The organism is Cohnella boryungensis (assembly GCF_042651945.1).
GTDB lineage: Bacteria > Bacillota > Bacilli > Paenibacillales > Paenibacillaceae > Cohnella > Cohnella boryungensis.
The window spans coordinates 54834-112504 of sequence record NZ_JBHSED010000058.1 but is presented as its reverse complement, the minus strand read 5'-3'; the positions used below and the strand labels follow the sequence as shown (position 1 = coordinate 112504).

Annotated in this window: 47 protein-coding genes (1 of these 47 only partly in view); 3 read left to right on the top strand and 44 right to left on the bottom strand. The window is 54.8% G+C overall.

The genetic code is table 11. The features are described from left to right. From ACFO1S_RS22210 to ACFO1S_RS22115, 20 genes are all read right to left on the bottom strand, one after another. Nucleotides 1-846, bottom strand: the 5' portion of a protein-coding gene (locus ACFO1S_RS22210; RefSeq protein WP_204601756.1) for an Rne/Rng family ribonuclease. Its footprint begins 390 nt before the window's first position; the window shows 846 of its 1236 coding nt (coding positions 1-846); its start codon is at nucleotides 844-846; its stop codon lies beyond the left edge, outside the window. Between the two features lie 36 nt (nucleotides 847-882). Beyond that, nucleotides 883-1758 (bottom strand): M50 family metallopeptidase, encoded by an 876-nt coding sequence (locus tag ACFO1S_RS22205; protein WP_204601757.1) that lies wholly within the window; start codon nucleotides 1756-1758, stop codon nucleotides 883-885. After that, entirely contained in the window at nucleotides 1751-2758 is a 1008-nt protein-coding gene (locus ACFO1S_RS22200; protein ID WP_204601758.1) for a peptidoglycan DD-metalloendopeptidase family protein, read from the bottom strand. Before ACFO1S_RS22200 ends, ACFO1S_RS22205 begins: the two co-directional genes overlap by 8 nt. Before the next feature lie 285 nt (nucleotides 2759-3043). Continuing rightward, nucleotides 3044-4198 carry an FtsW/RodA/SpoVE family cell cycle protein gene (locus tag ACFO1S_RS22195; RefSeq protein WP_204601760.1) on the bottom strand — a complete coding sequence of 385 codons (1155 nt, stop codon included), beginning with the start codon at nucleotides 4196-4198 and terminating at the stop codon, nucleotides 3044-3046. Between the two features lie 6 nt (nucleotides 4199-4204). Continuing rightward, the gene (minD, locus tag ACFO1S_RS22190; protein ID WP_204601761.1) at nucleotides 4205-4999 is read right to left on the bottom strand and encodes a septum site-determining protein MinD; all 795 of its coding nucleotides are present in this window, start codon (nucleotides 4997-4999) and stop codon (nucleotides 4205-4207) included. Nucleotides 5000-5002: 3 nt separating this feature from the next. Next, nucleotides 5003-5665, bottom strand: coding sequence for a septum site-determining protein MinC (locus ACFO1S_RS22185; RefSeq protein WP_204601762.1), 663 nt, complete (start codon nucleotides 5663-5665; stop codon nucleotides 5003-5005). Nucleotides 5666-5739: 74 nt separating this feature from the next. Further along, nucleotides 5740-6270, bottom strand: coding sequence for a rod shape-determining protein MreD (gene mreD / locus ACFO1S_RS22180; protein ID WP_204601763.1), 531 nt, complete (start codon nucleotides 6268-6270; stop codon nucleotides 5740-5742). Beyond that, nucleotides 6267-7136 (bottom strand): rod shape-determining protein MreC, encoded by an 870-nt coding sequence (gene mreC / locus ACFO1S_RS22175; RefSeq protein WP_378127595.1) that lies wholly within the window; start codon nucleotides 7134-7136, stop codon nucleotides 6267-6269. The genes mreD and mreC overlap by 4 nt, the downstream gene beginning before the upstream one ends. Nucleotides 7137-7157: 21 nt before the next feature. Further along, a complete protein-coding gene (locus ACFO1S_RS22170; protein ID WP_204601765.1) occupies nucleotides 7158-8189 on the bottom strand; it encodes a rod shape-determining protein in 1032 nt (343 codons plus the stop codon). 82 nt (nucleotides 8190-8271) lie between these two features. Continuing rightward, on the bottom strand, nucleotides 8272-8961 hold the full coding sequence (gene radC / locus ACFO1S_RS22165; protein WP_378127688.1) for a RadC family protein: 690 nt from the start codon (nucleotides 8959-8961) through the stop codon (nucleotides 8272-8274). 283 nt (nucleotides 8962-9244) lie between these two features. Beyond that, complete coding sequence (locus tag ACFO1S_RS22160; RefSeq protein WP_204601767.1) at nucleotides 9245-10084, bottom strand: carbohydrate ABC transporter permease; 840 nt, start codon at nucleotides 10082-10084, stop codon at nucleotides 9245-9247. 2 nt (nucleotides 10085-10086) lie between these two features. After that, the gene (locus tag ACFO1S_RS22155; protein ID WP_204601768.1) at nucleotides 10087-11040 is read right to left on the bottom strand and encodes a carbohydrate ABC transporter permease; all 954 of its coding nucleotides are present in this window, start codon (nucleotides 11038-11040) and stop codon (nucleotides 10087-10089) included. Between the two features lie 120 nt (nucleotides 11041-11160). Further along, nucleotides 11161-12477, bottom strand: a complete 1317-nt coding sequence (locus ACFO1S_RS22150) for an ABC transporter substrate-binding protein (RefSeq protein ID WP_204601769.1) — start codon at nucleotides 12475-12477, stop codon at nucleotides 11161-11163. 79 nt (nucleotides 12478-12556) lie between these two features. Next, nucleotides 12557-13495: a dihydrodipicolinate synthase family protein gene (locus ACFO1S_RS22145; protein ID WP_204601770.1), complete on the bottom strand. Its 939-nt coding sequence runs from the start codon at nucleotides 13493-13495 to the stop codon at nucleotides 12557-12559. 42 nt (nucleotides 13496-13537) lie between these two features. Then, nucleotides 13538-14974 carry an extracellular solute-binding protein gene (locus tag ACFO1S_RS22140; RefSeq protein ID WP_204601771.1) on the bottom strand — a complete coding sequence of 479 codons (1437 nt, stop codon included), beginning with the start codon at nucleotides 14972-14974 and terminating at the stop codon, nucleotides 13538-13540. A 200-nt stretch (nucleotides 14975-15174) separates the two neighbouring features. Beyond that, nucleotides 15175-17037 (bottom strand): cache domain-containing sensor histidine kinase, encoded by a 1863-nt coding sequence (locus ACFO1S_RS22135; protein ID WP_204601772.1) that lies wholly within the window; start codon nucleotides 17035-17037, stop codon nucleotides 15175-15177. Then, complete coding sequence (locus ACFO1S_RS22130; RefSeq protein WP_204601773.1) at nucleotides 17034-18053, bottom strand: response regulator transcription factor; 1020 nt, start codon at nucleotides 18051-18053, stop codon at nucleotides 17034-17036. Before ACFO1S_RS22130 ends, ACFO1S_RS22135 begins: the two co-directional genes overlap by 4 nt. Nucleotides 18054-18231: 178 nt before the next feature. Next, a complete protein-coding gene (locus tag ACFO1S_RS22125; RefSeq protein WP_204601774.1) occupies nucleotides 18232-18846 on the bottom strand; it encodes a Maf family protein in 615 nt (204 codons plus the stop codon). Between the two features lie 21 nt (nucleotides 18847-18867). Beyond that, nucleotides 18868-19110, bottom strand: coding sequence for a DUF4321 domain-containing protein (locus ACFO1S_RS22120; RefSeq protein WP_204601775.1), 243 nt, complete (start codon nucleotides 19108-19110; stop codon nucleotides 18868-18870). Between the two features lie 163 nt (nucleotides 19111-19273). Then, complete coding sequence (locus ACFO1S_RS22115) at nucleotides 19274-20587, bottom strand: SPOR domain-containing protein (protein WP_204601776.1); 1314 nt, start codon at nucleotides 20585-20587, stop codon at nucleotides 19274-19276. Nucleotides 20588-21350: 763 nt separating this feature from the next. Here ACFO1S_RS22115 and ACFO1S_RS22110 point away from each other — a divergent pair. Next, the gene (locus ACFO1S_RS22110; RefSeq protein ID WP_204601777.1) at nucleotides 21351-21941 is read left to right on the top strand and encodes a TetR/AcrR family transcriptional regulator; all 591 of its coding nucleotides are present in this window, start codon (nucleotides 21351-21353) and stop codon (nucleotides 21939-21941) included. A gap of 106 nt (nucleotides 21942-22047) precedes the next feature. Beyond that, nucleotides 22048-23436 (top strand): MFS transporter, encoded by a 1389-nt coding sequence (locus tag ACFO1S_RS22105; protein WP_204601778.1) that lies wholly within the window; start codon nucleotides 22048-22050, stop codon nucleotides 23434-23436. An 89-nt stretch (nucleotides 23437-23525) separates the two neighbouring features. On the opposite strand, the gene murC is transcribed toward ACFO1S_RS22105, so the two are convergent. The 6 genes from murC to hemL form a co-directional block, all read right to left on the bottom strand. Continuing rightward, a complete protein-coding gene (murC, locus tag ACFO1S_RS22100; RefSeq protein WP_378127592.1) occupies nucleotides 23526-24950 on the bottom strand; it encodes a UDP-N-acetylmuramate--L-alanine ligase in 1425 nt (474 codons plus the stop codon). Beyond that, complete coding sequence (locus tag ACFO1S_RS22095; RefSeq protein ID WP_204601779.1) at nucleotides 24922-26310, bottom strand: bifunctional folylpolyglutamate synthase/dihydrofolate synthase; 1389 nt, start codon at nucleotides 26308-26310, stop codon at nucleotides 24922-24924. The genes murC and ACFO1S_RS22095 overlap by 29 nt, the downstream gene beginning before the upstream one ends. Nucleotides 26311-26329: 19 nt before the next feature. Next, on the bottom strand, nucleotides 26330-28996 hold the full coding sequence (locus ACFO1S_RS22090) for a valine--tRNA ligase (protein ID WP_204601780.1): 2667 nt from the start codon (nucleotides 28994-28996) through the stop codon (nucleotides 26330-26332). Between the two features lie 397 nt (nucleotides 28997-29393). Beyond that, complete coding sequence (locus ACFO1S_RS22085; protein ID WP_204601781.1) at nucleotides 29394-30476, bottom strand: hypothetical protein; 1083 nt, start codon at nucleotides 30474-30476, stop codon at nucleotides 29394-29396. A gap of 174 nt (nucleotides 30477-30650) precedes the next feature. Continuing rightward, the gene (locus ACFO1S_RS22080) at nucleotides 30651-31913 is read right to left on the bottom strand and encodes a LysM peptidoglycan-binding domain-containing protein (protein ID WP_204601782.1); all 1263 of its coding nucleotides are present in this window, start codon (nucleotides 31911-31913) and stop codon (nucleotides 30651-30653) included. Nucleotides 31914-32067: 154 nt separating this feature from the next. Then, the gene (hemL, locus tag ACFO1S_RS22075) at nucleotides 32068-33369 is read right to left on the bottom strand and encodes a glutamate-1-semialdehyde 2,1-aminomutase (protein ID WP_204601783.1); all 1302 of its coding nucleotides are present in this window, start codon (nucleotides 33367-33369) and stop codon (nucleotides 32068-32070) included. A 98-nt stretch (nucleotides 33370-33467) separates the two neighbouring features. Between hemL and ACFO1S_RS22070 the strand changes: the two genes are divergently transcribed. Beyond that, entirely contained in the window at nucleotides 33468-34130 is a 663-nt protein-coding gene (locus ACFO1S_RS22070) for a Crp/Fnr family transcriptional regulator (protein WP_204601784.1), read from the top strand. A 4-nt stretch (nucleotides 34131-34134) separates the two neighbouring features. On the opposite strand, the gene hemB is transcribed toward ACFO1S_RS22070, so the two are convergent. The 18 genes from hemB to ACFO1S_RS21980 form a co-directional block, all read right to left on the bottom strand. Then, nucleotides 34135-35124, bottom strand: a complete 990-nt coding sequence (gene hemB / locus ACFO1S_RS22065; RefSeq protein ID WP_204601785.1) for a porphobilinogen synthase — start codon at nucleotides 35122-35124, stop codon at nucleotides 34135-34137. 21 nt (nucleotides 35125-35145) lie between these two features. Beyond that, nucleotides 35146-36681, bottom strand: a complete 1536-nt coding sequence (cobA, locus tag ACFO1S_RS22060) for a uroporphyrinogen-III C-methyltransferase (protein WP_204601786.1) — start codon at nucleotides 36679-36681, stop codon at nucleotides 35146-35148. Nucleotides 36682-36687: 6 nt separating this feature from the next. Beyond that, on the bottom strand, nucleotides 36688-37626 hold the full coding sequence (gene hemC / locus ACFO1S_RS22055; RefSeq protein WP_204601787.1) for a hydroxymethylbilane synthase: 939 nt from the start codon (nucleotides 37624-37626) through the stop codon (nucleotides 36688-36690). A 7-nt stretch (nucleotides 37627-37633) separates the two neighbouring features. Continuing rightward, nucleotides 37634-38290, bottom strand: coding sequence for a precorrin-2 dehydrogenase/sirohydrochlorin ferrochelatase family protein (locus ACFO1S_RS22050; protein ID WP_204601788.1), 657 nt, complete (start codon nucleotides 38288-38290; stop codon nucleotides 37634-37636). 42 nt (nucleotides 38291-38332) lie between these two features. Continuing rightward, nucleotides 38333-39154 carry a cytochrome c biogenesis protein CcsA gene (gene ccsA / locus ACFO1S_RS22045; RefSeq protein WP_204601789.1) on the bottom strand — a complete coding sequence of 274 codons (822 nt, stop codon included), beginning with the start codon at nucleotides 39152-39154 and terminating at the stop codon, nucleotides 38333-38335. 38 nt (nucleotides 39155-39192) lie between these two features. Continuing rightward, nucleotides 39193-40575 carry a glutamyl-tRNA reductase gene (gene hemA / locus ACFO1S_RS22040; RefSeq protein ID WP_204601790.1) on the bottom strand — a complete coding sequence of 461 codons (1383 nt, stop codon included), beginning with the start codon at nucleotides 40573-40575 and terminating at the stop codon, nucleotides 39193-39195. Nucleotides 40576-40791: 216 nt separating this feature from the next. Then, entirely contained in the window at nucleotides 40792-41193 is a 402-nt protein-coding gene (gene speD / locus ACFO1S_RS22035) for an adenosylmethionine decarboxylase (protein WP_204601791.1), read from the bottom strand. A 340-nt stretch (nucleotides 41194-41533) separates the two neighbouring features. Next, nucleotides 41534-42124 (bottom strand): non-ribosomal peptide synthetase module, encoded by a 591-nt coding sequence (locus ACFO1S_RS22030; protein WP_204601792.1) that lies wholly within the window; start codon nucleotides 42122-42124, stop codon nucleotides 41534-41536. Nucleotides 42125-42275: 151 nt separating this feature from the next. Further along, complete coding sequence (yihA, locus tag ACFO1S_RS22025; RefSeq protein WP_204601793.1) at nucleotides 42276-42920, bottom strand: ribosome biogenesis GTP-binding protein YihA/YsxC; 645 nt, start codon at nucleotides 42918-42920, stop codon at nucleotides 42276-42278. Nucleotides 42921-42951: 31 nt separating this feature from the next. After that, nucleotides 42952-45399, bottom strand: coding sequence for an endopeptidase La (gene lon, locus ACFO1S_RS22020; protein ID WP_204601794.1), 2448 nt, complete (start codon nucleotides 45397-45399; stop codon nucleotides 42952-42954). A 117-nt stretch (nucleotides 45400-45516) separates the two neighbouring features. After that, a complete protein-coding gene (gene lonB, locus ACFO1S_RS22015) occupies nucleotides 45517-47280 on the bottom strand; it encodes an ATP-dependent protease LonB (protein ID WP_204601795.1) in 1764 nt (587 codons plus the stop codon). A gap of 158 nt (nucleotides 47281-47438) precedes the next feature. Continuing rightward, nucleotides 47439-50708 carry a DEAD/DEAH box helicase gene (locus tag ACFO1S_RS22010; RefSeq protein WP_378127587.1) on the bottom strand — a complete coding sequence of 1090 codons (3270 nt, stop codon included), beginning with the start codon at nucleotides 50706-50708 and terminating at the stop codon, nucleotides 47439-47441. Between the two features lie 38 nt (nucleotides 50709-50746). Next, nucleotides 50747-51247 carry a PCYCGC motif-containing (lipo)protein gene (locus ACFO1S_RS22005; protein WP_378127686.1) on the bottom strand — a complete coding sequence of 167 codons (501 nt, stop codon included), beginning with the start codon at nucleotides 51245-51247 and terminating at the stop codon, nucleotides 50747-50749. A gap of 1 nt (nucleotide 51248) precedes the next feature. Next, nucleotides 51249-52349: a flavodoxin-dependent (E)-4-hydroxy-3-methylbut-2-enyl-diphosphate synthase gene (ispG, locus tag ACFO1S_RS22000; protein ID WP_204601796.1), complete on the bottom strand. Its 1101-nt coding sequence runs from the start codon at nucleotides 52347-52349 to the stop codon at nucleotides 51249-51251. Between the two features lie 120 nt (nucleotides 52350-52469). Next, complete coding sequence (gene clpX / locus ACFO1S_RS21995; protein WP_204601797.1) at nucleotides 52470-53726, bottom strand: ATP-dependent protease ATP-binding subunit ClpX; 1257 nt, start codon at nucleotides 53724-53726, stop codon at nucleotides 52470-52472. A gap of 53 nt (nucleotides 53727-53779) precedes the next feature. Continuing rightward, nucleotides 53780-54382: an ATP-dependent Clp endopeptidase proteolytic subunit ClpP gene (clpP, locus tag ACFO1S_RS21990; RefSeq protein WP_204601798.1), complete on the bottom strand. Its 603-nt coding sequence runs from the start codon at nucleotides 54380-54382 to the stop codon at nucleotides 53780-53782. A gap of 182 nt (nucleotides 54383-54564) precedes the next feature. Then, nucleotides 54565-55854 (bottom strand): trigger factor, encoded by a 1290-nt coding sequence (gene tig / locus ACFO1S_RS21985; protein ID WP_204601799.1) that lies wholly within the window; start codon nucleotides 55852-55854, stop codon nucleotides 54565-54567. A 119-nt stretch (nucleotides 55855-55973) separates the two neighbouring features. Beyond that, nucleotides 55974-56894: a hypothetical protein gene (locus ACFO1S_RS21980; protein WP_204601800.1), complete on the bottom strand. Its 921-nt coding sequence runs from the start codon at nucleotides 56892-56894 to the stop codon at nucleotides 55974-55976. Between the last annotated feature and the right edge of the window lie 777 nt (nucleotides 56895-57671).

The following is a 57671-nucleotide window of genomic DNA, read 5'->3' as shown; positions in this document are numbered from 1 at the left end:
GCTGGGCAGCCAGACGCGCGATTGAAAGGCCCGGTCCAACTGCTCCTTAATGCCGAATTTTTCGAACAGCGGCTTCTGCTCCCGATAAAGCTGCACTTTGCCCTCCAAGGCTGGAGCGGTCTGGCGCAAATAGGTGCGAACCTCTCCGGCGCTCTTCTCATCGTCGATATAAAGCTGCTCCGTGTCCGCCGTCATCACATCTCTGACCAGACGTCCGACCAGTCCCGTATCCCGATGAAGCTCAGCGGGAGCATTGACCGCCCGGCTTCCCTGAACAATCCCTTGCCATATCCTGCGCAAGCCGTTCAAGTCCTCCTCCAGCGCCTCCCGGCTCTCTCCCTCGGCATTCGTGCGCAGAATCACGCCTTCGCCTTCGTTCCGGATCGATTCGGCCAAGCTCTTCAGCCGACTTCGTTCGACCTCCTGCTCTATCTTTTTGGAGATGCCTACATAATCCGCTTCCGGCATATAAACCAACCATCTTCCCGGGATCGAGAAATGGGTCGTAACGCGGGCTCCCTTGCTTCCAAGGGGCTCCTTCATAATTTGCACCAACAGCTGGTCGCCGGGCTTGAGCAGCTCGTTAATCGCTGGCTTCTCCTTCGGCTGCTTCTCCAGATGGGGATGCAAGGCGTCGTCCACATACAGAAAAGCGTTCTTGGCCAAGCCGATGTCGACGAAAGCCGCCTGCATGCCGGGGAGGACATTCACGACGCGCCCCTTGTACAGATTGCCGATCAACGAAGCCGTTTCCGTTCTTTCCACGCCGAATTCCGTCAAAACACCGTTTTCCAACAGAGCCGATTGAGTCGCGTTAGGCGAACAGTGTATAAAAAGCCGCTTCATGCAAAACCTCCCTTACGGGAATCTGTTTTCTTTATTCTACATGAAAAAGCGCAAATCCGCATTCCCGGCCGACAGCCGCCCCAGAAAACCGTCGACAATCGCCTTCTCGGGTACGACCCTGACGAGCTTTCCCTGCTTCATGACGTAGATCAAGTGATATTGCTCCTTCATGAACAATTTGAGAATGCGGGTCAGCGGTCGATTCTCCGCAATGACGATTGGCCGGGAAAGCCGACCCTGATCGATGCGCTGCTCGGCCTGCTCGCTGCGGTGTACGAGAAATCTGAGGAACACGAACGGCACGTTGCGAAAATAAGTCCAGTTCGATGCGCACAAGAAAATGCCGACAGCCAGCAGATTCAAGTGAAGCAAGCCTCCTCGGGCGAGAGGATATAATGCCGCGCCCGCCAGCAGAACGCTGAAGAACAAGCTCAGCTTGGCGCTCCACATCAGCGCCCGATGATAAGGGAATTGCAGACTGAGCCAGGATTGCAGCATCCGTCCTCCGTCCAGCGGAAGCACGGGCAGTAAATTAAAAAGGCCGATCAGCACGTTGGCACGCACGAAATCGTCCGACCATCCGCTGTCGATCCAGCCCAAGTGACCAAGAAAATAGCCGATTGCCGCGAGCAGCGCATTCTGGGCAGGCCCCGCGATCGCGACCCACATCTCCTCCCTGACCGGCACCGAGCCTGCGTCTTCGACTTCAAGAACGCCTCCGAAGGGCAGAAGCTTCATTTCTTTAACGGTCCAGCCGAAACGCAATGCGGCAAGCAAATGCCCGATCTCGTGCCAGAGGACAATCGCGAACAAAACGATCAGCTCGGAGATTCGTCCCGTAACGATCGAAGCGAGCATAACGAGAACGAACAGCGGGTGGAGCCTGAATGCAATAGAGCGCCATCTAATCAAAGGAAACCACTTCCGCCGGATCGATCGTTTGCTCGCCCTGCTGCACCGCAAAATACAGCAGCCGTTCGCCATTCTCGTCGGCAGCCGGTCCGAGCCGCCCGAGCGCTTCCCCGGTCTCCACCCAATCCTTCGCTTTGACCGAAGCTTCCGCCAGACCTCCATAGACGGTCAGAAGATGATTCTGATGCTGCACCAGAACCGTAATTCCTCCAGTCTGATCCTGCGTCACCTGCTGCACCCACCCCGTATAAACGGCGTAGACCTTGCTATTCCCTGCCGCGGCAATCTTGACGCCCTTCCCGTTCCGGGCATAGCCCTGCACGATCTTGCCTTTAATCGGAGGTGCGGTGTCCAACGGACCGGGCTTGACGGACACTTCCTTCGTATCCGACTCGTTTCGATTGAACGGAAAGAAGGAGGGGGACCCTCCGAACGTGTCGCCGTACCAGGCTTCGATCGCCTGAAAGTCCATATCTGTCGTGACCGAACCGACCATCCAAGCCCGCGTTTCGGCGCTTCCCGGCATATCGAGCTTCAGCCAGCCCCAGATCGCGGCAAACGCGACCGCCGCCACCGCGAATCGAACGGCGAGCCCCCGGATAAAGCGGTTTGCAGGCTCTCTGTCCGGCGAGTATCCGCCTGGCGGCAACGAGGTCGGAGCGAGCCCCTTGAGCCCTGACCAGCCGGGAACTTGTCCCGATTTAAGCCGTCTTTCCTGCTCCTTCCACCACAGCTCGGGGTCCGGGTCGGTGGAACGCCCGGGAGCGGAGAAGTCCGACTTTGTCCCATCGGGAGACAGGCTTGCGACGGGAAGCAGACTCTCCGCCTTCGAAGGGGGCATCGGAAACGCCTCGAACCTGTCGCCCTCCTGGTCCGAAAACGGGGATGCCGCATCGTTCTTCGTCTTCTCCGCCTGCTCACCCTGCCCGAACGCCTGCTCGCCAACGAGCTGCGCGATTCTCTTCCGCCTGCGATCGCGCACGTTGTTCCGAATTCGCATCGGTAGTCCTCCCTTGTCCGCTTTCTGTTAATACTGTATGGCGGACAAGATACGAATAGACCTTGGCAGGACACGGTCGCGGACAACCTAAAGAAAAGGGACTGGCTCAAAATTTCTTTTTGCGTTTCTGTGGGCTTTTTCTTACCTCAATCGATGAAAAAAGAGGGCATGTATCTCCTGAAGGAGCGGAGCCGCAAAACCATAATCGAGAAAAAAGAAAGAAGCTGCTCAAAAGTTTAGCACTTGTGAGTCAGCTCCTTCCGTATTGTCGTCTGAAAGACGATTTTATTGGTCATCCACCTGATACTTCTCCTGATGTGCTTTAATGCTGAAAATCAAGCCGATCGACAGCATGTTCAGAAGGAGCGATGTCCCTCCGTAGCTAATGAATGGAAGCGTAATTCCCGTAATCGGCATAATGCCGAGCATCATCCCGATGTTCTGGAAAATCTGGAACACCATCATCGTCGCGATTCCGATAATGATGAAGGAGCCTCTTCGGTCATAGCATTGATAAGCAATCAGGATCATCCTGTAAATAAACAGGAAGTAGAGCAAAAGCAGCAATGCGGACCCCTGAAAGCCGAATTCCTCCCCGATCACGACAAAGATCGAATCGGAGTAGGTATACGGGATGAACTTCCTGTTTTTGGACTCTCCCTGGAGGTATCCATCCCCGGCTAATCCTCCGGAGCCGATCGCGATCATCGCGTATTCCGACTGGCGGCGCGCATCCGCCGAGGCTTCCTCCGGATGGATGTACGTGTTGATTCTCTCATACCAGTGACCGAGATCGTGCTCCTTCAGGTACGTCTTGATCTCGTCGTTGTAGGAATTGAACAGCGTTACGAACAGCAGCAACCCGCCCACTACGGCCGTAAGGCCGATCAGCACATAGGAGTACCGCACGTTGCCGATCCACAGCATGCCCAGCACGATAAAAATATAGATCATCGCGTTGCCCAAGTCGGGCTGCAGCATAACAAGGACGAACGGAACGAACGCGACGGCCGCTACGACCATGACATCGCTGCGCATGCGAAGCGGGTCGCCTTGCCTTCTGCCCATGAGGGCGGCAATCGCAATGATCAGGAAGAGCTTCATGATTTCGGCGGGCTGAAACGACAAGGAACCCAGATCAAACCAGCTTCGGGCCCCGTTCTTCGGTTCGACAAGCACGAAAATAAGCAAGAGCATCACGATGCCGATTCCATACCAGGCATACCATATTTTCAAAATCAGGCGATAGTCGATCAATGTGAACAGAATGATGACGGCGAAGCCCAGGCCGTAGAAGACCAAGGTCATGAAGTCCATGTTCTGATAGGCCGGCAACGGGTTGTTGTGCGTCGCGCTGCGAACCAGAATGGTGCTGATCCCCATGAACATCAGAAGAATGCCGAGCATCATCCAGTCCATTTTTTTCAATCGGTTAAGCAATCCCGATCATCCCATTCCCAAGAACTTCTTTACTCTGCTAAACATGCCCGACTTCTCGTCCAGATGCGCAAGAGGAACCGTCTCGCCTAGGATGCGCCGCGCAATGTTGCGATACGCGATCGCGGCCCGGGAGTGAACGTTCATAACCGTCGGTTCGCCGGAATTCGCCGCTTTGATGACCAACTCGTCATCCGGCACGATGCCGATCAGGTCGACCGCCAGAACCTGGCAGATTTCGTCGACCTCCAGCATATCTCCGCTCTTGACCATGTTAGGCCTAATGCGATTAATGATCAGCTTCGGAGAAGGGAAATTGCTCTTCTCCAGCAAGCCGATGACACGGTCGGCATCCCTCACCGCGGCATGCTCGGGCGTTGTCACAACGATGGCTTGCGACGCGCCTGCGATCGCGTTCCGGAAGCCCTGTTCGATCCCGGCCGGGCAATCGATAATAATATAATCGAAATCCGGCTTCAGACTCTCGATGATCTGGCGAACCTGCTCCGGCGAAATGTCGTTCTTGTCCTTTGTCTGCGCGGCCGGAAGCATGTACAAATCCTCGAAGCGCTTGTCCTTGATCAGAGCCTGGTTGACTCGGCAGCGCCCCTCTGCCACATCGATCAGATCGTAGACAATCCGGTTTTCCAGTCCCATCACGACATCCAGGTTGCGTAAGCCGATATCGGTGTCTACCATACATACCTTTTGTCCCACCATGGCCAGCGCGGTGCCCAGATTGGCCGATGTCGTCGTTTTGCCGACCCCTCCCTTGCCTGAGGTGACCACGATCGCTTCTCCCATGTTCTACACTCCTTTGAACAGCATGACTTCTTTACGCTGACGACCGAGGCTTGTCAGCTTGTCGATGGCCATCGCGCCTTCGCGCAAATACGCATATTCCATCCAGGGCTCCGAGGAGGTCCACTCATCCGGCGGACGGCTGATGACATCCGCAATACGCAGCTGTGTCGGCCGCATCAGCGATGCCGCGATAATCGCCTGCTCATTGCCCTCCGTACCCGCATGTACCGTCCCTCTTAACGCGCCGAGCACGTATACGTCGCCGCTGCATCTGATCGTGCCGCCGGGATTCACGTCTCCGAGCAGCAGAAGGTGTCCGTCATATTCCACGGTCTGGCCCGAGCGGACCATGCCGGTCACCGTATGCAGCGTCGGAACAGGCTTGAGGTCTGGATCGGCCATCGGCGGATCGCTGTCGATCGACTGGATCAGCAAGTTCCCTTGCCTGCGGAAGATCGCCCTGATCCGCTCTTTATCGTTTTCTTCCAATTGTCTGGCGCCCAGCTTTATGAAAATATGCACGATCGGTCCGTTGAATTGCGGACCGTGCTTATCCAGTTTCGCGTTCAGCTCATCCAACAGAGTGAGGAAATCGCATTGGTCGTCCAATAGAAATACGAGGCCTTCTTTGACGCCTTTAATCGTTATGAGTGTTTTGCCCGTCACAAGTGTCCGCTCCTCCCTACGCTATTTCAAATTCTGCTTGGACAAGCGGAATTCCTGCCTGCTGAAGTTCCCTCTTATTCCGGCTTGTCCTCGCCGGGTGAAAGAGAGGCTTTAATCAACAAGCGGCGCACCGGCACGTACATCATCAGCGCAATCAAGAGCTGCAGCAGCGCGGTTGGAGCGACTTGCCAGTAAAATACGTAAGCAAACTCAAGATCGGTCAAGCGGAATAGCTTGTAAATAAAATAGACGATGGAATCCAGCAAGGCTCCGAACACGACAACGGCCCACGCAAATATCCCGATGGAATAGCTTTTGTATTCCGCCAGCAAGCCTGCGAAATAGCCGATTAACGCCATGCCGAACCCGTAAGGCCCGATCAAGAAGCCGTAAGACAGCAGATCCTGAAGCAGCCCGAAGCCCAGACCGAACAGGAAAGCGTAGTGCCTGCCGGCAAATCCGGCTACGAACATCGTTAAGATAAAGTTCAAGTGCGGAAGCAGCCTGTCGCTCCACGAAGGCGGAACAAGCCACGGAATGACTCCATTTTCCAGAAGAATGAGCACAAGCCCCAGCAGAATGACTCCGTTAATGCGTATCTTCACGGCTCCTCCACCTCGGGAACGACGATGACGAACACTTCCCTGAGATGATCGAACTTGGCGGCCGGTTCAATGATCGCCGTGTAGGTGAGGCCGAAATCGCCGACTTGGCTGTTCTTTACGGTACCAATGATTACGCCTTTGGGGAACAAGCTGCTTAGCCCCGAAGTAATGACCTTGTCGCCGTCCATCGGCTTGTCCTTCTCGTCGATCTTGCTCATCTGCAGCATATTGGATTCTTCATCATATTCGATAATGCCAAAGGAGTCCGGCTTGCTTAGGAACGATGCCGACACGGGAGTGCCCTTCGAGGAGTTGGGGTCCAGCGTCGTAATAAGAGTAACGGTGGATGTAAAATTTTTGACCTTGCTGACGAGCCCGACAAGTCCGTCGACCGTCCTGACCGCCATATCGGGCTTAACGCCGTTTTTGCTGCCGCGATTAATCGTAATCGTTTTCTCGTAAGGATTGGAAGTGCTGCCGACAACTTGAGCAATCAGATAGCTGTAGTTGTCCATATTCTTCTGCTCTTCCGTGAAGTCCAGCATTTCCTGCAGCCGCTTGTTGTCCGCTTCAAGCTTGTTGAATTTGATCTGATCTTGCGTATACTGGGCAACGGTCATTCTCAGCTGCTCGTTTTCCTTGTATACGTCGGAAAGCCGGCCGAGATCGCGGAAAAAATCCGCGACCGCTCCGACCGGCCGGTACAACACGCCTTGCACGGTGCCAAAAGCGTCGTTGACGAACTTCTCAGGCCAGGTTAACTTGGACCGGCCTAACGTTATTCCCATGAGGGCGATGAACACGATCAACCCGATCATGAGAATGAATAACCGCTTATTGCGCATTAAGCGAAAGATCGCGCCCACCTGCTTTCCCGTCCTATAGAATTATCGGCCGGATCGGGAGGCTCCGCCTTTGGTCTTGAACAGGTGAATGTTCTCGAGCGCTCGGCCCGTTCCGATCGCCACGCAATCCAGCGGATTCTCGGCTACCAAAACCGGCATCCCCGTCTCGCGGGTCAACAGCCTGTCCAAATTGCGCAGCAAAGCCCCACCGCCCGTAAGTACAATACCGCGATCCATGATGTCCGCAGACAGCTCCGGAGGACATTTCTCCAGCGTTGCCTTTACGGCCTCGATAATCGAGCTGACGGTGTCCGACAGAGCTTCCGTCACTTCGTCCGACGTAATCGCAAGCGTCTTAGGCAGTCCGGTTACGAGGTCTCGGCCGCGAATCTCGATCGATTCGACCTTCTCCAGCGGCATCGCCGAGCCGATCTCCATCTTCAACTGCTCGGACGTCCTCTCGCCGATCATGAGGTTGTACAGCCTTTTGATATACGCGATAATCGCATCGTCCATCTCATCGCCCGCGATGCGGATCGATTTGCTGGTTACGATGCCGCCAAGAGAGATGACCGCCACTTCGGTCGTGCCTCCGCCAATATCGACGACCATGCTGCCCGTAGGCTCCCACACCGGCAGATCGGCACCGATGGCGGCAGCGAACGGCTCCTCGATAATATAAGCCTCGCGAGCGCCCGCCTGCTTCGTTGCATCCTCTACGGCGCGCTTCTCCACCGCCGTAATGCCGGATGGCACGCATACCATGACGTTGGGATGGCGCGCGAACACCGCGCGAGGCTTCTGGGCCTTGCGAATGAAATACTTGATCATCGTAGCCGTCGTTTCGAAGTCGGCGATAACCCCGTCCTTCATCGGACGGATCGCGACAATATTGCCCGGCGTACGGCCGATCATCTTCTTCGCGTCCGATCCGACCGCTTCGATTCTCTTTGTATCAGTACGCAGAGCGACCACCGACGGCTCTCTGACGACAATTCCTTTGCCCTTCATATACACCAGCGTATTAGCGGTACCCAGGTCAATTCCCAGATCCCTTGTAAATCCTCCAACCATTCTGCTACCTCCTGCTTATACCGCGACCGCTATGTTTCACGCTTCAGGCAGCGTTCCAGTCGGGACAATCTTTTATATTATATTATAAGCAGCCCATCTCCTTCAAACTGATAAAGCGATTGTCACCTATTACCAGATGATCGAGCACTTCAATCCCGAGCAGCTGGCCGGCTTCCCCCAATCTCTTCGTAAGTTGAATATCCTCCGCGCTCGGAGTCGGGTCACCGCTAGGATGATTGTGAGCGCAAAGAATAGACGCGCTGCTCCGCCTGATGGCCGCCTTGAACACTTCTCTGGGATGCACGATGGAAGCGTTCAGGCTGCCGATGGATAACGTCTGACGACCGATAACATGGTTTTTGGTATTTAGGAACAAACAGACAAAATGCTCCTCGCGATGGTGCCTCAGCTCTTCCATTAGAAGATCCGCCGCGTCCTGGGGACAGGTAATTTGGATCGTTTCCGGCAGCTTGGAGCGTGCGATTCTCCGGCCGAGCTCGATCGAGGCCTGAAGCTGGAGCGCCTTGGCGGGGCCGATGCCGTGAATGAGCGTCAATTCCTCCCACCTGCTTTCCGCCAGCTTGCGCAAGCCGCCGCATTCGTTCAGAATGCGCTGGGCCAGATGGACGGCAGACTCGCTGGAGTTGCCCGTGCGCAGGAGAATGGCCAGCAGCTCGGCGTGGCTCAGCGCCTCTGCACCGAGTCGCTGCATCCGCTCCCGGGGACGTTCCTCCAGAGGAATTTCCCGAATTCGAAATGATCTTTGCTCCAGAGCGACTACCAGCTTTCGTAATCCGCATCGGCTGCGGGATTGGCTTGTACCGGATTAGGCTATCCTTCCCACCTATTTCATTAGAATACGCCTTCGATTATAACATGTTTAAATGCCTAGAATCGAATCAAATTCGGCAATCCGCCGCCCCGTTCGGTATTATTAAAACAATCTCATGTAAAGAGGGGTTAACGAGTCCCGAAACTAAAAAAATCGGCGATTCCGGACCATGAATCTCCGAAATGCCGATTTGGAATTATCGGATAGCTGAGCTCTCCAGCTATCACTTTAGGCCGGTTGTAGAAATGCCCTCGACAAAGTACTTTTGCATAGAAAAGAAAATAATTAAGCTGGGCAACAGCGCCAGAATGGACATCGCAAACAACGGTCCCCATGCCGAGTCGGCAGTTGAATCCAGGAATAATCTCAGGCCGAGCGGAACCGTGTACAGTTTGACGGAGTTAATATACAGCAGTTGGGTGAAAAAGTCGTCCCATGTCCAAACAAATGAAAAGAGGGCGGTCGTAATAATTGCCGGAAGCGACAGCGGCAAGATGATCTTCCAATAGATCTGGAACGGACCGCACCCGTCGATGCGGGCAGATTCGTCCAAATCCTTGGGCAGCCCCCGAATAAACTGCACCATTAGAAAAATGAAGAAGGCTTCCGTTGCGAGCCACTTAGGAATAATTAGCGGCAGATAGCTGTCCACCCAACCGAGATTTTGAAATAGAATATACTGCGGAATCATCGACACGTGGTGCGGCAACATAATCGTCGCCAACATCAATGCAAAAAGCGGTTTCTTCATTCGAAAATTCATTCGACCGAAAGCATAGGCGGTCAGGGAGCACGAGACGACATTCCCCGCTACAGCCATCAGACTCACGAATGTTGAGTTCAGCAAAAACGTATGGAAGCCCTGTCGGACAACTCCTCGCCAGCCATCGATATAATTCTGTATCGTGAACTCGGCCGGCCAAAGCCGCTGGTCTGAAAAAATTAAATAGCTGGGCTTTAACGAACTGGAAAATAGCCAGGCGATCGGATAAAGCATCGCGATCCCGAGACCGAATATGGCCAGATGAATCATCCATGGATTTTTCGATTTCACCTGCTGCATCTTCAATCCCCCCCATCCCCGTAATTCACCCAGTATTTGGACGAACCGAATACCAAAGCGGTGAAAAAACCGATAATAAATAACAACACCCATGCCATTGACGACGCATAGCCCATTTCAAATAAAGTAAATCCCTTAATATACAGATAGAGAGTATAGAACAAGGTAGAATCGATCGGCCCGCCAGTGCCTCCGCTTATAATAAAAGCTTGGGTAAATGCCTGAAATGCGGAAATCATCTGGATGACAATGTTAAAGAGCAGCACCGGTGTCAAAAGCGGCAGCGTAATTCTGAATAGCTGCCTTATCCGGCCGGCGCCATCGACTCGCGCCGCTTCGTAGAACTCTGTCGGTATTTGCTTGAGTCCGGCCAGAAAGATGATCATAGTGGACCCGAACTGCCATGCGGATAAAACGACAAGCGAGTAGATGGAATAATCCGGGTTGGCGATCCAATCCGGCCCTTGAACGCCAAAGACGGAATACAGCATTTGATTAAAAACACCGTTACCGCTGAACATTTTTTTCCATATCACGGCTATGGCTACGCTTCCTCCGAGCAATGTCGGAATGTAGTAAACCGTTCGATAAAAACCAAGACCTCTCAGCCCCTTGTTCAGCAGCATGGCAACGCCCAATGCGAAAGCCAGCTTCAAGGGCACCGATGTCAGCACATAGACGAAAGTCACCTTTAAGGAAGTGATAAATCTCTCGTCCCCGCCGAACATTTCCCGGTAGTTCCCCAAACCGATCCATTCTGATGGCGTCAGCATATCGTAATTGGTAAAGCTCAAGTAAAGCGAACTGACCATGGGTCCAAGAGTCATGATGGCAAGACCGATTAACCAGGGCAACAAGAACAGGTACGCGGCTCCGTCCTTGCGCCACAGACGACCTGCGGCGTTTTTGCCGCGCCCCCTCCCAGCCTTACGTGCGTCAGATGTCGTAACATTCATCCGCGCTCCTCCTCAATACATCCGATAATTTTAAAAAGAATAACGATAATGGCTTCCGATCGAGTTTCAAAAATGAAACCGGCTCAGGCCGGAAGCCGGAGCCAGTTTGCGCCAAGAGGCTTACTTTAACGTTTTTAATGCTGCTTCGTAGACTTCCTTGCCGGCTTCTTCCGGCGTCGCTTTGGCGAATGCCACCTTCATGGCCGCTTTACCCAAGGCGCCGTTCCAATCGCCGGTAGGCATCGCCTTAGGCATAGGATCGGCTTTTGCAATCACGTTCTCGAAATACTCGAACATCTTTAACTGGGAGGCCGACAATGTCGGTTTAAGCGCTTCCCTCACTGTCGAAGAGATGGAAATCCCCCTGTCGCTGCCGAGAATCTGGGTTGCCTCCGGATCGTTGATCATAAAATTGGCGAATAGGGCCGCTTCTTTCGGATACTTGGAGTTGGCGCTGATAGTAATGTACTGGCCGGGATGCAGCCACAAGCCGTCCTTGCCCGATTCGTCGCCTTTCGGCGGCGTGATCAGATCCAGCTCATCCTGTACGGCATCTTGAAAAGCCGGCAGCTGATTCAGATAACGAAACACCATCGCAGTCACGCCCTCCGTAAGCGTTGACGTTTCAGCGCTCAATTCGACGTGAGCCGCGGAAATTTCTGCCGGAGGAATGATTCCCTGCTTGCGGAAGCGTTCCCACATAGCAAACCAATTGGCCGCATCTTGGGGCTCAAAGCCGACTTTACCGTCCGCATTAAGCGATTTGCCTTGCTGTCGAAGATACAGCTCGAAATACTCGTTCAAAGAAGATTGATCCGCAAAGGCATATTTCCCCTTGCCTAGCTTGGCAGCCAATTCCTTGCCGAACTCCTCAAGCTGTACCCAATCCATCGATTCCGGCAAGCTGATGCCCGCATCGCCGATCATTGTTTTATTGTAAATAAGCCCAACGCCGTTGTTCCCGAGATTTAGGCCGAACAGCTTCCCGTCCATGCGACCCGGGTTAATGAAGGAATCCTCGAAATGACCGATTTGAATTTCATTGCCGACATAAGGCGTCAAATCCACAAGGACACCTCTAGCAGCATAATCGATATAGTCGTTCCCCATGACGATGAGATCAGGCTCGCTTCTCCCCGCCATCTGCGTCTTGATTTTATCCGCGTAAACATCTTGAGCCATAAATTCGGAAGCAATACTGACGTTCGGATACTTGTTTTCGAACAATTCGATGACCTGCATCGTCAAATCCGCCCGCTTCTGATTCCCCCACCAGGTCATTCGTAAATTCACTTTTTCATTGGACGACGTGGCGGCACTGCCCGAAGCCGACGATTCCGGCGAGCCTCCGCTGTTTTCTTTGCTGTTGGCGCCGCATCCTGCAAGCAGTAAGCTGAGAGCAATGACGACACCCCCTGCTTTTTTGAAAAATGGCATGGATATAATCCCCTTTCGTTTATAGGTGTTGACTTTTATTTTCTTTATATTTATAGGAAATATCGATATAGAGAGGATATCAAAGCGAATCTGCACCGTTCAGCTGCAATTGATCGGCTATAAAACGGTTGGCTCGATGAAGCTGTTCGATTTCCCGCCGATGAGTAACCTTAAACTCCTCCAGCTTTTTCGTTCTGCACTTCAAGCCCAACGGCAATCCCTCAAGCTGCATATAGTATTTTGAGCTGGTTGGGTAGTGCCGCCCTTCGAATAGATTGGATGCTCCCAAAAAGTCCTGGACATGCTTAGCTTTCTCCGGCTCTTTATCCCAGTTTTCGGTAAGCCACACATACAGTTCAGGCTGAAAGTTTGCCAGAATGCCGCTGTATCCGTTTCCTCCTGCTTGCATCGTTTCCAGAACGTGAGGGTTATTGGCGATGTAAATTTTCAGCGGCGTCCCGCGAGCGGCTTCGAGCTTCTCTTTGATCTGCTCCAGATTATTGCTGCATTCCTTCATGAACAGGAATCGACCGGTCTCGGCGCACCATTTCGTCAACTCGGGAGACAACAATCGTTGATAAGGCAACGGACACTCGTATAATCCGAACATGACATCGGGATGCTGCGCAAGAATGGTTTCGGCATTACGCTTCCATACTTCTTCGTCCTCGTGCTCCGCCGCGAGACGATTTGTTACGAGAACAAAAGCATCGATACCCGTTTTGGATATTTCTCCAATCTCGTCGATCTGCTCTCCGATGGCGTCTGAGATGTGTCCGGAAGCGACTACAGGAATTCGGCCCGCTGCGGACTCGACGACTCGGCGTGCGACCTCCGCCCGTTCTCTAAGCGATAGGTTAAACATTTCACTCGAGAGGCAAACCGCAAACAAACCGTTCGCACCTTTGCGAATGTACCAGTCCACCATCTTGTCCAGCGCATCGTAATCAACTTCATTATCATTCGTAAACGGAGTCAGCATAACCGGCCAAACGCCGTCCGGTAGGTTCTTGTTCATCTCTTTTCTGTCACTCCCTCAAGTCATGAATAGAATCCAAGCTTACTTCGCAGTGTTCCAGGAGGACGCGCTCACGTTCTGACGGTAAATCTCGTTCACTTCTCGCAGAATTCGATCTCCTCCGCCTTCTCTCCAAGCTTTTTCGGCGTAGTCGATTGCGTTCAACGGTTTTTCTCCCCGTATCACCTGAATCTGGATTTTGCGATAATCCTCCTCCAGCTTCCTGTAGTACCACCTGTAGGCCAGCGACAGTACTTCAAGGCCGCCCGCATCGTTAGTATAGGCAAAAGCCGCGTTCTTCTTGTAATAACGCTTGTAGAAATCAACGACTTCGGGTTCTGTGTACACTTTGGCGGGTTCAGCATCTCCTCCCGAGAGGAGCCAGCTGCTAAGCAGCCAAGGCACATCGCTATCCGCCAGCGCAGTCTTGACGGCAGCTCCATCCTCTCCCCGGACATAGTGTACGCCTTCAAAACCGTTGCTCATCACGAAGGCGCCTTCCGGAGAAGTCCACCAATCCAGAATCTCCATAATCCGAGCTTGCTTGGCAGGAGCGATATGCCCGTTGATCACGCTTTTGCTGACGCCTTGCGGATTCGTAGGATTGCCCCGGTCGCCTTTAGGTCCAATAGGCGGAGGCAGTTGCACCAGCCTGGCCTTAGGATGGCTGGCTCGCAGAAGAAGCTCATCAGATAGAAAAGTATCGGGCCGATAAGTGATAATTCCGGTCTTGCCGGATTGAAATTCCTCGTATATTGTGCCGAAGCCCTTATCCGCGAAGTTCCGGTCCAGCAGTCCTTCCGCATACAATTTCCGCAGGTAGGACAGAAACTGCTTCATTTCTTCCGTCTGAATGTACTGCGACACAAGCTGACCATCTATAAGCTTCCACTCGTTGGCCAACCCGAATGCCGCCCTTAATTGTCCGGAGTTTGAAGGAGCGCTGCCTGACAACAGGTTCGTGATGGAGAGGCCGAAAGTGTTGTTAAGCCCGTCGTCGTCAGGGTCCTCCAACGCGAAAGCCTGAACGATACGGTAAAAATCATCCAAAGTAAAATCATCCACAGCCGGAATCGGTATCCCAACCTTGTCCAGCCAGTCCGCCCGGATCTGATAGCTGTCCCGGTAGGCCGTATTGCTAACCGGAATTCCATACAGCTTGCCTGACGGATTCAGCAGCTCCCACGAATCGGAGGAAAATGCGGACTTCAGATGGGGGTAGGTCTGCATGTCGGCGGCCAAATCAAGGAAAACGCCTTTGTGCTGCCAGTTCACAAACATCTCCGGTTCGACTTGAAACATGTCCGGCAATTGTCCCGCTGCTGCCATAACGCTTAGTTTTTCTTTGTACGATTCCCCATCGGTCCATTGCAACTGCAAATCGATATTAAACTTATCGTTTAGATACTTGATAATGGGATGATCCTCTCGCCAGCGCAATCCTCCTTCCCAAGAAATCGGCATCATTGTGATGCTCATCTTACTGCTCGCGTCAGGTCTGGCTGGTTCCTGGGTTTCCAGTCCAGAAGCAACTCCGCTTAAAAGCAACCGCAATGCTAGGGCCAACAATCCAATCAGCACGGACAGAACTCCAACCGCCAAATACATTCGTTTCATGTCATGCCCTCCATGACCGCGCTTACAATTCAAGAATAGCAAAGATTTCAGCCCGTTTATTTTCACATTTTTCCGTTTGTTTGCACGTTTTTCCGATTCCGAATCGGTATCCGCAAAGTTACGACTGTTCCCCTGCCTGGAAAAGAGGAAATAGTGAGACCATAAGGCGGACCGTACTGAAGGACTAATCTGGCTTGCACGTTGGAAAGCCCGACCGTTCCGTCCATTTCGTTATCCGGTTCATTGATATTCCCGGCTCTGAGAATGCTCTCTTGAATCAAGCGCAGACGATCTTGTTCGATTCCCCGCCCGTTATCCACTACCTCAATGAAAAGATCCTCTTCAATGTTGTATGCGCTTATGATAATCGTAGCGTCCCCGTTATTTTCCTCGACGGCATATTTGACAGCATTCTCTACGATAGGCTGCAGTGATAGCTTGACCAGACTTACGTCAAGGTATTTGTCCGAAACATAATTGCGGCTAATAAAATTATTGTTGAAGCGAATACGAATAATCTCCAGATATTCGTTCAAATGCTCAAGCTCATTGCGGAGCGGGACTTCAATACGATCCAGCTTGGTCGTATAACGAAAGAAGGATGCCAGATTACCGACCATCCGCTCAATCTTCGGAACCTCTTCCAGAAAAGCGATGCTCTTGATGATATCCAGCGAATTATATAGAAAATGAGGATTGATCTGATTTTGCAACGCTTTGATGGTAGCATCCTTCTGTCTTAATTCGAGGTGCATCTCTCTGATCTGGAACCGATAAACTCTGTCGATCAGCTCGTTCAAGGTCATCAGCATGTGGGAAAAGTTGTTGCTGAGCATCTGGAACTCGTCGCGGCTCTGACGTACATCTACCTTAACCGACAGATCGCCTCGCCGAACTTGTCGCATATTCTGATTTAATCTCATAATCGGAGACAGCAGCGCTTTGGTCAGCATGGGGACGATGAGCAGCACAAACAGCAACAGGAAAGAAACGACTATAATAATTGAATTTCGTGCGACCTTCAGGCCGGTCGCCATTTCCTCAAGCGGCACAACCGCCACAACTCTCCACTTGGTGAACGCGGAATCCGTGTACGTCGTTAAATATGCGGTTTTACCGACGTGCTCAATTGTATTTGCCTTGGCGACTGCAAACGGAGACAACGAAGAGCTCTCAATACGAGTGCCGATCATAGAAGGATCGGGATGAAAGACGATAACGCCGCTCTGGTCCAAAATAAAGAAATATCCGGTTTCCCCGATACGCGTTCGCCCCATAATATCGCTTATTCGGGCAGTGGTCACATTCAGAATCAGGTGCCCGGCGACCTCCACGTTCTTCGTGCTGTAGATGGGAACGACGAACGGTACGACGGGTATTCGGCTTAGCCTGGCTCTCTCCATCGGCAATAAGGAAGGCTGCTGACCGGTATATAGGTCCTTTGTCCACTGTTTCCTATAGACGGCCGCATCTCCCTCGCCTCGCGAAGATACGGCTGCGCCTGAATTGGAGACCATGACCATGCTCTCCACTTCGGAGTAGCTGAGCGTCATTTGCCTTTTGAACAAATTCTCAAGCTCCAGCCGGGCGCCGGCCGACCTTTCTATTCGGCCCGTAAGCCAATCCTGAATAATAAAGGATTCGGAGCTGCGGGAGAATTGCTCATCTCCCGCTCGGCGAAGCGATCCGGCCGCCATCGCGTAGGTCGTGTTGGCAAGATTATTGAAATATTGGTCCAATTGATTGTTCAAGCTGGCCGATGCTCCGCTCGCAAGCTTGTAAAAATCCTGGCTCGTCGCCCGTGTGTAATAATAATGAGCTGAAAGCGCTATCGTAAAAACCCCCGTCAAACTCACCAATAAAAATACGATAACCATCTTTTGATTTACGGAGAAAAAGTGGTAGATGGAAAATTTGTTTTTCATGAGCCGATCCTCTTTTTATATTCGCTTGGAGGCATGCCCGTCGCGTTCTTGAAGACACGTACAAAATACGATTGGGTGCTGAAGCCCGTTTCCTCGGCAATCTCGTACGCCTTGAGCGAAGTGTCCCGAAGCAATTCCTTTGCTTTGTTGATTCGAACTTCCTGAATATACTGAACAAGCGTTTTACCGGCGTATTTCTTGAACCAGAGACTGAAATGGGAGATGCTCATATTCGTCAGCTTGGCCATCTGCGTCAGTGAAAGATCCTTCCTGTAGTTCACATGAATATAATCGCATGCCTTCTTCATCGAGAGGTGGTGATTTTCCTTGTCATAATCGTTTTTTCGAAGCACCCATTCCTCCAGCAATCCTTGCAGGCGTTGCTTCACGGAATCGTCTTCGCTCGACAGCTCAATCGCCGGACCAGGGGCAAGCGGCGATTGCATATCCCGCAGCGAGGCGGTAATTTTGTGCTCGAACAGACGCAACAAATTCAACTTGGTCGGCCCGTCATAACGCGGCATTAGCAGCACCCGCTCGAACAATTCGAGCGACTTCCGGTAAAACCGCGCCGTGTCTTCCGGATCAAACCGATCCAGCAGGTTCTGAAAGGTCACCAAAATCTGGTTCAGCTCGCCTTTCTCGCTAAACCGCTCCCCCGACTGTCTCAGCGCTTCGTGAAGCTGATCCATCTGTACGGGCTTCAGCAAATACTCCGACACTCCGAAGCGGATCGCGCGCTGGGCGTATTCAAATTTGTCATACCCGCTTAAAATGATAAAGGTCATCGGTACCCGATGAGCCATGATCTTCTCTATTAAAGCCAACCCGTCCAGCTTAGGCATCATCACGTCCGTAATCAAGATTGCAGGCCACACCTCCTGAATCAGAGCCCAGGCCTCTTCGCCGTTTCGAGCCTCGCCGGCGACGGTAAAATCCCCGCCGATTCTTCCGATCATCTCGACCACTGATTGCCTAATCCATTGCTCATCCTCCGCAACCAATACCTGAAGCATGTTCACCCTCCGCTACTTCAAATCATTCTCAGCTTAAAAACCGAGAAAAGCCGAATAGACCGGTAATGTTTTTCAGATCACCGATCCCCCGACATATAGCTTATCCAACGCTTTGACTATAGTCCGCCGTGAGGCTGAATGCTCCCCCACCCGAAACCGATAGTCTGATGATGCGGATTCAAGGCACCGTTACTTCGAATTGCTCCAGAAGAATGGCGACAAGCGATACAGGCAACCCGACGACGTTAAAATAATCCCCTTCTATGGCTTCCACCAGCAAAGCGCCGATTTCTTGGATCCCGTATGCGCCGGCTTTGTCCATAGGCTCGCCTGTGGCTACGTAACGGGAAATCTGAGCCTCGGACAACGGTCTCATGCGGACTTTCGTCACGCGATGAGAGGTGACCGAACGGCTGTCCGACGCCCTTACGCAGGAAACGCCGGTATACACCTCGTGGGCCTTTCCGGAAAGCTGGCTCAGCATATGGAAGGCATCCTGTTCATCCCTAGGCTTCCCCATGATGACGTCGTCCAATACGACAATCGTATCGCTCCCTATAATAATAGACGAATCTGACGGTATATCGGCTTTCATTTCTTGCTGAACGGCTAACGCTTTACGCAAGGAAAGCTCCTCCACGATCTGCCGGGGAGTCCAATCCTCCGGCGTCTCCTCGGAAGCGCCGCTCGGCATGACCGTAACGGGAAGGCCCAGCAAGGCAATAAGTTCTTTTCTGCGGGGGGATGAAGAAGCCAGCACAAGCTCCGGCTTGATCGACTTGTCCGATGACATGCGTTAATTCTTCCTTTCGCCTTACATTTTGCGGTATAGCCAGATCGCGACGACCGCTCCGATAATGCTGAGCAGACTTAAGCGAATATCGATATTCATGCTGAACTTGACGACCGACAAATCTGCCGCCGGCGACCAGCTCACAGAGAGCGCGCGAGTCAAAAAGGCAAGTCCCGGGACCTCCTGCAGCCAGTTCGCCAACAACGCTCCCGCCAGCAGTCCCAGAAAGAGAAACAAGAGCAGAATCCATCCGTTTTTCTTCATTTTCCCTCGTCTCCCACCGTTTTTTGACACCCGTCTTCTCATTATACGTTCCCCGTACAAGTCAGACAACGGATAATGCAAAAGACAGCCTGAGCAACGCAGGCTGTCCCAAATGATAATCCCGATTACATATGCACCTCTGAACCCCGCGGCTCGCTGGACTTCATCCCTGCAGCGCCTGTCTTATATGGTGCTGGGCGAGCAGGGCTTTCATCGCTTGCGACTGGACCTCCCGGAGCGATTGGCTTGACGGACGGTCATTAAAATCCGTTAATGAAGCCGTTGCCGAATTCAACGCTTCAACGACGACTGCGACTTGATCTGCGATCGGTTCCCCCGCCTTGTCCGCAAAAGCAGCCGCAGCCTCCCATTGCTGACGCGTTTTCGTAAACTGTGTCCACTGCTTCTCTGTTATGCGGCCGGGCGCGCTTTCCTGAAGTCCGGCCTCCGAGATGCGAACAAGCTCTCCGATCAGCGCATCGCCAGCCCTCAGCAGCTCCGCCCCCTGACTCGATAACAGGTCGGGTGCAACCTTAAGGCGCTCGTTGTCCAGCGGTTTGATATACACTTCAATATCCGGCATTGCCGCAGCCAATCTCTCGGCCTCGTCCTTGGAGGAGGCTGCAGCGGCATATACGCGATAACCTCCCTCGGTATCCGTTGCCGAAGCGTAGCCTTGGTCCTGCAACTGACCGACGGCGACCTTCATGCTGTCCGCCCCCTGGAACACTCCGTATTGCAGCAAATAGTAACGCTCCGCAGGCAGCTCCTGCAGCGCTGATGCCGGAACGTTGCCGCCGCTCGGCAAGGCCTCTTCGGAACCGGAGGCATTCTCATCCACCGGGGTTTGTCGGCCTGCGGCTGGGGCTGCTGTCGGTGAAGCTGCTTTCCCGGCCTGCCCTGCCTCAGGCAATTGCACTGACGGGTCGGTCTTTCCCGGGAAGAGAGACTCGCCCGTAAACAGACCCAGCACGATATAGCCGAACAATATGCCCGTCGCAACGGCTCCGCCAACCGACAGGAGCACCCTGCCCCAAGAGGGACCCGTCCCGTTCTCGCGATAATTTTTCGTCTCTATGGCCTCATACCAGCCGTTGCTTCCCCGCTCCGCTTCGCTTTCGACCGTCCGGCTATTTTCCGTACCTTGGGCGCTTATCAGCTCTCCTACGGACAGCTCTCGCTTACCCGAATCAAACGGCAGCCTGTCCGAACGCAACGAAGCGTCTGCTCCCTTCGAGAAGGGGATCGGCTTATTAGCATCTGTCGTGCGGATAATCTCCTCCAGCGCTCGAATGTCGTCCTGATACGGACTGTCCCACGTCGTGAAAGCCGCCGGATCGGAGCTCTCCGGCTTCGGCGGCGACAACTGTCCGGTGCTGGCCGCGGAATCTCTCTCCCGGGGCTGCTCGGCCGGTCGCAGCGGGCTCGTCTTGTTCGGCGGATCGAAGCGGATGGTCATTCTGGCTTTGGATGTCATATTCGTCGTCTCCTCTTGTTCCGTAATCTATGAAATAGAATATGAGAGAAGAGAGATAAATATGAGTGTCCTTCGACGGAAGCGGTCCGTCGCCATAAATGACCGACGATGCTTTATTAAGCTGACAGGCAGATTAATTGAACAAGGCTTATTGAACGTACCTGTCAAACGTCTGAGAAAATGTTACCTTAACTCGTCCGAGAAAATGTCATCTTCAAGCGGTGCCGAGGCGACTCACCAGAGCTCATCGACATAGCAATTATGTTGAGAATACAGGACGCCATGGGAATTGCCTTTGCTTGTGGTATGCTGGATACCTGCTCCGTGCTGGCCGTTAGTTCCACTTTGCAAAACTATTCTGCTCATCACCTGCTCCGTCTGGTCGTTAGTTCGACTTTGCAGCACTATTCCTCTCCTCACCTGCTCCGTGCAAACTCTGACTATGAGGAATTCATGTTTTCCCAACACATAATCGCTCGGGTCGAGTGCGGATGCTCCTTCCGTATTCGTCCTATGTCCACTCATGATCTTCTCCACCACGACAGCCTTCTTCATCTCTGCTCTGCTCTGCTCTGCTCAATGTCAATGTTTCCTGGCTCATGGTGTCCTAATCTTAGAACAGCCATAGGGTGAAATGATCACAGCACAATGACAAATCAGCCGGGCATGGCTTATTGGACGTACCTTGACAATTTATATTGGATGAGATAGGATTTTCTTAAATGACAGTCAGTGCTGACAGCCAAAAAAGCGAGGAGAGCATATGAGCAGCAACATAATTTTGAGCAACAATGATAAATTGCTATTAGCGGCTATCGATCTAATCGCTGAAAAAGGTTACAAAGGCGTAACTACTCTGGAGATTGCTGCCGCGGCCGGATTGAGCGAAAAAACGCTGTTTCGTCACTTCGGAAGTAAACAAAACCTTCTCGAAACTGCATTTGAACGTTTTCATTATACCGAAGAAATGACAAAACTTTTTAACGAGAAGCTCGTATGGGATTTGGAAACAGACTTGCTCCTGATCAGCCGAACCTATCATGAAATTATGAATCGCAACAGAAAAATGATTATGATCAGTATTAAGGAAGAAGACAATTTGCCTGGGTTTAGAGAAAGAAAAAAGAAGCCTCCCCAACAACTATTTGAGTTTTTAACGAACTATTTCACGGTTATGTCCAAGGAAGGAAAATTGATTACAACGAATCCAGATGTGCTGGCGTTTTCGTTCATGGCGATGAATTATGGGGCATTTCTAAACAATTTAGAAAGCGGGACTAGCTTTGCAACCGTGTCACTGGAGACATTTATAATGGAAAGTGTACAGACATTTACTAGGGCTTTAATCCCCTAGTTTTTTTCTCGGCCAGTGTGACAGTCTGTACTGACAGTCATTCATAAATCAGTTGTTTGATAGAAGATTGGCAGATTAGCTAGCTACTTAGAATCGAGGGAATGAAATGCAAGCAAACCATAGAACTCAACAGAATACCGGCGAGCTGCTAATGCGCGTTCTGGTCTTTACCCTTATTATCTCCGTCATGAGTGCAACGATGTTCAATATTGCGCTTCCGGTTATCAGCAAACAGTTTCAACTCTCGCCATCGCAAGTGAGCTGGGTCATCACCGGCTATATGATTGTCTATGCGATTGGCACAGTCACTTTCGGGAAACTGACAGACAAATACAGGTTAAAAGATTTGCTGACGTTTGGTCTCTTGGTCTTTGCTTTAGGTTCCGTTGTAGGCTTAGCGGCTACCGAGTATTGGATGATTATAGCGGCACGTATTATACAGGCCGGAGGTGCAGCAGTCATTCCTGCGTTAGCAATGATTATACCGGTTCGTTACTTTTCACCTGAGAAACGCGGTCGTGCATTAGGTACTTCCGCAATCGGGCTGGCACTTGGTACAGCACTTGGCCCAATTATTGCGGGAATCGTGACCAGCGCCTTGAACTGGCAAGTTCTTTTTGCGATTCCCTTGCTGTCGCTGTTTACATTGCCTTTTTATCGTAAATATTTGGATGATGAGAAAGGGGACGCTGGCAAAATCGATTTTATCGGTGGGGGGCTTTTAGCAGGAACAGTAGCAGCCCTGTTGTTGGCATTAACAAAAGGGGATATCTGGATTCTAGCGGTTGGAGTTGTGTTATTAATTTTATTCGTTTTACGTATTTGCAAAGCTAAAGATCCTTTTGTAAGACCGGATCTATTTCATAATAAACAATATTCACTTGGTCTTGTTATTACATTCGTAATAACCGCAATAGGTTTCGGTATTCCATACATTGCGCCGCAGCTACTCTCAGTAGTCAACCATATGTCACCGGCTTTAACGGGAATCATTATGCTGCCGTCAGCTCTTGTGACCGCATTTTTGGGACGCAAAGGTGGAGAGCTAGCCGATGAAAAAGGGAATTCGATTCTATTGTATACGGCGTCAACGCTTCTTTTTGTTGGATTTATGTTTTTGTCTTCAGTCGTTGGCCTTTCATCAGTCTTTATTGCGATCTTTCTTATTTTCGGTGTCCTCGGACAATCATTCATGCAGATTGCCATGTCAAACAACATTTCACAATCGCTGCCTAAGGAGCAAACAGGAATTGGAATGGGCTTTTTCTCAATGCTCAATTTCATTTCTGCTGCTGCATCTACAGCTGCAATCGGCAAAGTACTTGACTTCAGTACAACGACAATTCGATTAAATCCAATACCTCAGAATAGTGTTGCTTTCATATACAGTAACATTTTTCTGGTGCTTGCCATTCTAGTCGTTGCGATAACCGTCGTTTATTATGTGCAATTTGGGCGCACAGTCAGAACGAATTCTCCGGAGGCTGAATTATAACGGGAAACGTTAGTTGAATGATAACAGCGGCGGACCAAGACTTTGTTTATCAAGTCTTGGTCCGCCGCTGCTTCAACCTTTGGCCCAACTTATTCGGCTTCGCGTTCCCGAAGCAGCTTCGCCAGCTCGACGGCCGCTTTCCAGATATCGCCCGCTCCCATCGTCAGCACGAGGTCTCCGGGAGCCAGCCGCTCCGCGAGCAGCGCCGTGACCTCTTCCTTCGTTGGAATGTAGGAGACGTTGGCGTTGCTGTTCTGCGCAATCAATTCAACCAGCCTCCGCGAATTGACGCCTTCGATCCTCTGCTCGCCCGCAGGCGAATAGATATCGGTAATCATCACTTCGTCCGCATCCGCGAATGCCCGGCTGAACGCGTCCAGCAAAAAAAAGGTTCTCGTATATCTCTGCGGCTGAAATACCGCCACAATCCGTTTACCCGTCGCTTTCGCCGCTTGAATCGTCGCCTGAATCTCCGTGGGATGATGAGCATAATCGTCGATTACGAGCATGTCCTTTATCTCGCCCAGCACATGGAACCTGCGCTTGGCTCCCCGGAACTCGTGAATCGCTTGCGCGATCTCCGCGAACGGAACGCCCGCCTCTAAGCATACGACTACGGTAGCCAGCGCATTGGACACGTTATGCCGTCCCGGAACCGACAGCTTTACCTGTCCCAGCCGCTCGCTGCGGTGACTGACCGTAAAGGTGACGCAGCGGTCGCCAAGCTCCAGCTCGGTCGCTCTGTATTCCGCCTCTTCAGACTCCAGACCGTAAGTAATGATCCTCTTGTCCTGAACTCGGGGAAGCAGCTCGCGAATGTTCTCGTCATCCGCGCACACCACGGCGCAGCCCTCCGGTCGAACGTTGCGAAGGAAAGAGACGTATGCCTCCTTCAGCTTGTTGAAGTCCCCATCATAGTTTTCCAGATGATCCGCTTCGATGTTCGTTACAACGCCGACCGCAGAATGGTACTGCAGGAAAGATCCGTCGCTCTCGTCCGCTTCCGCGACAACGAAGCGGCCTTTCCCGGCCTTCGCGTTCGTCCCTACGTTCACGATCTCTCCCCCGATAATATACGTCGGATCGAGACCGCAGCTTTCCATGACAAGCGCGATCATCGAGGATGTCGTCGTCTTGCCGTGGGCGCCCGCCACCGCTACGCCCAAGCGGTCGTTCAGAAGCCGAGCCAGCATCTCGGCCCGGTGCAGCACCGGAATGTTGAGCTGCTCCGCTTCCTGACGCTCGACGTTGTCCTTGGAAAGCGCCGTCGAATACACGACGAGATCGGCTCCCCGGACATGTCCCGGCTCATGGCCGATATAGATTTGCGCTCCTTTGGCCGCCAGTTTGTCAGTCAATTCCTGACGGGCCACGTCGGAACCGGATACCTGATACCCCATCTCCAGCATTACCCGGGCGATGGCGCTCATTCCGTAACCTCCGATACCGATAAAATGCACATGTTCAGCGGTTCGCAACAACGCTTCACCAGCCTTTTTCAGATTTCGTTCCATGAAGCAGCCACGAACGGACATCGGCGATTAAATACAGCGTACCGGTAACGACGTTAAGCGTGTTGCCGTCTTCTCCGGAAGACGGGGACGCTTGAAGCAGCCGATCCAAAGCGCGGCGCCAATCCGGCTCCACCACGATATTCAGAGGCCGTCCAAGCTCGGATCGCAGCCCCTCCGCGACCGAGGCCAGGTCGGCGGCGTTCATCTTTTTATGAAAGTCGGGTTCCGTAATCACAAGCGTATCCACCAATGGTAGTATATGCCGCAAGGATTGCTCATGATTCTTGTTCGGCATCATCGCCATCATGAGATTTAACCGATCATAGGAATAAATATCCCGCAACGCACGGCTCAATGCTTCCATGCCTTCCGGATTATGCGCTCCGTCAATTACGATACGCGGTCGATCCGACACCCGCTCGAGCCGTCCCGGCCATGTCGCGTTGCGCAGGCCGTTCAGCAGATGCTCGTCGTCAACGAGAAGGGCGTAATATTGCCTTAGCACCTCCAGCGTCATGATCGCCGTCGCCGCATTCGCGATCTGGTGCTCCCCGTTTAAGGTGATCGTTAACGATTGTAGAACGCGGAAGGGTCCTTGAAAAGAAAAATTTTGCTCATTTTCCGCGATCGACAGCGACTGATACGAGAACGCGCCGCCCAATCGATAAAGCGTCGCACGACGTCTGCGCGCCGTCTCTTCCATAATCTCGACGATTTCGGGCTGGCTGACGGCGGTAACGACCGGGACGCCCGATTTGATAATGCCCGCCTTCTCCCTGGCGATATCCGCCAGCGTCGGACCGAGCACGTCCATATGGTCATGACCGACGTTCGTAATGACGCTGATGACGGGAGTAACGATGTTCGTCACGTCCAGACGTCCGCCCAGACCGGTCTCCCATACGACGAAATCTGGGAACGACACCGTGCCGTAGTAGAGCAAAGCCAGTGCCGTCGTCACCTCAAACATCGTCGGAGAACCCCATTCCGACTGCGCAAGCACATCGGCAGCCGGCTTCAGCCGGTTGGTCAGCTGCACCAGATGCTCGTCGGAGATATCCTGCCCGTTATACTGGAGACGATTGGAATAGGAGGTCAGGTATGGCGACGTAAAGGTGCCGACATCATAACCGCATTCCAGCAGCACGCTCGTCAGATAGGCGCATACCGAGCCCTTGCCGTTCGTGCCTGCCACATGAATGAATTTTAATCTGCGCTCGGGATGGTTGAACGTCTCCATCAGCTTCCCGATCCGGTCCAAGCCGGGCCGAATGCCGAACGAAGTCAGTCCCGTTATCCAGGCCATCGCCTCATCGGCGGTCCGGAAGACGTCCGGTGCGCCGGGAGTTTCCTGTGTCATATTGCCGCTCTGCCTCCCGTCACCCTTGTAGCTCCGCGATTCTGGCAAGAACCTTGTTCCGCTTGTCGCGATAGTCCTCGCCCTTGGCGCGCTCCTGCTCCACCACGTGGGCCGGCGCCTTGGCGAGATAGCCCTCGTTCGAAAGCTTCTTCTCGACCCGGTCCACTTCCGCGTTCAAGCCGTCCAATTCCTTGTTTAGCCGCGCGATTTCCTGCGCGATATCGATCAAGCCCGCCAGCGGCAAATACATCTCCGCCCCCGTCACGATCGCCGTCATCGCCTTCTCCGGCGGCGTAAGCGCACGGTCAAGCGTATATGTCGACGTATTGCAGAAGCGTTGAATGTAAATTTCGTTGCGCGAGAAAATCGCTTCCTCCGTCTCGCCTGTCGGCTTAAGCAGCAGCTCGACTTTTTTGCCTGGCGACACGTTGACCTCAGCGCGAATGTTGCGCACCGCGCGGATCGCTTCCATGAGCAGCTCCATCTCTTTGACCGAGCCTGCCGCTTCGAATTCAGGGCGATATTCCGGCCATTGGGCCAGCATAATCGTCTCTCCCGGCTCGTGCGGCAAGTGCTGCCAGATTTCCTCGGACAGGTAAGGCATGAACGGATGCAGCAGGCGAAGGGTGCGATCAAGCACATAGGCCAGAACGGACTGCGTGCTGCGCTTGGCGGTTGCATTGTCGCCATAGAGCGTCAGCTTGGCGAACTCGATGTACCAGTCGCACAGATCGTCCCAAATAAAGTTGTAGAGCAGACGGCCGGTTTCCCCGAATTCATAGCTTTCCATCAGTCGGGTAATGTCTCTGGCCGTGTCGTTCAGACGATGCAGAATCCAACGGTCAGCCGTCGACAGCTCTCCGCTCAGATCAATCTGGTCGTATGTGACGCCTTCGAGATTCATCAATGCGAATCGCGAGGCATTCCAAATTTTGTTCGCGAAGTTGCGCGCCTGCTCGACCTTCTCGAAGCGGAAGCGCAGATCCTGTCCGGGCGTGCTGCTTGTGGAGATCATGAAGCGCATCGCGTCCGCGCCGTACTTCTCGATCACCTCAAGGGGATCGACGCCGTTGCCGAGCGATTTGGACATTTTGCGGCCTTCGGCATCCCGAACGAGACCATGGATCAGGACATCCTTGAACGGAATCCGGTCGGTGAATTCAAGCGCCGTGAAAATCATCCGGGCAACCCAGAAATAGATAATATCGTAGCCCGTTACAAGCACGTCCGTCGGATAGTAGCGCTTGAAGTCTTCGCTGTCCTCCGGCCAGCCGAGCGTAGAGAACGGCCATAGACCCGAGCTGAACCACGTATCGAGCACGTCGTTGTCTTGCTTCCAGGGCGAATCCGGCTGATCCGCTCCTTCCGGAGCCTCCATACCGACATAAATCTCGCCTGTCGTCTCGTGGTGCCAGGCCGGAATGCGGTGGCCCCACCAGAGCTGCCGGGAAATGCACCAGTCGCGCACGTTCTCGATCCAGTGCAGATAGATTTTCTCGAAGCGATCCGGCACGAAATTCACGCCCTGGCCGGACCGTTGGGATTCGATCGCTTTTTCAGCCAGCGGCTTCATGTTCACGAACCATTGCGTAGACAAGTACGGCTCGACGACAGCACCGGAGCGCTCGCTGTGGCCGACCTGATGAACGTGCTCCTCGATGCGAATGCAAACGCCTTGCTCCTGCAAGTCTTTGACGATCGCTTTGCGGCAGTCCGCCCGGTCCAGACCTTCGTAAGGGCCGGCGAACTCGTTCATCCGTCCGCCTTCGTCCATGACTGTAATCTGCGGCAGATCGTGCCTCGAACCGACCTCGAAGTCGTTCGGATCGTGCGCCGGGGTAATCTTCACCGCGCCGCTGCCGAATTCCTTCTCTACGTAAGCGTCCCCGATGATCGGAATTTCCCGGTTCACGATCGGAAGAAGAATCATCTTGCCGATGAGATGCTTGTAGCGTTCGTCTTCCGGATGAACCGCGACGGCGGTATCGCCCAGCATCGTCTCGGGGCGCGTCGTAGCGACCGTAATCGAGCCGCTCCCGTCAGCAAGCGGGTAACGGAGATGATAGAGACTTCCGTTAACCTCTTTATATTCAACCTCAATATCCGACAACGCCGTACGCGCGGCAGGGTCCCAGTTGATGATGCGCTTGCCCCGGTAGATCAGACCTTTGTCATACAGGCGGACGAATACTTCGCGCACGGCTTTCGACAAGCCCTCGTCGAGCGTGAACCGCTCGCGGGAGTAATCGAGACTGAGCCCCATTTTCGACCACTGGTCGCGAATCGTGCCCGCATACAGCTCCTTCCACTCCCATACCTTCTCCAGGAATGCTTCACGGCCCAGATCGTAGCGGCTTTTTCCCTCTTCGCGAAGCTTCTGCTCCACCTTGGTTTGCGTGGCAATGCCCGCATGGTCAGTCCCTGGCAGCCACAGCGCATCGTAGCCCTGCATCCGCTTAAAGCGAATGAGGATGTCCTGCAGGGTAAAATCCAGCGCATGGCCGATATGCAGCATGCCGGTCACATTAGGCGGAGGAATGACAATGGTGTATTTCGGAGCGTCCGGACGACGTCCCGCTTGAAAGTACCCGCTCTTCAGCCAATGGTCGTACCATTTGCGCTCTGCGCTGCTCGGGTCGTAGGTCGTCGGCATTTCGACGTTCGGGCTTTTGGTGGATTCGGACATGTGTGACACAACCTCCATTAAGACATCAATTCAGCTTCCGCTCAGCGCGGCTTTCCTCTAGAAGCGAGGCATAAAAAAACAAAAACCTCCCGTCGCAAAGGACGAAAGGTAAACTTCCGTGGTACCACCTTCGTTCCGTACGGCCAGTCTTCAGACCGCAACGGCACTCGACGCAAAGTAACGGTTGCAACCGTCCCGGACTACTCCCCGGCGATAGGGCCGGATTTCGATGCGGGAAACTCCAGGGCGACTCGCGGCAGCTCTTCCTGCGGAACCTCTCAGCGCTGCGCTCGCAGCGGCTCCGCTCTCTGAAGGACGGACTGTCCACTCTTCCCTATCCTTGTTATTGTTACTTATTTTACCCTCCCCCTCCAAGAGAGTCAATAAGCACGACGCGCTAAGCGGTAAGATTGCCGGACGATTGCTCCAGCGATTTGATCAGCTTGCGGATCAGGTCCGTCTCGGCTTCCTTCATCGCCAGCAAATGGTGCTCCACGAGGTCGAACAGATTGCGAACCCGCGCCGCGGCAAAAGGAGAGCTTTCTGTTTGCGCCATCGCATCCCGCAAATACAGATTGCGTATCGTCATCGCCATTCGCGCTACGCTTCTGGAGCTGGCGATCAGCTCGTCGGCTCCCGCGAGATGGCCTTCTCTTTTCATATAAATAAGCCTGTCCGCCATTGTTTTCTTATGCTCCCACAGCAGATGCAGCTGTCGGATATCCGCCCGTCCCTTCAGTCTGGGGTCCTCCCGGCGCACGCAATCGAAATACAGCAGCAGGCTGTCGTACACCTCTATGCCCAGCACGTCCTTGCCGGGATTGCGGTTAATCCTGTTCTCCTCCGTATCCCCGCGCAAGTAATCCTTCAATTGGCCGATCACGGCGCAGCGATCGAAGCGATACTCGTAATCCGGGTCGAGCTTGAACAGGAAGGTGCCTTGCTCCCCCGCTTCCCCGGTGCGGACCAGCTCCGCAACAGACGAGTACGCCCGGTCCAGATCGTCGAACGAAACCTTGTAATCGCCGTAAATCCCTCGTTTATCGAAGCCCTGGCAGTAGAAGTGCTTCCCGTAATCGTAGCCGTAGATTAGCAGATGATGCGGCAGGCGATAAGACTCGAACGCATGGCTTTGAGGAATCCACTGCTCGTCCAGGAAAACATCGGGGTAGTAGCCCGCCTCCAGAGCTTCCGCGCAAAAGGCCGACATCGACCTCAAGCCCAGCATCCCGAACACGTCGACGCCCAGCTTGCGATAGAGCAGGAACGGATTGTTGCCGTCGAACTCCTTGCGTCCGCCCCGGTAAAAATCCAAAAAGAATTCTTCCCCATTCTCGATGAAATGGCGGTTGCCGCTCAACTGAATAAAATTGCTGTAGAACCAGGGCAGCGTATGCGAGTACGCCGACGTGATGCCCAGCGTATGGGCCCAGCGCAGCAGACCGACAATGGGCGGCTTTCCGATTGGCAATTGAATCATTTCAGTTCACTCCTCGCACAGGAAGACGGTAACCTTATTTTAGCAAAAAGGACACTCCTCTTAGGGAGAAAATCCCCTTCGAAGGTGCCCTAATCCGACTACTGCCCCTGAAGGGAGCACGCATTATGGCCGCCCTCTCCGTCTGACAAGAGGGCCGGCCGCTCCTTACGCATATTAAGGAATATACAAAACCTGGCCTTCCGAAAGATAGGGCTCCTGAAGACGGTTGTACATCTGAAGCTCCCTCGACTGCAGGTTGTAGCGGTCCGCAATGAGATCCAGCGTCTCTTCCTTCTGGACGATGCACATGCGCACCTTCCGGAAGGAATGATCCTGCCTGCCGTTGCTTAAGAAGAGCCGCTTCCACTCCAGCTCGTCGCCGCTAGATGCCGAGCCCAGCGCCGCTTGACTTTCCTGCTGCGCCTTCTCCTCAGCCTGAGCGGCCTCCAGCATGCGCAGCTCCGCTTCCCGCTTAGCCCCTTTCTCGCCCAATTGAGCAAGCAGCCCAACCCCTGCCGGCGGCACGGCCTGTTCAACGGGATCGAGAGGCTTGCCGCCGAGCGCCACCCTGAACTCCGGGCGATCCTCCGTCGCCGGCTGACGAGCGTCCGGATCGGATGCCTCCCCGAGCTCTGCGTTCAATTCCCCCTCGTTCTGTCTGTCCTTGGACAAATCTCCCCACAGCGGCGCTTCTCCTGCTCCGGAATCCGGTTCCTGGGCTTCAAAGGCCGAAAGCTCCGGCTGGGGCGCTTCCGGCTCCTCTCGCCGCGTCTCCTCCAGATGCTGGAACATCGACAGCCAGCTGCTTTCCTTGGCTTCCTTGACGGTTTCATAGGCTAATGCCGCGTCGGTCTCCTGCTTCAGACCCCATTCGTCTTCTCTCTCCTGTTCGATCAAGGCTTCATCCAATAGAGCCTGCCCGCCCAAGAAGCCGTCGGACGCTAAGGCAGGCGCATCCTGCTGACCCGACTCGCTGCGGCTCTCCCCCGATATCGACTCCTCTTCCTGCGAATCCTTCTGCGCCTGATGCACGACCGTAAAGCTGTCGTCCCGCCACACCGGGCTTTGGGTCGCTTGCATTTCCAAGCCGCGCAGCGCCAGTACGCCCGTCACATTAAGCGAACGCGTACTAATCAAATCGACATCGAAATTGTCGATTTCGGCCGCCAGCTCTTCCACGCTTTGAATCCGGTTTAGAGGCAGCGAAATCTCTACCGGGATCCAATGCTCCAGTTGAGACAAGCCTCCATTTTCCTGGTTGCGGTATACTCCCGTCAGCAGCAAGTGTCCTCTCAGCAGTACTTGATCGTCTTGCGGCAGCGCCTGCATATGGGGGACCAATTCGATCTCTTCCAATTCCTCGATCGCGGCTACCTCTTCCGGCAGATGCACGCGCTCGTAAATATCGAATCGCAGCCCGTTTAACTGATCCGTCACGGCGGAAGTCCTCCTTTCGGCATAAGCGCCCGACTAATCTCAGCCGGGAGCCCTTACAATCTCTAATTATCTATATGCCGGGGTTGGGCGGGCATGACTGAAAATGAAAACAACCCCCCGCCTTTTTGGCAGGGGGTTGCGCAGGGCTGCGCGATTAAAGCTTGGCAAGCGCCAATCGATGCGCTTCAATGGTCTGATCGATATCTTCCTCCGTATGGACGGTGGATACGAACCAGCCCTCGTAGGGCGAAGGCGCGATGTTGACGCCATGATCCAGCAGCCTGCGGAACACAGTGCGGAACCGCTCGGAATCGGCGGTTTTGGCGCTCTCGTAATTGATGACATGCTTGTCGGTAAAAAACGGACAAACCATCGAGCCGACCCGATTGATTGTCATGGGCACCCCGTAGGTGCGGGCATTGTGCTCCAAGCCGGAGTGCAGGCGGGCGGACAAGCGCTCCAGCTGCTGGTAGGCTTGTTCGGTCATCAGCTTCAGCGTCGTATACCCGGCCGCCATGGCCAGCGGATTGCCCGACAGCGTCCCCGCCTGGTATATCGGGCCGACAGGCGCCATACGCTCCATAAGCTCTCTCTTGCCTCCGTAGGCGCCGACAGGAAGCCCCCCGCCGATAACCTTGCCCATACAGGTCAAGTCCGGCGTAACGCCGTACAAGCCCTGCGCGCAATTCATATGCACCCGGAATCCCGTCATGACCTCATCGAATATGAGCAGGCTTCCATATTGCAAGGTTACTTCCCGCAGTCCTTTCAGAAACCCGGGCAATGGCGGAACGACGCCCATGTTGCCCGCGATCGGCTCGACAATCACCGCCGCGATGTCTTCCCCGTAGTGCTCGAAAGCCAGCTTGACGGAGGCCAAGTCATTGTAGGGAACCGTTAACGTATGGGCGGCCACGCTTTCGGGAACGCCCGGACTGTCCGGAAGTCCTAATGTGGCAACACCCGATCCGGCTTTAATGAGCAAGCTGTCGGCGTGTCCGTGATAGGAGCCTTCGAACTTCAGGATTTTGCTTCTTCCGGTATAACCGCGAGCCAGGCGCAAGGCGCTCATCGTCGCTTCCGTGCCCGAATTGACCATCCGCACGACTTCGACGGAGGGCACCCGCTCGCAGACGAGCTCCGCCATCTGCGTCTCCAGCTCTGTCGGAGCGCCGAAGCTGGTTCCCTTCTCGGCCGTCCGCTTGATCGCTTCGACGACCTCCGGGTGCGCATGTCCCGCAATAAGCGGTCCCCAGGAAAGCACATAGTCAATGAAGGTCTGGCCGTCGATGTCGGTAATGCGGCTGCCTTGAGCCCGTTCGATGACGAGCGGCGTCAGCCCGACCGACTTGAAGGCCCGGACGGGACTGTTCACGCCGCCGGGAATTACGCGCTTGGCGCGCTCGAAGGCCGCCTTGGATTTCGAATCCGTGCGGGTTTGCTCTTTTTCGCTCATATTCGACACTCCTGCTATCAGAATTGGAAAAGGCTATGATAAACTGAATTTGAATTGTCCTATTAAGTACATCCTACAACGGGCAGGAGAGACCCCTTATGATCGAATGGCTTAGGAAAGTATCGCTCTTCCAGCATCTCAAGGACGACCAGCTGGAATCGATTCTGCGCATTTCCCGCCGAAGAACCTTCCCGGCCGGCACGACTCTGTTTCGGGAGAAGGATACCGGCTTAACGTTTTACGTGATCCTGGAAGGCTCTATCAAGCTTTTCACCAAGAGCGGCAATGGAGAAGAGAAGGTGCTGTCTCTCGTCGCCGGAGGCGAGAGCTTCGGAGAGCTGTCGCTGCTGGACGGGCGTCCGCGATCCGCTTCCGCGCAAACCCTTGAAAAGACGATCGTGCTGGAGCTTTCCACCGAGCAATTCATGAGCTTGCTGGAAAATCATTTCGATATTACCCGGGCAATTCTAGTCGAGCTGTGCAGCAGACTGCGCGCCACGAACGAGCATGTGAACGATCTGACGTTCCTCGACGAGCGAACCCGCGTCGTGAAGAGCCTCATACAGCTCGCCAGCCGCAGCGGCAAGCGCGACGGGAATCTCATCACCGTTCGGATGACCTTGAACTATGACGAACTGGCCCAGATGGCCGGCGTCGCCAAAGCCAGCCTGTCCGAGGTGATTCGCGAGCTGGAAGCCCGCGGGATTCTGCAGTTCGGAAGCAACGAATACACCCTCAACCTTCAGATGCTCCGGGGATAAATCCCTACAGCTCCTTCAGCCAGCGCGCGGCGTCCTTGGCGTGGTAAGTAATGATCAGATCCGCCCCCGCGCGCTTCATTCCCGTCAACGTCTCCAGCACGATCGCTTTCTCGTCGATCCAGCCTTGCATGGCCGCAGCCTTGACCATGGAATACTCGGCGCTGACGTTGTACGCGACGAGCGGCAGATTGTAGCGATCCTTCAGCATTCTTAGAATATCCAGATAAGCGAGTGCGGGTTTGACCATCAGGAAATCCGCGCCTTCCTCGACATCGCTTTGCGCCTCCCTCAGCGCTTCGCGGGAGTTCGCCGGGTCCATCTGGTAGGTCTTGCGATCTCCGAACTGCGGAGCGGAGTGCGCGGCTTCGCGGAACGGTCCGTAATATGCCGAGGAATATTTGACCGAGTAGGACATGATCGGCGTATTCACGAAGCCCGCCTCATCCAGCGCCTGACGGATCGCTGTCACGAAGCCGTCCATCATATTGGATGGCGCGATAATGTCGGCGCCCGCTTTCGCCTGCGATACGGCCGTGAGCGCCAACAGCGCCAGCGATTCGTCGTTTGCGATTTCCGCGCCGCATTCCGTCGTATGGACGACGCCGCAATGTCCATGATCGGTATACTGGCATAAGCAGTTATCCGCGGCAACGACCAACTCCGGGTACTGCGCTTTGATTTTGCGGATGGCTCTCTGCGTAATTCCGTTGTCATCGTATGCGGACGTGCCCAGCGCATCCTTATGATCGGGCACCCCGAACACCATCACCGATTGAATACCCAACCGGACCAATTCAGACAGTTCGCGCTCCATCGTATCAAGCGACCAGTGGTAGACGCCAGGCATGGAGGAAATCTCCTCCTGCACGCCTTCCCCCTCTGTAATGAAGATCGGAGCGATAAAATCGTTCGCCTCCAAGGTCGTCTCCCTGACAAGGCCGCGCAATGCGGCTGAATTTCTTAATCTGCGGTTTCGAATGACCGGATATGCCATGAAGCTCTACTCTCCCTTCCGTTAGCGCCTGCGCGCGACCAGCGCCTCCACGAGGCCCTCAATCGTATAATGCTCGGGAAAAATCGTCCCTTTAAGACCGTTTTCTTCGGCTGTCTTGGCCGTGACCGGACCGATGCAGGCAATCTCGCAATTCGCCAGCGCTTCCTGAGGGTTCTTCACGCCCAAACGGCGCAGCGCCTCAAGCAGGTTGAGCACCGTTGACGAGCTGGTGAACGTGACCACATGGATTTCGCCTCGGGCCAGCATCTCCGGCAGCCATACATCGTCGGGTACGGATAATATCGTATCGTAAACGTCAATCTCGACCGTGCGAACGCCTTTGGCTTGCAGCTCCTTCGGCAAGATTTCCCTCGCCAGGTCCCCCCGGGGCAGCAAGGCGGTCTGGCCGGGCAGAAGATGCTCCTCAAGGCTGTCCAGCAGCCCCTCCGCGCGGAAGCGCTCCGGCAGCAGGTCGGCACGGATTCCGCGGGAAGCAAGCGCCTCCGCCGTCTTGGGACCGACCGCCGCGAATTTCGCCCGATGAAACCGGCGAACGTCGACTCCGAAGCGATCCAGCCATCGGAAGAAATAGTCGACGCCGTTTACGCTCGTCAGCATGACCCAATCATAATCCTCCGCGCCGGAGAGCGCCTGCTTGATCTGGTCTTCGGCTCCCTCGGACTCCGGAAGTTTTGTCTCGATGACCGGGAACTCGTAAGCCTCGCCCCCCAAATCGTCGATTCGGGCAACCAGCTCGCTTGCTTGGGAGCGGGCGCGTGTCACGAGGATGCGTTGGCCGAACAACGGCTTCTTCTCGACCCACGCCAGCTTGTCCCGCTGCAGCACTACATCTCCGACGATTATGACCGCAGGAGGTTGCAGGTTCGCGGCTTTCACCTTCGCTTCAATATCGCCCAGCGTTCCCGTCACGGTCCTTTGCTCGGCCCTCGTGCCCCATTGAACGAGCGCCACAGGAGTGGAAGAGGGCCTTCCGTGCTTCATAAGCTGTTCGCTAATATACCCGATTTTGGCCACGCCCATCAGGAATACGAGCGTCCCCGTCGCGTTCGTGACTTTATCCCAATAGATCGAATGATCCAGCTTGTCCGGACTTTCATGTCCGGTAATTACGGAAAAGGATGAGGCCAGCTCTCGATGAGTAACCGGAATTCCCGCATACGCCGGAACCGCAATCGCGGAAGTAATGCCGGGAATAATCTCATAAGTAATGCCGTTTTTTCTCAGCAGCTCGGCTTCTTCTCCGACTCGCCCGAACACGGTTGGATCTCCGCCCTTCAAGCGGGTAACCGTCTTGCCCTGCAGCGCCAGATCCACCAGCAGCTGATTGATATCCTCTTGCTTCATCGTATGCCGATCCGGCAGCTTGCCGACGTAGATCCGTTCGGCATTCGGCTTCGCGTGCTGAAGCAGATGCGGTCCGGCCAGTCGATCGTAGACGACAACGTCGGAGCGCTTCAGCGCCTCCAACCCTCTCACCGTAATCAGCTTCGGATCGCCCGGACCTGCGCCGACCAAGTACACTGTTCCTTTGCTCATGGCAATCTATTCCCTCGCTTCCGCCAACAGCTTGTCCGCTCCGCGGCGTAGCAGCGCGTCTGCCGCTGCCGCTCCGACCGGCTCCGGCTCGTCGCCGGACGCAGATTCGCGGAGCAGACGGCTTCCGTCAGGCGAAGCGACCAGGCCGGTCAAATGAAGCCCTCCGCCGGAGTTCTCGCTTGTCAGGACGGCGTAAGCGCCGATCGGCACCTGGCAGCCTCCGTTCAGCAGTCCGAGCAGACGGCGTTCCGCAGCTACGGTGCGAGCGGTGGCCTCATCGTTCAGACGGCCGAGCAGACCGAGCACCTCCGCGTCCGCGCTCCGACACTCGATCGCCAAAGCACCCTGACCGACCGCCGGCAAGCAAATATCCGGCGACAAATATTCCGTGATCCGATCCTTCCAGCCCATGCGATGCAACCCGGCAGCCGCCAGAAGTATGGCGTCAAGCCCTTCCTCCGTCAGCTTCCTTAATCGCGTATCGATGTTGCCCCGAATCGATTCGATGCGCAGATCAGGCCGATAGGCCTGCAGCTGCGCCGAACGGCGAAGACTGCTCGTTCCGATTCTCGCGCCCTGCGGCAGCTCTGACAACCGCTTGCCTTCCCTGCTTATGATGCAGTCCCTCGGGTCCTCGCGCTCCGGAACCGCGCCGATCACAAGACCTTCCGGCAGCTCGAAGGGCATGTCCTTCATGCTATGAATCGCCAGGTCGATGTCCCCGTTAAGCATCGCATCCTCGATCTCCTTCACGAACAAGCCCTTGCCGCCAACCTTGGATAACGTAACGTCGAGAATCCGGTCCCCCCTCGTTACGATCGGCTTGACCTCGAACGTATAGGACAATCCGTCTCTGACGCACAGCTCGCGAAGAAGCTCGATCGTCTGGTTCGTTTGCGTCAGCGCAAGCGCGCTCTGCCTCGATCCCACAATAATATTCCGCATAAGTCATCTATCCCTTCCGTTCGTCTGCAAGTTGCCGTAATCGCAATATAAGTCTGTCCTGCTCCTCGTGCAGCCAGGAAGCCGACCGCCACTCGGTCAACGCTTCGTCCGAGACGGCTGCGCGCAGCAGCTCGCGACGTTCGGCCTGATCGGCGATTTTCGCTTTAACGATTCGGCGAATGGTTCTTAAAGCCTCAACGTTCTCATTGTAGTCCTGCCCGTACCTTTCGGCAAGCTCGCCGATGATCCGCGCCGCCAAGGCCGGTCCGGCTCCCGAAGCGCTTGCCGTTAGCACGAGACCCCCTTGACGCAATACCGCCGGGACTATAAAATCCCCGTTCTCTCCGTCATCGGCGACGTTGGCGGGAATGCCTCGTCTTGCAGCCCATTCGGCCAGCTTCCGATTAACCTCGCCTCGATCCGTCGCGGCGAAGACAAGAACAGCCCCGTCGAGATCCTCTTCTACCGCCTCTCGAGCCGTCCAGCGCAGAAGTCCCCGCTCGAACCATTCCATCAGTTGACCGGTCGCGCCCGGACTTACAAGGCGGACATCGGCCTTCGCTTGCAGCAAGCCTTCCGCTTTGCGCTGCGCGACAGGCCCGCCTCCGAATACGACGCATTTGCGGCCCTCAAGCTTAAGCAGCAAAGGATACCATGCGGACATTCCTCGAACGCTCCTCTCAGAGTGGTCTATCGGATTCATCTATTAGACAAGCTGATGAAAGGAAGAGACGGACCCGACGAAAAACCCGATGACAAGCAGCGCATAGCCGAGCAAATTCCAAAGCGCCAGCTTTGTGCCGTCATCCTTGGAGCGCATTCTTCTTATTAAATAAATGACGTAGAATACTCCTGCGGCGAAGGAGAGCAGCACCTTCGGATCCAGCAGATTGGCGATTCCCTCGTCCATGACCAGCGCCACCGTTCCCGTCGACAGCGACAGCAGCAGCAGCGCGACTCCGATCACGCCTGTACGGAACGCATACAGATCGATCGATTCCAGACTCGGCATCCTGCTCATTACGTGCGTCCATTTCTTGGCCTTAAGCTTGCGATGCAGAAAAATGTACATCATCCCCAAGATGGCCGCAACCGTCAGCAGAGCGAAGGCGAGCGTAATGAGGCTAACGTGCACGATCAGCAGCCTCCGGGCGACCTCCCACGGCTCCAGCGCGACATTGTGCCTGGGCCTTTGAATAAGATTGAGCGCAAAAACGGCAAACCCGACCGCATTGACGAGAAGGACAAGCAGTTCGGCGCGCATCAGGCGAAGAAGGATAAAGGAGACCGAGACGAGCATCCACGATACGAAAAACAAATAATCCTTCATCGTAAGCTGCGGGATGGAAAACCTCTCGAATAGAAAGGAGATCAGGAACGCCCCCTGTAAAACCCATACAAAAACAAGCAGCCCTGTTCCTACCTTCTTGGCGCTCCGGTTGCCGGAAGCGGCATCGGATACGAAGAATAACAGGCTCAGGGCATAGATATAGAGTACGGCGTCGGTTAACCAATCCTGCGTGATCATGGGGGGCAGCGCCTCCAGTCTCCGTCTTGCTTTTACTGTTATTGCAGGGCTCCGGCCAGCTGCGTCAGCAGCCGCTCCACATCCTGAACGGGCGAGGCGCTGCTTTCTTTGCGCGATTTCACCATCGTCTTCTCTTCCGCTTTGAGCTGCGCGACTTCATCCTCCAGCTCGAATAGCTGAACGAACAGCTTCATCGCCTCGTCGCTGCGCTTTTCCGCCGACAGCTCTTTAATGCGCAAGATCGGATCGTGAATGATCTGGTTCACAATGCTTTTGGTCAGCTTGCGAATGACCTTCATCTGCCGCTCGTCCAGCTCGGGAAGCTTGCGAGTCAAGCTCTCCAGCGTGCTGTCGTGAATAGATGCGGCCTTTTCCTGAAGCGCCCGGATAAGCGGACTTACGCCAAGCGTAGCGTACCACTGGCGATAGGCCTCTTGCTCAAGCTCAATCATCTCCTCGATGATCTCCGCTTCCTTGCGCCGTTTGGCCAAGTTCGTCTCCACGATGCCTTCAAGATCGTCGATATCGTACAGGAACACGTTCGGCATATCTCCGCTGGACGGCTCGATATCCCGCGGCACGGCTATATCGATCAGAAACAGCGGTTTTTTCTTGCGGGACAGCATGGCTTCTTCAATGTGCCGGCGGGTAATGACGAATCTCTCGGCTCCCGTGCTGCTAATGACAATGTCCATCTCGGACAGCCGTTCCAGCGCCTGCTCCAGCGTCATGGCGATCCCTTGGAACTTGCTTGCCAGCTCCGCAGCCTTCTCCAGCGTGCGATTCACGACGAATACTTCCTTCGCTCCGTTGGCATGGAGATGCTGCGCCGTTAATTCGCTCATTTTGCCGGCGCCGACGATCATTACCTTCTTATCGTCGAACCGTCCGAAAATGCGTTTGCCCAGCTCCACAGCCGCATAGCTCACGGAAACCGCGTTCTCGCCGATCGAGGTGTCGGAATGCGCGCGCTTGGCCAGCGTAATCGCCTGCTTGAATAAACGGTTAAAGATCGTTCCGGTAGCCTGATGCTCCTGAGAGAGCAGAAAAGCGTCCCGTACTTGGCCGAGAATCTGCGTCTCTCCTATAATCATCGAATCCAGGCCGCAGGACACACGGAATAAATGCTCCACGGCCCGATCGTCTTCATACATATATAGATGGCTGTTGAATTGCTGTCGAGGAATTCCGAACCATTGCTCCATGAACGAGCGAATATAATGCCCGCACAGATGCAGCCTATCGACAACCGCATAGATTTCCGTCCGATTGCAGGTTGCGACAATAACCCCTTCAAGAATGCCCGTCGTTTGCCGAAGTGCTTGCAGGGCAAGCGGCATCTCGCGATCGGATAACGCAAACCTCTCGCGTATTTCTACGGGAGCCGTACGATAATTCAATCCGACGACGATCAGATGCATGGCAAATCACCTGGCTTTCTGCATTGGAGTAAGGACTACCCTACATGACAACGATTATTATAGCACAGTTAAGTCGGCGCAAAGCCGCAAAATATGAAAACTTTATGAAGAACCGCCGAGGCGCTTTTTTCCTATTGTCGGCGTTTTGCTTACATTGTATTCCCGAGCCTTCTGCGAAAATAAAAAAGCCGCAGGAAATTCCCGCGGCCTGAGTGCTTATTTAACGAGCTCGACCTGCTTGATGACCGGTTCTTCAACCTGCAGTTCGCCGAGTCCGCGGACTAATTTCTTCGCGTAGGTTTTCTCTGGCTTCAGAACGCTGACAAGATAATCAATCGCCGCTTGCGGGTCCACCGTCTCGCCGCATGTGTAGCAATCAATCGCGGCAAAACCTCTTTCAGGATACGTGTGAATGGAGATGTGACTCTCCGACAGCATGACCAGTACAGTTGCGCCTTGAGGTTCGAATTGTTTGGCTTGAACCGAGAGTACGGTTGCGCCGCAAGCCTCCGCTGCTTCAACCATGTGCGATTGGAGAAGTTCCGCGCTGTTCAGCAGATCAACGTTTCCTCCCCATGTGTCAACCGCAACGTGCCGTCCGAAAGTAGAGTATTCCATCTTTCGGTTCCCCCTTCCTAGGAATAAAATTGTGAAGCTGATTTCATCCGCTAGGACCTACGTCATTCACTTGGAGGGAATTTGCTCTCACCGCATTCCTTGAGTGAATCCTGGTTCCTATTGTATTGAGTTGTCAACGAAACTAAAAATAACATCTATCCTGGGTAAATGCAATAGTTTTTTTTGGCAGCGGCGAATTCATCTGGGAACAGCATATGGCCGCGGCCCCCGCATGGTGAATGCCTCTTAGGGGCGCTCCATGCGCCGTTCGATTTTGCCCGTAGCAATGAAAGAAGGAGCCCGCTAAGCGGCTCCTTCTCTACGCTCCGCAACACGCCGATCAAGCTTCCAGCGTGAATAACAAGCGGCTATGGGATTTCAATCCTTCGTCGATCTCTTTAATAAGTCCGGGTTCCTTCGTCTGGTTGCGCAGATCGAGCAGCTCGTTAACCGAACCGCGCACGCGCGAGATTTCTTCCTCGACGGACGAAAGCTGGAACAAAGACTCCAATCCTCCAGCCGTGTCGCGATGCTCGAAAACCGTCCGAAGCGTTGCGCCTTTGCTTTCCACAATACAGGCGACTTGACCTTGAATATAATGATAAATCATCGTGAAGCCTTGATAAATCCGATTGACGACCGCGTCTCCTTTGAAGGAGGCGACGAGCTTGCGCAAAGCGTTAGTCAGTCTCGGGTGTACGACGCGACAGGTGAGTGCGCAGTGAAAACCGCCATTGGCGCGCTCAAAGGTCAGGCGAATCGATTCTTTGCCCACATCGTCTTCCAGTACGACTTCCTGGTTTCCGTTATCCAGGACGAACACTTGCAGCCTGAGCTGCTGAAGCTCGCAAATCGAAATCAATGTCGGCATTTCGGCTTCCGTCAGTGACAAGCTTGCATTGACATACTCCGTGGCTACGCGTTGAGCCATAAAATCTCCTCAATTCCCATTGTCTTGCGATTGTATTGCGCGATGCTCTCTTCATTATACGCGAAATCGCAAGCCTTTTCCTCCAGCCCGAACGCGATTTTCACGGAAAAATCGGGTAAAAATCGATTCCTCCCGCGATCCTGGCGATCTTTTACACGTTATCCTCGGTTTCCTGCGCGAAGTTAGGGGATTCCAGGGGGGAATTAGCCCCGATTCCGGCCGCTTGCTCGATCATGCTCCATAAATCGTCCCTTCCCTGCCCCGTCTCGGAGGAGAACAGGACGAGCGGAACATGCCCGGGCATGCCCAGGCTTTGGCGAATGATCTTCATATGCTTCGGCCATTGCGATCGCGATACCTTGTCCGCCTTGGTCGCCACTACGATCATCGGAATGCCGTAATGCGCCAGCCATTCGTACATTCGGATATCGTCAGCCGACGGCGGGTGCCGGACATCCACAAGCTGGAGCACCAGCTTCAAGGGCTCCCGCCCTCTCAGGTATCGTTCGATCATCTTGCCCCAGGCTTCACGCTCCGATTTGGATACCCGGGCATACCCGTAACCGGGAAAATCAACGAAGAACAGCTCTTCGTTGATCCGGTAGTAGTTCAGCGTTTGCGTTTTCCCGGGCTGCTGGCTTGTGCGGGCCAGGTTTTTGCGCAGCAGCATCTTGTTGATCAACGAGGACTTGCCTACGTTGGAGCGGCCGGCCAGCGCCACCTCCGGCAATCCGTCCTCCGGATATTGACTCGGGCCTACCGCGCTGATTACGAATTCGGTTTGCTTGATTTTCATGGTGACAGAGGTCTCCTATCCTGATCCTGCTTCAATGAGCGCCGAGCGGCGGAATGTCTCCGGGCTTGTCATCCACGGGAGGCTGAATTCCGGCTTCGGACTCCAGGGCTTCAGTCTGCTGACCGGCTGCGCCAGCCTCTCCCGAGGCATTCGTCTGAGCGGCCAAGGCGTGCTGCAGCACCTCGTCGATGTGGGAGACGGGAACGAAGGTCATCGCGCTGCGGACGCTGTCGGGAATGTCTCTCAGATCACGCTCGTTGTCCTTAGGTAGAAGCACCTTCTTGATGCCCGCGCGATGTGCGGCGAGGGACTTCTCCTTCAGACCGCCGATCGGCAGCACCCGTCCGCGCAGCGTGATCTCTCCCGTCATCGCCACTTCGCGGGATACCTTGCGACCCGTGAGCGCGGAGATCAGCGCCGTCGCCAGCGTAATGCCTGCGGAAGGCCCATCCTTCGGAATAGCCCCTTCTGGAATGTGAATGTGGATATCGTTCTTCTCATGGAACTGGGGATCGATGCCCAGCTCCTTGGCGCGGCTTCTCGTATAGCTGAAAGCCGCCTGGGCCGATTCCTTCATCACGTCGCCCAATTGACCGGTCAGCGTCAGCTTGCCGGTGCCGGACATGAGGGTAACCTCGATGACGAGCGTGTCTCCTCCCATCTCCGTCCAGGCAAGTCCGGTAACGGCGCCGATCTGATCCTCTTGCTCCGCCATTCCGTATCTGAATTTCGGAGGTCCGAGCAGCTCCTTGAGCGTCTCGGTATCGACCACGATTGGAGCTGCCGCCGGGTCGGCCACGATTTTCTTCGCCGTTTTGCGGCAGATCGAAGCCAATTGCTGCTCCATGTTGCGGACGCCGGATTCCCGCGTGTAGCGGCGAATAAGCTGCATCAAGGCGTCGCTCTCCACGACGAGCTGATTCTCCTCCAGCCCGTGATCGCGCTTCTGCTTCGGCAGCAGATGGCGCTCCGCGATCTGCTGCTTCTCCAGCTCCGTGTAGCCGGGAACCTGCAGCAGCTCCATTCTGTCCAGAAGCGGCCGAGGAATATTGTGCACCACATTGGCCGTCGTGACGAACATAACGTTGGAGAGGTCGAACGGCATCTCGATGTAATGATCGCTGAACGTTGTATTCTGCTCGGGGTCCAGCACCTCCAGGAGCGCGGAGGACGGATCTCCCCGGAAATCCATCGCCATCTTGTCGATCTCGTCGAGCAGGAAGACGGGGTTCGCCGTACCCGCATTGCGCATTCCTTGCAGAATACGTCCAGGCATTGCGCCTACGTAGGTTCTGCGATGACCGCGAATTTCCGCCTCGTCCCGCACGCCGCCCAAGGAAATCCGGACGAATTCGCGGCCGAGAGACTTGGCGATGGATTTGGCGAGCGACGTCTTGCCGACGCCGGGAGGACCGACGAGACAAAGAATCGGTCCCTTCAATTTCTTGACCAGCTTCTGAACGGCCAAATATTCCAGCACGCGTTCCTTCGGCTTATCCAGACCGTAATGCTCCTCGTCCAGAATCTTCTCCGCGTTCGCGATGTCAAGATCGTCCTCCGTCATCTTGGACCACGGAAGCGCAAGCAGCCATTCGACATAAGTGCGGATGACCGCGCCTTCGGCGGAGGATGCGGGCATCTTCTCCAGACGGTCGATCTCCTTCTCGACCTTGGCCGCGATTTTCTCCGGCAGCTCGGCTTCGGACAGCTGCGTCCGGAGATCTTCGATCTCCCCCGCGCGCCCTTCCTTGTCGCCCAGCTCCTTCTGGATCGCTTTCATCTGCTCGCGAAGGTAATATTCCTTCTGCGTCTTCTCCATCTGCTTCTTGACGCGCTGGCTGATCTTGCGTTCCAGCTCCAGCACTTCCCGTTCGTTGCTGAGGAAATCCAGCAGCTTCTCCAGACGGGGACGCACCTCGATCGTTTCCAATATCTCTTGCTTGTCTTTAATCTTCAAGGAGAGATGGCTTGTAATGACGTCCGCCAGACGCCCTGGCTGATCGATATCCGATACGGCGGCGAGCGTCTCCGGCGTTACCTTCTTGGACAGGTTGATATAATGCTCGAATTGGCTCAGCGCCGCTCGCATGAGCGCATCCAGCTCGGAATCGTTCGTCTGGGTCTCGCGCAGCTCGTGGGCGAGCACCTCGTAAAATTCTTCGTTCGGCAAGTATTGCTCGATCTCCGCCCGGCTGACTCCCTCGACCAGAACGCGGATGGTTCCGTTCGGAAGCTTCAGCATCTGGCGAACCTTGGCAATCGTGCCGACCTGATAAATATCCTCTTGGGTCGGTTCTTCGATGTTGACCTCCGATTGGGAGCACAGAAGAATCATATGATCGTCGATCATGCACTGCTCCAGCGCCTTGACGGATTTCTCCCGTCCGACATCCAGATGCAGCACCATGCTCGGATACACGAGTAGCCCTCTTAAGGGCAGCAGGGGTATGGAACGGCTTTTCGGTTTGCTCGAACCCATAATTGACGCACCTCGCAGTTGTGGAACGATTTAAAACACTCCAGTTATTGTATCAAATGTATTCGCTCGCCGCAAAAATAGCCGCCCGACCGGGCGGCTATCATGGGATTGCGGGAGTCAGCCTTCGATGCGGCGAGTCGTTCCTTCGGAGTTCTGGACCTCCGGAGCAAGGTTGCCAGCATGCAGAACAGAGCCCGCCGGAGCAATCGCGAAAGCCTCTGCCGCAACCGGAAGTTCTCCGGGCAGCGCCGGCTCCTCCGTCCAGACGGTCGCTTCCCCGAACACGTGACGGAACACCTCCTCCATCCGGTCGACGCCGATGACTTTGACGCCCTCCAGACCCTCGAAGACCGCTTGCCAGTTTTCCTTCGGAATAAGGACCGTATCCGCTCCGGCTTGGAACGCGGCCTCTACCTTCGCTACAACGCCGCCGACCGGCTTGACTCCGCCGTGGATGCTGATCTCTCCGGTCATGGCAATCTTGTTGTCCACCGGCTGCTTGGTCATCGCCGAGGCGATCGCCACCGCCATCGCCACGCCTGCGGAAGGACCGTCTACCGGCGTGCCGCCCGGGAAGTTAACATGGACATCGTAATTTTCCGTATGGAAGCCGTGCCGGCGCAGAACGGTCAATACGTTGTCCAGGGAGCCTTTGGCCATGCTCTTGCGGCGCAATGTCCGTTGTCCGCCCCCCAGCTCTTCTTCCTCGACTACGCCGGTAACGTTGAACTGTCCTTTTCCCCTCAGCGCGGGAGTCGCCGTAACCTCGATCTCCAGAAGCGCGCCCATGCTCGGACCGTACACGGCCAAGCCATTGACGAGCCCCACCTGCGGCTTGGCAGGCACCTTGCGATCGGGACGCGGCGGCAGCTGGCTGCTGTTGACGACCCACTCCACGTCCGCCCCGGTCAGCTCCTGGCGATTCTCCGACAGCGCGAGCCCTGCGGCCAGCTGAATAATGTTGACCGCCTCCCGCCCGTTCGTCGCATAGCGCTTGACGACGGCCAGCGCTTCCGGACGGGGAGCGAAGCCGATCTTGTGGATCGCGTTCTCGGCGATCTCGGAGATTTCCTCCGGCAGCAGCGGCCGAAAATAAACCTCCATGCAACGGCTGCGCAAAGCGGGAGGAAGCTCGCCGGGCGATCGGGTCGTCGCTCCGACGAGACGGAAGTCGGCCGGCAGGCCGTTCTGAAAAATGTCGTGGATATACATCGGAATATTCGTATCTTCCGCATGATAATACGCGCTTTCCAAATAGACCTTGCGATCCTCCAGCACCTTCAGCAGCTTGTTCAGCTGGATGGGGTGAAGCTCTCCGATCTCGTCGATGAACAGGATGCCGCCATGGGCTTTGGTGACCGCCCCCGGCTTGGGCTGGGGAATGCCCGCCACGCCCATCGCCCCTGCGCCTTGATAGATCGGATCATGCACCGATCCGATCAGGGGATCGGCAATGCCCCGCTCGTCGAACCGCGCAGTCGTCGCGTCGATCTCCGTGAACTTGGCGTCCAGCCGGAACGGCGACTGCTTGTTCTTCTTCGCTTCCTCCAGAATGACGCGCGCCGCCGCCGTCTTGCCGACGCCGGGAGGCCCGTAGACGATGACATGCTGGGGATTGCTGCTGCATAAAGCGGCTTTTAACGCTCTCAGCCCTTCCTTCTGCCCGACAATGTCGGAGACGGATGCCGGACGCGTTCTTTCCGACAGCGGCTTCGTCAAGGAAATGGAGCGCAGCTTCCGCAGCTTGTCCATCTCCTTGCGGGATTCCCGGTCTACCGCGCTTCGGTTGCTTTTCTGGTTGCGCAGCAGATTCCAAAAGTAAACGCCGATCACGACGGCAAAAAACACTTGAATCAACATTAAGATCATACTCAAGGTCATTACGAATCATCCTCCCCGATCGCACCGCCCCGCGGGTTAAGCCGGACAAAGGCAAAAAAATCCGGCACCCGGGGCTATACTTGGTAGTATTGCCCGAATGCCGGAAGATATAGTCACCCGGAAACAAACCTTTTCAGTTGACGAGCTGACGAAGCGGACTAAATGTTCAGAAGCTCGCGAATATCCTCTTCCGTAAGCGTCGTCAAGGACGACTCTCCAGGCTGGACGATCTCTTCGATCAGGTCTTTTTTGCGCTGCTGCAGCTCCAGAATTTTCTCCTCGATCGTTCCTTGCGCAACCAGCTTAAATACCTGCACGACTTTCTTCTGTCCGATGCGATGCGCGCGATCCGCCGCCTGCTGCTCGACCGCCGGATTCCACCACAGATCGAAGAGCACTACGGTATCGGCTCCGGTCAGATTGAGGCCGGTCCCGCCCGCCTTTAACGAGATCAGGAACACTTCCCGATCGCCGCCGTTAAACGCGTCGCACATTTCCAGCCGCCGGGCGGAAGGCGTAGAGCCGTCCAGATAGTAATACGGAATGTCCCGGCCTTCCAATTCCCGCCGAATGAGGCCGAGCATCTCCGTGAACTGGGAGAAAACAAGCATTCGCTTGCCGCTGGCGCGGCATTCCTCGACCAGCTCCAGAAGCTGCTCCAGCTTGCCCGAGCTCCCCTCGTAGCCTTCGAGGAACAGCGCCGGATGGCAGCATAGCTGCCTCAACCGGGTCAGACCGGCCAGAATCTTCATCCGGTTTCTGCGGAAGCCGCCCTCTGCGGCCAATTCCTGCGCCACGTCCGCCTGCAGCTTCTCCAGATAGGCAAGGTACAGCCGTTTCTGTTCATTCGAGAGCTCCGACGGCTGGACGCTTTCGATTTTGTCCGGCAGCTCCTTCAGCACGTCGCTTTTGAGCCTGCGCAAAATAAACGGACGAACGATGCGCGCCACCTTCTCCTTCGGCAGCTCGGAGAATGATTTCTTGCCCCCGAACAATCCGGGGAAGATCGCCTCGAAGATCGACCACAGCTCATCCAGCGAGTTTTCGATCGGCGTGCCCGTCAGCGCGAATCGCTGACCGGCTTGAATCCGTCTCACCGCATGAGCGGTAAGTGAAGCGTGATTTTTGATCGCCTGGGCTTCATCCAGGAACATGGCGCGAAACACGCGCTTCTCGTACCATTCAATGTCTCTGCGCAGAAGCGGATAAGATGTAATCCAGACATCCGCAGACATCGGATCGTCCGCCATTAGACTGCTTCTTTCCTGCGGATCGCCTGCGGCTACGACCGTCCTCAGCTCAGGAGCGAATTTCCCGATCTCGCGCTCCCAGTTATAGAGCAGGGAAGCCGGACAGACGATCAGCACGGGAGACGGCCCGCGCTCCTCTTCGGCAGCTTCCCGGGCTTCGGACAGCATGTAGGCGATGCTTTGCACCGTTTTGCCCAGACCCATATCGTCGGCCAGAATACCGCCGAGACGGTAGTGGGATAACGTCTTCAGCCAATGAAAGCCGAACTTCTGATAATCCCGCAGCACCGATTCGAGTCCGCCCGGCAGCTCAAAATCGAGATTGTCGGGATGGCGAAGATTGTCCCATAGCCGTCGCAGCGATTTGCCGACCTGAACCCCCCGAGAGGAGCCTCCGAACTGGTCCATCAGCTGAAAGCCCCGAACGGCCGGCATGCGAAGGCGGTTGCCGTCCATCTCCGGCTTGCGGAGATCAAGCTCCTCGAACAGTCGGGTAATCTCGCGGAAGCTCTCCTGCTCCAGGGAGAGGAACTGGCCTCCGGGCAGCCGGTAATACTTCTTCTTCTCCACCAAGCTACGAAGCAGGCTGCGGATATCTCCGTCATCCATGCCTTCCATATCGAAGGAAACCTCAAGCCAATTCGTGCCCGCATCGACGTCAAGCCGCGCGCGGGGCTCGTATTCCGCCGCCTTCATGATCGATTGCACCGATTCCGTGGCGAAGACGTCCACGTCTTGAAGCTGGGGAAGAATCACATAGAGGAAATCGTACACGTCCTCTTCCTGGTCCAGATACACATCCTTGCCGTTAAACTTGAAGGAGGCTCGTTCAATCAGCCCCATAATCCGGTTCTCCCGATCCAGATCCCTCATTAGCAGGACGTCTTCCCTGGCGTTCTTGGTCGCCTTCTGCGGCAGCGGAGAAATCACGATCTCGTCGTAGACATATTCCAATCTCGCGAGCAGCCGCTCCTCTTCCATATCCAGATACAGACGCGCGCTTAACGGAGGATTCACGATACGGTCGGCGATATGCGGAGATATTTCCACGGCGATCGCCTGCTTCAGCCCTCTTACAACGCGATCGATGAAGGGCTCGATCTGATCCGCCGATATGCGCAGGCGAGTCTGCTGCTCGTGATGGAACAGCCTTTTGAGCTCCCCGATCCGTTTCAATTGCTCCCCGTCGGCGCGGAATAGAAGTCCGTTGACGACGGCCACGCCGTAATCATCGAGAATGACCGTATTCTTCAAACCTTCGATCGCGAGCTGATACCCCTCGCCTCCGGCTCTGTCCAGCCGCGCCGAGATCGGAAGCTCGCCCTCCATCAGCTCCAGCCGGTGCAGACCGCTTTTGTCCTCGAAGATGACGTTGACGTGCTCCAGCAGCGGCAGCATTCGCTCCCAGGCGGCAGGAGGCACGGCAAGGAGCTTTTCCTCCCTGTAGGAATAGGAGGAGAGCGAATGGAACAGATCCTTGTAGATATCCTCTACGCTCATGGCCTCCGCCAGCAAGGCGATAAACCTCGCGTCATGCTCCTTGAACGCATGCTCGGAAGGATCGTAAGAGAAGTGCTTGGCGAACGCCATCGGCGTGCCGTCTTGGACGTGCTTCAAGAAGTCTTTTATTTTCTGCACGACATATAACCGGGAGTGTCCGATTCTCATCGAGACGGCGATCATCGTTCTTCCGGTAAAGCTTTTGACCAGCTTGACGCAGAACTCGGTTTCCAGCGTCTGCATTTCCTCCAGCTCGTCGTCCGTCGCCTGCAAGCCCGACTCCGCGCGCCGACTGAGCGACCGATCGAACAGGAACATCACCTGATTCGTCAGATGCATGTCTTTCTCCGATGCGGGTTCCTCTTCGTCAGGAGTGCCGTCTTCAATTGCCTCCGTCAGCTTGAGCAGGACGGCTACGATATGCTTACAGTAGGACAGAGGCGCGTAAGCGGTGCAGCCGCATGACGCTCCGACCTCGCCGTCTCTGTCGAACGCCACTTCCACCTCGTAACGGGAGCGGTTCGAGCCTTTGACCGCAGCGCGATAGCTGGCTCCGTCCGCTTCGTTTTTGACGGACAGCACCTGACCCGAACGGTAATAAGCCTCCCCGCGCAGGAAGGTCGCTTCTCCGCACAATTCCCGTATCGATTGCTTATTCAAGGCGATTAATGTATTCACGTCCTTTTGGACCGTCGCTGCGATCCGCGTTCATTCCATCAAGCCGCAGGCAGCGGAGTGTCCGTAGGATCAGCGAACCCGGATTGATAATGGCTGTCGATATACTTGCGAATTTCCAGGTCCGATTTTCCCTGTTGCTTCAGTTGGGCCGTCTGCAGGACAATCTGCACGCAGACTCCGCACCGAGTCCCGTGATCGTCCCACTCTACGGAGCCGTCCGCGCGTGTCTCGTTCACAAAACAATTCAGATTGCTCCTGTGACCGGCGCTTGACCCGCAGCCGCAATAGCATGGAATCCATTGCAGCGTATCTCCCAGAGCCCCTGCCGCTTGGTAAGCGAGCCGCACGGAATCGGTTTGGCCGTCCAGGAACGCCGGGAGCTGATCCGCCGAAGCCGTAATCTCCCTAAGATCGCCATTGGACGCATGGGAGGAATGTCCGGCATGCGAAGATTCGGCATGCGGGGATTCGGCCGCTTTGCCGCACGCCGATAAGGCAAGCATCCCGAACCCCAAGGCGAGCAACGCCAGCTTCTTCAGCTTAACCATGCCTGCGCCCCGGTATAACCCCCGACTCGGCGTAAGCTGCGGCGATTTGATCGATTTCCTTTTTGAGCTCGTTCACGAGCTCCGCTTCCGGCACCTTGCGAATCATCTCGCCGTAACGGAACAGCATGCCTTCGCCCCGCGCTCCGGCAATTCCGATGTCGGCTTCGCGCGCTTCTCCGGGGCCGTTCACGGCGCAGCCGAGGACGGAGACTTTAATCGGCACCTTCAGCTTGGACAAGTATTCCTCGACTTCGTTGGCTACGGCGAACAGATCGATATCCAGACGCCCGCAGGTCGGACAGGAGATCAACGTAGGCGCGTCCGTAATCAGGCCGAACACTTTAAGCAGCTCGCGCGCGACTTTAATTTCTTCTACCGGATCCGCGCTGAGGGAAATCCGCATCGTATTGCCGATGCCGTGATTCAGCAGCACGCCAAGTCCCGCCGAGCTCTTGATCGTGCCGGAGAACAACGTGCCTGCTTCGGTAATGCCGAGGTGCAGCGGATAACGGATAACTTCAGCCGCCTTCGTATACGCTTCAATGGCCATCGGAACGTCGGAAGCTTTAAGAGAAACGATAATGTCGTGGAAATCCAGGTCTTCCAGAATGCCGATATGGAACAGGGCGCTCTCGACCATCGCTTCGGCCGTCGGATAGCCGTATTTCTCCAGCAAATGGTTTTCCAGCGATCCCGCGTTGACGCCGATCCGAATCGGAATGCCGCGTTCCTTGCAGGCTTTGACCACGGCCTCGACCTTCTCGCGACGCCCGATATTGCCCGGATTGATCCGAACCTTATCGATGCCGTTCTCGATCGCGAGCAAAGCTAAGCGATAATCGAAATGAATATCCGCGACGAGCGGAATGCTGATCTGCTTCTTGATTTCTTTAATCGCTTCGGCCGCTTCTTTATTGTTAACGGTAACGCGAACGATCTGGCAGCCGGCCTCCTCAAGCCGTTTGATCTCCGCCACGGTCGCCTCGACGTCCGCTGTCTTCGTCGTACACATGCTTTGCAGTATGACCTGGTTGTTGCCGCCGATCGTCAGGTTCCCTACCCGAACCGCGACGGTATCCGTACGCTTGAACATTGTGTTTTCTCCCCTGTATACGCCAAAGTCCACCCCGCGTCATAGCGGGGTGGAACCGGCAATCTAGGCGAACTCCGCAGCGGCCGAAAGGGCCTCTTGGCGGCTTTCGTCCTGCTCCCGTTACGCGCTTTCTTCTTTTTTCTTGCCCTTCTTGGTCGTCAGCTCGGGCGCCATCTTGTCTTTGATCACCTTGGCGGTTACCAGGCAATTCACAACATCGTCGCGGGACGGCACATCGTACATGACGTCCAGCATGACGCTCTCGATAATCGCGCGAAGTCCGCGAGCGCCCGTATTGCGTTTGATCGCTTCGCGAGCGATCTCCTCCAATGCGCCGCTTTCGAATTCGAGCTTGACGTTATCCATCTCCAGCAGCTTCTGGTACTGCTTCACAAGCGCGTTCTTCGGCTCGGACAGAATCCGAACCAGAGCGGGCTCGTCAAGCGGCTCCAGCGTGGAGATGACGGGCAGACGCCCGACGAATTCCGGAATAAGGCCGAATTTGAGCAGATCCTCCGGCTGTGCCAAGGACAAATACTCTCCCGGCTTCATATCCTTCTGGCCTTCCAGAACGGAGCTGAATCCGATGACCTTTTTGCCGATGCGCCGCTTGATAATCTGCTCCAGCCCGTCGAACGCGCCGCCGCAGATGAACAAGATGTTCGTCGTATCGATCTGAATAAACTCCTGATGCGGGTGCTTGCGTCCGCCTTGCGGAGGAACGGAGGCTACCGTGCCTTCAAGAATTTTCAACAGCGCCTGCTGCACGCCCTCGCCGGACACATCGCGCGTAATCGACGGGTTCTCGGATTTGCGGGCGACTTTATCGATTTCGTCGATATAGATAATGCCCCGCTCCGCTTTCTCCACATCGTAATCGGCCGCTTGGATCAGCTTAAGCAAAATGTTTTCGACGTCCTCGCCGACATATCCGGCTTCCGTCAAAGACGTAGCGTCCGCAATTGCGAACGGCACGTTCAAAATTTTGGCCATGGTTTGCGCCAGCAGCGTTTTACCGGACCCGGTCGGGCCGACGAGCATAATATTGCTCTTCTGAAGCTCGACGTCCTCGATCTTGGCCTGGGAGTTGATGCGCTTATAGTGGTTATATACGGCAACCGACAACGATTTTTTCGCTTGCTCCTGGCCAATGACGTATTGATCCAGAATGTTGCGAATGTCGCGCGGCTTCGGAATATCCTTCAGGTCGAGCTCTTCCTCGTGTCCGAGCTCCTCCTCCACGATCTCGGTGCAAAGCTCGATGCACTCGTCGCATATATATACGCCTGGACCGGCTACCAGCTTGCGGACTTGATCCTGCGATTTGCCGCAGAAAGAACATTTCAACTGGCCCTTCTCGTCGCTGAATTTAAACATGTAAACCCTCCTTAGTCAACCGCTTCTTCGTCCATATGACGAGGCTGCCTCGTTTATGCTTGCGGATTGTCGGTGCTGACCGGCTGGGCGATCACCCGGTCGACCAAGCCGTACTCCACGGCTTGCTCCGCGCTCATGAAATTGTCGCGGTCGGTATCTCGTTCGATTTTCTCGTAAGGCTGGCCCGTGCGCTCGACATAAATCTGATTCAGCTTTTGCTTCGTCTTAACGATCCAGTCGGCATGAATCTTAATGTCGGACGCCTGACCTCTTACCCCGCCAAGAGGCTGGTGAATCATAATCTCGCTGTTCGGAAGGGCAAACCGCTTGCCGGGCGCACCCGCCGTTAGCAGCAGAGAGCCCATGCTGGCGGCCATACCGACGCAAATCGTGGAGACGTCGGGCTTAATGAATTGCATCGTATCGAAGATTCCCATTCCGGCAGTGACCGAACCGCCGGGGGAGTTAATGTACAGATGGATATCCTTCTCGGGATCTTCCGCAGCCAAGAAAAGCAACTGAGCGATAATGAGATTGGCGACATCGTCATCAATCGCGCTCCCGAGAAAAATAATGCGGTCCTTCAAGAGCCTGGAATAAATATCGTACGACCGCTCTCCGCGATTCGTTTGCTCGACGACCATTGGCACTAGCATGTTACCAACCCCTTTTCTCATTAGACGTTCGAATCTCGGTAATAGTTTAACACGTTCAAAACGGAATGTCATGTTGACGAGTCGTATTCGGGCGATCGTCGTTGGCCAACCAAGTTACATTATGTATTCGGGGTGAAAAATAAGGCACGCGGGATGCACGTGCCTTCGTTCGGTTGCTAAGGTTAAGCGGATTTGCTGTTGTCTACGAGGAACTTCACGGCTTTGCGAACCTTCAGGTCGGCGCTCAGGTTTTCCAGATAGCCGTTCGATTCAAAAATTCCGCGAAGCTCTTCGGCCGAGCGGTTGTATACCTTCGCCAAGCTTTCGAGCTCTTCGCCGATCTCTTCGTTGGACACTTCAAGATTCTCGGCTTTGGCGATTTCTTCAAGCACAAGGTTGCTACGGACGCGCTTCTCTGCGTCGCCCTGCATTTGCGCCTTCAGAGCGGCTTCGTCCTGACCGCTGAACTGGTAGTACAGGTCCAGGTTCATGCCTTGCTGACGGAGACGGTTCTCGAAATCCTTCAGCATGTGGCCAATCTCGTTGTCCACCATGACTTGCGGAATTTCCAGTTCTGCCGCTTCGGCCGCTTTGTCGACGATCGCCGTCTCGCGCGCCGTTTGCGCATCCTTTTCCTTGCGCTCGCCAAGCTTCGTCTTCAGATCCGCCTTGTACTCGTCAAGCGTGTCGAACTCGCTGACATCCTTGGCGAACTCATCGTCAAGCGCAGGCAGGTTCTTCCGCTTGATCTCGTGCAGCTTCACTTTGAACACAACGGCTTTGCCAGCCAGATTCTCCGCTTGGTAATTTTCAGGGAAGGTCACGTTGATGTCCTTCTCTTCGGCAATGTTCAGACCGACAACCTGGTCTTCAAAGCCCGGTATGAAGGAATTGGAGCCCAGCTCGAGCGAATAGCGCTCGCCTTTGCCGCCCTCGAACGGAACGCCGTCCAGGAAGCCTTCGAAATCGATGGAAGTGAAGTCGCCCATTTGAGCTGTCCCTTCATCGACAACGACCAGCTCCGCATGACGCTGCTGCAGACGCTCCAGCTCGCCATTGATTTCTTCGTCGGTCACTTCGGCGCTTTCAACCGGAACTTCCAAGCCTTTGTATTCGCCAAGCTTCACTTCCGGTCTTACCGTCACCTTAGCTTTGAACTTGAACGACTTGCCTTTGCCGAATTGCTCTACATCCACGTCCGGGCGGTCGATCGGATCGATTCCGGTTTCTTCTACTGCTTTCGTGTACGCTTCAGGAAGCAGAATGTCGATCGCGTCCTGATACAAGCTTTCAATTCCGAAGCGAGCTTCGAAAATCGTGCGAGGCACTTTGCCCTTGCGGAATCCCGGTACGTTTACCTTCTGAACGACTTTACGGAACGCCTTGTCCAACGCGATAACGACTTGCTCCGCGTCCACTTCAACTTCAAGAACGCCAAGGTTCTTCTCTATCTTTTCCCATTTTGCTGTCATTTTATGCTTTCCCCTCCGTCACATCTTGCCGTCACCTGCACGGCAATTCACATAAACCATTCCATTATAGAACAACATCGCGCTTCATTCAAGGCACAACTTCGATAAGAAAGCCGGAATCAGGAATTTCCTGGTCCGGGCTCGATCGCGTAATTCCTTAGCCAGCGAAGGGCCCGTTCGTAGCGGAACCGGAATTCTCCGGTAATTCCGTATTGGTCCCTGACCGCTTCGTCTCCCTGCTTGGCATGCAGCTTCTCCAGCAGCAGCTGATGAAGCGCCGCCGCCCAGACGTCGGAAGAGCCGTCATCGTCATCCGCCATGCTCTTGAAAATCTCGGTCCCGTAGGCTAGCTCCGCGCAATCCTTCCAGGTCTCTTCGGCGAAGTAGGCCAGCGTCGGATCCGACACCTCTGCCGCCTGGCGCACCCTGTCCAGCACTTGGTGGATGCCCTGAGGAAATTCGGCAAAGCTGAGCGGCGTGTCCGACGCCTCCGCGGTCAGGCTTTCCCCGTCTCTCCAGAAGGAGACGGGACCGGACGCTCCTTGCTTCCGCAAAGCCTGCAAGGCGCGGAACTGAAGAGGGGGAATATACTCCTCCCGAGCCAGCCATTGTCTCAGCGACCTATCAATATCTGGATGCGAGATATGCTGCAGTTGACCGAGAATCAGCATCTGCTGCCCGGGATCCTCTCCGTTATACAATGAAGCCAGCAGCTCCGGGATATAGTTCGCGTCGGCCTCGTAACGCTCCGACACTTGCCGCTTGAGCAATTCCTCCTCATCCCATTCTTCTTCCTGCGCCTCGAACGCGTCGTAATCGAGATTGCCTACGGCCGACGGAAACGCGGCTTCAAGCCATCCCAGCAGCGCCTGCCACTCGGTGTGATGGCGCTCGGCCTCCCCCCGGCACTGCAAAAGAAACGACAGCAGCGCTTTGGCGTTGCCGTAACGTTCGGTTTCAAGCATCTTGGTCAGCTGTATTTGGTAATAATCCAGCGTCTTCGGAAAGAGCACCAGATTGTCCTTCGTTTGGTCCGTCATGGGGTCGTCCCCCTTCAATATATAAACCGGATGGATTGCCGGCTTTCGGCTTTACGGCCGTGTCGGCGCTCCGCCGCATTACGGCATACATTGGCATTATAGCATGAAAGAAACGCAAAAAGAAAAACCCCGAAAGCGGCGAGCTTCGCGACATATCAAGAGCCAAGCTTAAGTCTGTGCGGAGTACAGCAGGGTACTGAGAGAGCGCCGTAGTTTCCTAAAGTAAAACTAATTCGCTGTACGCAGGGTACTGGGAGCGCTCTAGTTTCCAAAAGCAAAACTAATTCGCTGTACGTAGGGTACTCGGAGCGCCGTAGTTTCCTAAAGTAAAACTAATTCGCTGTACGCAGGGTACTGGGAGCGCCGTAGTTTCCAAAAGCAAAACTAATTCGCTGTACGCAGGGTACTCGGAGCGCCGTAGTTTCCTAAAGTAAAACTAATTCATTGTACGCAGGGTAATGGGAGTGCTCTAGTTTCCAAAAGCAAAACTAATTCGCTGTACGTAGGGTACTGGGAGCGCCGTAGTTTCCAAAAGCAAAACTAATTCGCTGTACGCAGGGTACTCGGAGCGCCGTAGTTTCCTAAAGTAAAACTAATTCGCTGTACGCAGGGTACTGGGAGCGCCGTAGTTTCCTTAAGTAAAACTAATTCGATGTACGTAGGGTACCGAGAGCGCTCTAGTTTCCAAAAACAAAACTAATTCGCTGTACTCAGGGTACTCGGAGCGCCGTAGTTTCCAAAAGCAAAACTAATTCGCTGTACGCAGGGTACTGGGCA

Coding starts and splice junctions, on each gene's coding strand:
- ACFO1S_RS22200 (WP_204601758.1), bottom strand. CDS start 2,758: ATGCGAATTCGGAACAACGTGCGCGATCGCAGGCGGAAGAGAATCGCG.
- minD (WP_204601761.1), bottom strand. CDS start 4,999: ATGGGAGAAGCGATCGTGGTCACCTCAGGCAAGGGAGGGGTCGGCAAA.
- ACFO1S_RS22170 (WP_204601765.1), bottom strand. CDS start 8,189: ATGGTTGGAGGATTTACAAGGGATCTGGGAATTGACCTGGGTACCGCT.
- ACFO1S_RS22160 (WP_204601767.1), bottom strand. CDS start 10,084: ATGCAGCAGGTGAAATCGAAAAATCCATGGATGATTCATCTGGCCATA.
- ACFO1S_RS22155 (WP_204601768.1), bottom strand. CDS start 11,040: ATGAATGTTACGACATCTGACGCACGTAAGGCTGGGAGGGGGCGCGGC.
- ACFO1S_RS22150 (WP_204601769.1), bottom strand. CDS start 12,477: ATGCCATTTTTCAAAAAAGCAGGGGGTGTCGTCATTGCTCTCAGCTTA.
- ACFO1S_RS22145 (WP_204601770.1), bottom strand. CDS start 13,495: ATGAACAAGAACCTACCGGACGGCGTTTGGCCGGTTATGCTGACTCCG.
- ACFO1S_RS22140 (WP_204601771.1), bottom strand. CDS start 14,974: ATGAGCATCACAATGATGCCGATTTCTTGGGAAGGAGGATTGCGCTGG.
- ACFO1S_RS22135 (WP_204601772.1), bottom strand. CDS start 17,037: ATGAAAAACAAATTTTCCATCTACCACTTTTTCTCCGTAAATCAAAAG.
- ACFO1S_RS22130 (WP_204601773.1), bottom strand. CDS start 18,053: ATGCTTCAGGTATTGGTTGCGGAGGATGAGCAATGGATTAGGCAATCA.
- ACFO1S_RS22125 (WP_204601774.1), bottom strand. CDS start 18,846: ATGTCATCGGACAAGTCGATCAAGCCGGAGCTTGTGCTGGCTTCTTCA.
- ACFO1S_RS22120 (WP_204601775.1), bottom strand. CDS start 19,110: ATGAAGAAAAACGGATGGATTCTGCTCTTGTTTCTCTTTCTGGGACTG.
- ACFO1S_RS22115 (WP_204601776.1), bottom strand. CDS start 20,587: ATGACATCCAAAGCCAGAATGACCATCCGCTTCGATCCGCCGAACAAG.
- ACFO1S_RS22110 (WP_204601777.1), top strand. CDS start 21,351: ATGAGCAGCAACATAATTTTGAGCAACAATGATAAATTGCTATTAGCG.
- ACFO1S_RS22105 (WP_204601778.1), top strand. CDS start 22,048: ATGCAAGCAAACCATAGAACTCAACAGAATACCGGCGAGCTGCTAATG.
- murC (WP_378127592.1), bottom strand. CDS start 24,950: ATGGAACGAAATCTGAAAAAGGCTGGTGAAGCGTTGTTGCGAACCGCT.
- ACFO1S_RS22095 (WP_204601779.1), bottom strand. CDS start 26,310: ATGACACAGGAAACTCCCGGCGCACCGGACGTCTTCCGGACCGCCGAT.
- ACFO1S_RS22090 (WP_204601780.1), bottom strand. CDS start 28,996: ATGTCCGAATCCACCAAAAGCCCGAACGTCGAAATGCCGACGACCTAC.
- ACFO1S_RS22085 (WP_204601781.1), bottom strand. CDS start 30,476: ATGATTCAATTGCCAATCGGAAAGCCGCCCATTGTCGGTCTGCTGCGC.
- hemL (WP_204601783.1), bottom strand. CDS start 33,369: ATGAGCGAAAAAGAGCAAACCCGCACGGATTCGAAATCCAAGGCGGCC.
- ACFO1S_RS22070 (WP_204601784.1), top strand. CDS start 33,468: ATGATCGAATGGCTTAGGAAAGTATCGCTCTTCCAGCATCTCAAGGAC.
- hemB (WP_204601785.1), bottom strand. CDS start 35,124: ATGGCATATCCGGTCATTCGAAACCGCAGATTAAGAAATTCAGCCGCA.
- cobA (WP_204601786.1), bottom strand. CDS start 36,681: ATGAGCAAAGGAACAGTGTACTTGGTCGGCGCAGGTCCGGGCGATCCG.
- hemC (WP_204601787.1), bottom strand. CDS start 37,626: ATGCGGAATATTATTGTGGGATCGAGGCAGAGCGCGCTTGCGCTGACG.
- ACFO1S_RS22050 (WP_204601788.1), bottom strand. CDS start 38,290: ATGTCCGCATGGTATCCTTTGCTGCTTAAGCTTGAGGGCCGCAAATGC.
- ccsA (WP_204601789.1), bottom strand. CDS start 39,154: ATGATCACGCAGGATTGGTTAACCGACGCCGTACTCTATATCTATGCC.
- hemA (WP_204601790.1), bottom strand. CDS start 40,575: ATGCATCTGATCGTCGTCGGATTGAATTATCGTACGGCTCCCGTAGAA.
- speD (WP_204601791.1), bottom strand. CDS start 41,193: ATGGAATACTCTACTTTCGGACGGCACGTTGCGGTTGACACATGGGGA.
- ACFO1S_RS22030 (WP_204601792.1), bottom strand. CDS start 42,124: ATGGCTCAACGCGTAGCCACGGAGTATGTCAATGCAAGCTTGTCACTG.
- yihA (WP_204601793.1), bottom strand. CDS start 42,920: ATGAAAATCAAGCAAACCGAATTCGTAATCAGCGCGGTAGGCCCGAGT.
- lon (WP_204601794.1), bottom strand. CDS start 45,399: ATGGGTTCGAGCAAACCGAAAAGCCGTTCCATACCCCTGCTGCCCTTA.
- lonB (WP_204601795.1), bottom strand. CDS start 47,280: ATGACCTTGAGTATGATCTTAATGTTGATTCAAGTGTTTTTTGCCGTC.
- ispG (WP_204601796.1), bottom strand. CDS start 52,349: ATGTTCAAGCGTACGGATACCGTCGCGGTTCGGGTAGGGAACCTGACG.
- clpX (WP_204601797.1), bottom strand. CDS start 53,726: ATGTTTAAATTCAGCGACGAGAAGGGCCAGTTGAAATGTTCTTTCTGC.
- clpP (WP_204601798.1), bottom strand. CDS start 54,382: ATGCTAGTGCCAATGGTCGTCGAGCAAACGAATCGCGGAGAGCGGTCG.
- tig (WP_204601799.1), bottom strand. CDS start 55,854: ATGACAGCAAAATGGGAAAAGATAGAGAAGAACCTTGGCGTTCTTGAA.
- ACFO1S_RS21980 (WP_204601800.1), bottom strand. CDS start 56,894: ATGACGGACCAAACGAAGGACAATCTGGTGCTCTTTCCGAAGACGCTG.